Origin of the sequence: Clostridium saccharobutylicum DSM 13864 (genome assembly GCF_000473995.1) — a bacterium.
GTDB lineage: Bacteria > Bacillota > Clostridia > Clostridiales > Clostridiaceae > Clostridium > Clostridium saccharobutylicum.
In genome coordinates this window covers 4168672-4226342 of the sequence record NC_022571.1, presented here as the reverse complement: position 1 = coordinate 4226342, position 57671 = coordinate 4168672, and the positions used below count along the sequence as shown (strand labels likewise).

Sequence of the window (57671 nt, the reverse complement as noted above, 5' to 3'; positions counted from 1 at the left end):
GATTAAAGATATTGTTTCGGAAGCTATTGAATTAAGCAAAGTAGAAATAAATCACATATCCACAGGTGCAGTAATAATAACTGGAGAAACTGCCAGAAAGGAAAATGCTAATGAAGTATCTAGAAATCTTTCAGAGTATTTAGGGGACTTTGTTGTAGCAACAGCTGGACCTAAGCTTGAATCTCTACTTGCTGGATTTGGTTCTGGAGCGGCAGATATGTCAAAGAAGCTCAATAGAAGAATAATAAATCTTGATATTGGAGGAGGAACAACTAATGTATCTATCTTCAACTGTGGTGAATGTGAACAAACTTTTGCGTTGGATATTGGAGGAAGACTTATAAAGTTTAATCAAGAAGGAAAAGTTATTTACATTTCTAAAAGAATTGAATTTCTTATAAAAGATATGAACATAGATATTCAGATTGGTAAAAGGATTGAAATAAAAAATTTAAAGGTATTATGTGAAAAATTAGCAGAGAGTTTATTAGAGGTTTGTTGTTTAAAGAATTTATGTGAAGATACAAAAAAGTTATTTATAAGTGAAGAATTTGAAAAATTTGAAGTAGATTATATAAGTTTTTCAGGGGGAATTGGAGAGTATATAGGTCAATATAATAAAGAAATTGAGTTTAATGATGTATTTAAGCATGGGGATATTGGACCAATCTTAGGTGCATGCATAAGCAATGTATTTAAGAATTATAAAGATAGTTTATTATCGTCAAAGGAAAAAATAAGGGCAACTGTAATAGGTGCGGGTAATCATTCTCTAACAATAAGTGGCAGTACAATAGCTTTTGACAAATCTATATTACCAATTAAAAATATTCCTATAATAAAGCCTTTTAACAAAGAAGAAAATTTAGAAGATATATATTTCCTGGGAAAGAAAAAGTGTGAGATGTATGAAGATACTTGCGTTGCAATTTCTCTTGTCGGTCCTAAAAGTCCTAGCTATGGAGAAATAAAAGTTATTGCAAGTGAAATAATAAGGTTATTTGAAGAAATTAAAGGACCTATAATTGTAATTTTAGAAAATGATTTTGCAAAAGCATTAGGACAAGTAATTTCCTTAAGTTTAAAAGAAAAAAGAGAAGTTATATGTATAGACAAAATATCTACAAAGAATGGAGATTATATTGATATAGGATTGCCAATAGGTAATGCTATACCAGTGGTCATAAAAACTTTGATATATAACAGTTAATAAATTAAAAATAAATAATGAATAATAAAGAATTAAAAATTAGGAATAAGTAATGAAAAATTAATAATTAAGCATAAAATCTCTTTAAGGATTTTTAAAAAATATATTTTAAAGAAATTTTAATATTAATTATAAATTCTTAATTTTCAATTTTAAATTAAATTTATGGGGTGGAATAATGAATAATGAATTAAAAAAGACATTAAAACCAGTACAACTTTGGGCAATAATTGTTGGAATGGTTATATCAGGAATGTACTGTGGATGGAATTATGCTTTAGAGCTTACAAGTCCAGTTGGATTTATTATAGCAATATTAGTGGTTACACTTTTTTATACTACATTTATGTTTAGTTATGCAGAACTTTCAACTGCAATTCCTCATGCAGGAGGACCTTCTGAATATGCTTCAAGAGCACTTGGAAAATTTGGAGGATTTATTGCAGGTTTTTCATGTTTGGTAGAGTTTCTATTTGCAACTCCAGCAATAGCATTGTCAATAGGTGCATACATTAATTTTTTGATACCATCAGTTCCAGCAGTAGTAGCAGCATTGGTCGCATATGCATTATTTGTTTTTGTAAATTGTTTAGGCATAGAAGCAGCTGCTAAAGTTGAACTTATTGTTACAATTGTTGCCATAGGAGGATTACTTTTATTTATCGGAGCAGGTGCACCACATATTCAATTAAACAATATCTTTGGAGGACAAGTTTTTAAAGGTGGACTTGGTGGAATATTTAGTGCTATACCTTTTGCAATTTGGTTTTATTTAGCCGTTGAGGGTGGAGCAATGTCAGCAGAGGAATGTCATGATCCTAAGAAAGATGTACCTAGAGGGTTTATATTAGGAATAGCAACTCTTGTTGTTTTATCTCTTGCAACATTTTTTGTAACAGCTGGAACTTCAGAGTCAAGTGTTTTAAGTGCAACAGATTCACCATTACCTACAGCTTTAGAAGGAATTTATGGAGCTGGTATATTATCAAATGCTATGAGTTTTATAGGGTTATTTGGACTTGTAGCAAGTTTACATGGAATAATAATAGGATACTCAAGACAAGCGTTTGCAATGTCTAGATCAGGTTATTTACCTAAGTTTTTATCTAAAGTTAATTCTAAAGGTGCTCCAGTATATGCCATAGTTATAATGAGTTTAATAGGAATGATATTTGTTTTAACAGGACAAACTGCTGTAATTATTGTTATATCATCATTTGGAGCTGTAGCTTTGTATATTATAAGTATGATTTCCTTATTTATTTTAAGAAGTAAGCAACCAAATCTTAATAGACCATTTAAGGTTGCGTATCCAATAGTTCCAGGCGTAGCACTTTTAGTAGCTTTAGTATTTTTAGTTGCAGTTACAATATCAAATCTTTCAACTGTATTTTGGGTAGTGGGAGCTTATGCAATAGCTGTAATTTATTATTTTGTATATTCTAAAATGCAAATATCAATTGTTAAAGAGTTTAGTAAAGGGATAAATAGTGAAATCAGCTAGAGGGAGTGACGTATATGATTTTAAAAACAACACTTTCTGGAAATGTTTATAATTTTTCAGATGTAAAAGAAGTATTAGCAAAGGCAAATGAAGAGAAATCAGGAGATAGACTTGCAGGAATTATAGCTAATTCAACTGCAGAAAGAGTTGCAGCAAAAGTAGTTCTTTCAGAGCTTACTATAGGAGATTTAAGAAATAATCCAGTTGTGGATTATGATAAGGATGAAGTTACTAGAGTAATTCAAGACGGAGTAAATGAAGAAATATATAATAAAATTAAATCTATGACTATTGGTGAGTTTAGAGAATTTCTTTTATCATCAAGTGGGGAAGAAATTAAGGAAATAAGGGATGGATTAACTTCAGAAGTTATAGCAGGAGTAACTAAACTTATGAGTAATATGGATCTCATATGTGCAGCAAAAAAAATAACTAATATAGCAACTTGCAACACAACTATTGGAATGCCAGGTACACTTTCAGCAAGGCTTCAGCCAAATCATCCTACAGATAGTATTGATGGAATAATGGCATCTGTTATGGAAGGTATAAGTTATGGAGTTGGAGATGCAGTAATTGGTCTTAATCCAGCTGTAGATACAATTGATAGTGTTTCTAACATATTAAAGAGTTTTAAGGATTTTATGAACAAATTTAAAATACCAACTCAAAATTGTGTTTTAGCGCATGTAACAACTCAAATGGAAGCAATAAAAAAAGGTGCACCTATAGATTTGATGTTCCAAAGTATAGCAGGATCAGAAATTTCTAATAGAGGATTTGGCATAGATGTAAAATTACTTGATGAAGCGTATTCCATAATGAAAGAATTGAAATCATCAAAAGGTGATAATTTTATGTACTTTGAAACTGGACAAGGATCAGAATTATCTTCAGAGGGACATAATGGTGCAGATCAACTTACAATGGAAGCTAGATGTTATGGACTTGCTAAGAAGTACAATCCATTTTTGGTTAATACAGTTGTAGGGTTTATAGGACCAGAATATCTTTATGATGGGGCACAAGTTATAAGAGCAGGACTTGAAGATCACTTTATGGGTAAGTTAACAGGATTATCTATGGGTGTTGATGTTTGTTATACAAATCATATGAAAGCAGACCAAAATGATTTAGAAAATTTAGCAGTATTACTTGCTCAATCCAACTGTAATTACTTCATGGGTGTTCCAGGTGGTGATGATGTAATGTTAATGTATCAGTCCACAAGTTATCATGACATTGCAGCTTTAAGAGAAGTAACTAATAAAAGACCAATTAAAGAATTTGAAAATAGGCTTGAGGAACTTGGCATAATGAAAAACGGAATATTGACGGACAGAGCAGGAGACCCATCAATATTTTTGAGCATGGGGGTGTAATTTATGGAACAAGATATTTTAAGAGATATATCAACCATTGATTTAAGCAATAAGGTCTCAGTGGATAATCCAGTAGATTACAAAGGCTGTATGGTTTTGAAAAAATCTACTTCAGCAAGAATTTGTACAGGAAGAGCAGGTACAAGATGTAAAACTATAGATTACTTAAGATTTAGAGCAGATCATGCAGTTGCACAAGATGCAGTTTGGTCATATGTAGATGAAAAAGTAGTTGATGATTTAGGTTTTGTTAAAGTTCAGACTTTAGTAAAGGATAAAGAAGAATATATAACAAGACCAGACTTAGGTAGATGTTTTTCAGATAAAGTTATAAATAATATAAAACAAAATTGTGTAAATGACATAGATGTGCAAATTATAGCAGGGGATGGTTTAAGCTCACCAGCTATAACTTCAAATTTAAAAGAAATATACCCTATGATTGTAGAAGGGACAAAAGCTAAAGGATATAGCATTGGTACTCCTATCTTTATTAAATATGCTAGAGTTGCCACCATGGATAAAATTAGTGAAGCAATAAACGCAAAAGTTACTCTTATATTAATAGGAGAAAGACCAGGCCTTGCAACTGGAGAAAGTATGAGCTGTTATATAGCTTATGAAGCTAGCAGCAAAAAGCCAGAATCACAAAGAACAGTTATATCTAATATACACAAAAATGGAATGCCTCCAGTAGAAGCAGGAGCACAAATTGTGCATTTAATTGAAATATTAATGAAAGAAAAGAAAAGTGGAATAGATCTTAAACTTTAGATTTAAGTGGTAATTTACCGAAAGAAATGGTGCTCTATTGTTTCGGTTACTAGAGAAAATGATTGTGGATTTCTAACATCAAAAGTTCTTCCATTCCTGCATGTTCCTTAAACAAGTTAAGGACATGCAAAAATGAAAGAACGTTTAATGAAGAAATCCTACAATCATTTTCTCAATGTAACACTCAACAAAAAAGCACCATTTCTTTCTAGTTTTAGATACATTTAAAGACATAAGGCACGTGAGAATAAATAACAGGTCCAATTTGTCATGTATATTTTTCATCTAGCAAGGAGGCAAATTGGCCCCATAGTGGGTTGTTAGGTCAATTTGCCGATGCAGCATGATGGAAAATAGGCTAACAAATGGACTTGTTATTTATTTGAATGTGCTTAAATATAATTAGTAATTTATTTATCCATAAACGTGAAGATAAGCCAGTAAGTATGATAATATATGTTAAATATTATAAAATATAAAGCGATTTATTATTGGAATCTATTAATTTTTATCAGTTAATTGAACTATAATGGGTTAGCTTAACCTGAATACTTAGGGAGTTGTATATTAATAAACATATATGGTGAGTTATTACATGATTGGTTGTATTTAATGTGGATATTTTCATAACATATGATAAAATGATAGATATAAACATTCAGAAGTTATTATGAGATAAAGTAATAATTTAATAAACATTAAGGAGTAAAAATATACATGATACATAGTATAATAAATAATTATAGTCAATTTTTTTCGTTGTCAAGTTTTGAAGGGATATTCACGGCATCAGGTATATCAACTATATTACTATTGGTGCTACTGGAAGGATTGCTTTCAGCGGATAATGCTCTAGTATTGGCTATGATGGTTAAACATCTTCCAGAAAAACAACAAAAGAAAGCACTTATGTATGGAATTTGGGGAGCGTATATTTTTAGATTTTTAGTAATAGGTATAGGAACATATTTAATTAAATTCACTTGGATAAAGGCTATTGGTGCACTTTATTTACTTTACATGGCTTATAAAGGCCTATTTGGTGGTAGTGAAGAAGAAGAACCTGATATAAGTAAAGTTGTAAAAAAGGGATTATGGGCGACTGTAGCTAGCGTAGAATTAATGGATATTGTTTTTTCAATAGATAGTGTTACGGCAGCACTTGCAGTAAGTGATAAGATGTGGGTATTATTCCTTGGAGCAATATTTGGAATTCTGATGATGAGAGGTGTTGCTCAAATATTCGTAGTTTTGATAGAAAAGGTTCCAGAATTAGAGAAAACAGCTTATATACTTATTGCTTTAATAGGACTTAAACTAGGAGTAACTTTAGTAGGGATTGAGGTTCCAGATTTATTATTTTTCTCAGTATTAATAATAGTATTTTTAGGAACATTTGTAGTTAGTAAGTTTAATAAAAAAGAGAAAGTACAACCACATAATTAAGTTTAAGTGGAATGTTACATTATCTAATTAAGGCACAATCAAAAAAATAATAGACCAGTATGCTTACCTATTTTGTGTCATACTGCGTCAGTAAGTTTTGCCAATAGGCTTGCTATTACCAAAACTTACTTCCTTGTCTGACACCAAATATGCATCGCATCTTTGGTCTATTATTTTCTTTCATGTGCCTAAAATCTGTAGTAATAGCTTAATTTTTATCTTGTATAAAATATTTTTTAGTATATAATGATATTTTATTATAAATCTCAAACTTATTAGATTTGGGATTTATTTTTTTATATAAAAGTGCCAGATACTAATATAAAGCTTTAAAAAATGTTTAATATAGTTATTTGCGTATAGTAGTTGAGTTATAAACATGATATAATAATAATTATTTATTAATAATGTATATTTTTTGAATATAATTAATATTTAAAATAAATTTAAAACTATAAATTTAATAGTTAATTAGGTAATTTAAAATAACGAGTTAGTTAAATAATATAATAAAGATTTACTTTATTATGTGATAGATTTAAGGAAAGAGGATATTTATATGAAGAGTATAATTAAATTCATACCGAACATACTTACAATGTCTAGAATAGTAATGTCGTTTATATTTATATACACTATTTTGAGGGAATTTACATATGGACAAGACATGACATCTAATTTAATAATATTATTTTTATCTATTTGTGCTTCAGATCTATTGGATGGGAAGATTGCAAGGAAAACAAATTCAGTTTCGAAATTTGGAGCTAAACTTGATGTATTTGCTGATTTGTTGTATATAGTTATTTCATATATAACTTTAGTAAATATGAAAGTGTTACCTTTGTGGTTTTTAATGTTTATATGTTTCAAGTTTACTGAATTTGTAATGACATCGAGGTTCATGAAACGTAACAATGAATTTTCAGAAAATCCATTTGTTTTTGATAAAATAGGAAGAATTGTATCTGCTGTATTTTTTATTATTCCTGGAGTTGTTTGTGCTTACAAATGTTTTGAAATCGAGAATATACAAATTATAATAAATTGCCTTATTTATATGACATTCATTGCAGGATTATATTCATCATATTTAAGAATAAAAAGTTGCTTTATAATTTTAAATTTGAACAATACTAAGTATGTTGAGTAATCAGGCACATGAAAATAATAGATCAGTATTATAACATATTTTGAACTATGGGTTTATTATTTATTTTCGTGTGCATAATAAAAAGTTGAATTTATTGAAGTGGATTACAAAAGTTTATTAATGTCTTTTTTAATACACTTTGTTTGTGGAGGGGTGTTTGTAATGAAAAATAAATCTGGAAATATAATAATTTTATTCAGCATGATAATTACTTGGATATTATGGTTATTTACTAAATCAACAAGAGATATTTCTTCAATGAGTGGATATTCTCAATTGATTGCTTCATTTGCATTAGTAGCATTTGCATTAGTTAATTTTATTTCTACAAGACATAAAATTTTAGACTATTTGTTTGATGGATTAGATAAATCGTATATTTATCATAGATATTTAAGTATTTTAGCACTTATTTTAGTAGTTATTCACAATATAACAATAAGTATTGGAAAGCACATAGAAATTTCACAAGGTATAAGAATACCAAAAGATCCTTATGCAATGTATGGAGCATTCAGTATGTATTTGTTTATAATTCTTGTATCTGTTGCAATTTTAGGAAAGAAACTAAACTATGAAAGATGGAAAACAATTCATAAGTTCATGTTTATTCCATATGCATTTGGTATATATCATTATTATGGCAGTGCAACATATGCTGTTTTCGCTATAGAGCCTTTTAGTATATGGTTAAACATTATAAACCTTTTGGGAATAATATCTGTTGTATATAGTATATTTTTTTATGAGAAAACATCCTTTAAACATGTCTTTAAGGTAAAGAATTTGCAGAGAGTAGCAAATGGAACATTAGAGATTACAGGAAGTTCATTAAAGGAAGATGTTAAATTTAAACCAGGACAATTTGCTTTCTTGAAAATATTAGATAAGGAAAATAAGTTTAAATCACACCCATTTACAATAAGTCAAGCGCCTAAAAAAGGTGAGCTGCAGTTTACAATTAAAGCTTTAGGAGATGATACAAGAGTTTTATTTGATACACTAAAAGTTGGAGATAAGTTTGAAGTGTCAGGGCCACATGGAAAATTTGATTATAAAACAGGTACTAAAAATCAAATATGGATTGCAGGAGGAATAGGTGTAACACCATTTAGAAGTTTTTCAGAAGAGGGAATATCAAAAGATTTTTCAATTGATTTTTTCTATGCATATAATAATGTAGAAGAAGGAGCTTATGTAGATGAGTTGTTATCTTTGGCTAATGATAATTTAAGAGTACATTTATTTAATTCCAAAGAAAAAGGTTTTTTATCAGTACAAGAAATCTGTAAATATGTAAATACTCAAGAAAGTATTGATATTTATTTCTGTGGACCTAAACCAATGAGAGAAAGCCTTAGAAAGCAATTTGAAAATAGTAATCTTAATGTTAATAACTTTAATTATGAACATTTTCAATTTAAATAAGTTAAGCAAAAAAGAGGAAGTTTTATATTCTTCTTTTTTTATTGTAAAATTGTTGATAAGTTGTAATTTTGCTGTAACATAACTGTGACAATTTAAGATTAAGATTTATATATAGATTCAATCGAGGGAATTAATGCACATTTAATTAGAGGTGAGGAAAATGGATAATAGAGTGATTTATTCTGTTGTAGTACCTTTATATAATGAAGAACTTGTTGTGAATGCAAGTTATAGAAGATTAAAAAAAGTTATGGATACTACAAAAGAAAAATATGAAATTATATTTATAAATGATGGAAGCAAAGATAATACAAGAAAAATGGCAGAAGACATATGTAGTGCTGATGAAAATATAAAGCTTGTTAACTTTTCACGGAATTTTGGTCATCAAGCAGCAATAACTGCAGGTATGGATTTAGCATTAGGAGATGCGATAATTGTAATAGATGCGGATCTTCAAGATCCTCCAGAGGTTATGCTTACAATGATTGAAAAATGGAAAGAAGGTTATGAAGTCGTTTATGGGAAAAGAACTAAGAGAGAAGGAGAGACTTTCTTCAAGAAATTTACTGCTAAGATGTATTATAGATTTCTAAAAAGCATGACAAATGTTGATGTTCCAGTAGATACAGGAGATTTCAGACTTATAGATAGAAAAGTATGTGATGCATTAGTAGCACTTCCAGAAAAGAATAGGTATGTGAGAGGTCTTGTAAGTTGGGTTGGATATAAACAAACTTATGTGGAATTTGAAAGGCAAGAGCGATTTGCTGGAGAGACTAAATATCCTCTTAAAAAGATGATTAAATTAGCATGTGATGGTATAACATCTCTATCATATAAGCCACTTGTTGTAGCTGGATATTTAGGAGCTTTAGCTTTTTTAATAGGAATGGTTTCTATATTTATTAGTATTATAAAAGATATAATTTATAATACTGAATTTGTAAGTTTTATGATGGTAATAGAAATTAATTTGATGATGTTTGGTATAACTTTAGGTTGTATTGGTATATTGGGGCAATATATTGGGAGAATTTTTGATGAAAGTAAAGGAAGACCAATTTATATAATTGATAGTACGGTAAATTATGGAGCAAGTGAGAAGAAGTATAAAATTAGCAATTAGGGTTATAGAATTATGGGATGGTTACGTAAATTATTGATATTCAACTACGAGTAAGGAGTTAATTTCAATAGATCATTTAAAACTTAAAAAATGAGAGGATTTTTCTCTAGCAGTGGCACTAACAATTTTAACATTTATATATTTAAAGGATAAAAGATTTTTTATAATGGCAATAGGATTTAGCGTTATTTAAGAGTGTTTAAAAAGACACTCTTATTTTTTTGTATAATAAAATCTTTGTTACAAGGTTGTAACAAAGAAAGGTTATACTAAATATATTATCAGTTTTTCGGAGGGATAGTATGAAGGGAAAAAATATATTAGTAGTTGATGATGAACCTCTAATCAGAAAGCTTGTAACTGATTTTCTTAAAAAAGATGGATATAGTGTTGTTGAAGCAGAAGACGGAAAAAAAGCAATGGATTTGTTTTTTAGTGAAGAAAAGATAGATTTATTAATTCTTGATGTAATGCTGCCAGAATATGATGGTTTTACTGTGTGCAGAGAAATACGGAAAAAATCTAAAGTTCCGATTATAATGTTAACTGCAAGAGGTGATGAGTTTGATGAGATTTTTGGCTTAGACATTGGAGCAGATGAATATATCTCAAAACCATTTAGCTAATATATTGATTGCAAGAGTAAATGCTGTATTAAGAAGAACAATATCTACAAATGACAACATCAATGACTTTAATGGATTAAAAATAGATAATGATGCACATCAAGTAACTGTAGATGGAAAAATTGTTGATTTAAGTCCTAAAGAATATGAGTTGTTAACATATCTTTCTGAGAATTATGGTAAAGCATTAAGTAGAGAACAAATACTTGATAAAGTATGGGGATATGATTACTATGGTGATTTAAGAACAGTTGATACACATATAAATAGACTAAGAATAAAATTGGATTCAAAAAGTGAATATGTAAACACTGTACGTGGTTATGGATATAGATTTGAGGCAAAGAAATGAGTAAATCTATAAGATCAAATCTTTTTATATCCATAATAACTCTTTTAATATCATTTGTTTTAATTCTATGTATATTAAATAATTTATATTTACAGCAATATTATATAAATAAAAAGAAAAATATACTTATTGAAAATGCAAAAAACTTAACAAATATGTATACTGGAGATCCAGAAGACATACAAAATGAATTAGACATAATCGCAAATATAACTGGGAGTAACATTGATATTCGCGATAAGGATGGAAAAATAATATATAGATCATCTAGAAGATTCGCAAATGAAAAAAGTGTGATGGATAATAATAAATTTAAATCGTCACCAGAACAATCACAAATAAATAATAACATTAATGAGTATAAAGAAGGTGAGTACACTTTTGAAACTCGTACAGATGTTCAGTTAAAAATAGATTTTCTTACTCTTGTAACTAAATTAAGTAATGGAGATATATTAGCTATAAGAGTTCCTTTAGTTTCAATAGATGAGAGTGTTGCTATTGCAAACAGATTTATTATTATAACAGGAATTATAATTACAGTTTTAGGAGTTATATGGGCATATTTATTCTCAAGAAAATTTACAAAGCCTATATTAGAAGTAAATGATGTTGCTAGGAATATGGCTAAATTTGATTTTGATAAAAAGTGCAAAATAAAAAGAAAAGATGAAATTGGTCAACTTGGTCAAAGTATTAATTATTTATCTAGTGAACTTGATACTGCAATTACGGAATTAAATATTAAGAATGCGAAACAGGAGGAGGAGATTGAAAAGGAAAGAAAAATAGATGAGATGAGAAAAGAATTTATATCTAGTGTTTCTCATGAACTTAGAACTCCATTATCGGTTATACAAGGATATGCAGAAGGACTTGTTAGTAATGTTACCGAAAGTGATGAGGATAGAAAATTTTATTGCGATGTTATTATGAATGAAACAGATAAAATGAATAAATTAGTAAAAGATTTATTAAATCTATCTCAAATTGAAAGTGGATATTTTCATATAGAAAAAACGGAATTTAGTTTAACGTCATTGATAGAATATGTGCTCAATAAGTATAAATCAATCTTTGAAGAAAAAAATATTGAGATACGATTTGAACAAAAAGAAAGTTTAATTGTATCTGGAGATATGATAAGAATTGAACAGATACTTACCAATTATATTAATAATGCTATTAATCATGTAAATAGCAATAAAGTAATTAAAGTACATGAAGCAGAGAATAATAGAAAAGTAAAAATAAGTGTATTTAATACAGGAAAACACATTCCGAAAGAATCATTAGAAAAGATATGGAATAGTTTTTATAAAGTAGATAAGGCTAGGACAAGAGCTTATGGAGGATATGGTTTGGGTCTTTCTATAGTCAAAGCAATTCAAGAACTTCATAACAATTCTTATGGAGTACAAAATATTGAAGGTGGAGTAGAATTCTGGTTTGAAATTGATAAGGCACAATTAAAAAAATAATAGGAAAGCATATTGGTATATTATTTTTTGATTGCGCTTAAAGTGTAAATGTTCAAAGTTACCATAAATAAAAATTAATATAGTGAAGATAATAAAAAGTGTTAAAGATATTATTTGAATTATATTGGAGGATAAAAAAATTGAGAAATAGATCAAAGCTTTTTTTATTTTTTATAAACATATTTTTATTTATGTTTTTATTTGAACAAAGTGTAAGTAGCCTGTCTATACAAAATAATACAAAAAATATTAAATGTTTAAATGAAAATGAGCAAGTTAATAATAACTCAAAAGTAATTTATTTGACATTTGATGATGGTCCTAGTAATAAGATAACTAATAAAGTATTAGATATTTTGAAAGAAAATGATGTAAAAGCAACTTTCTTTTTAATTGGAAGTCAAATTGATGGTCAAGAGGACGTAGTAAAAAGAATCTACAATGAAGGAAATAGTATAGGACTTCATACTTTTAGTCATAAATTTAAGAAGATTTATTCTAATGAAGACAATTTTATAAATGAAATGATGGAGTGTCGTGACAAAATAAATAATGTAATTGGAATTTCGCCAGAGATAATTAGATTTCCTGGAGGTAGCAGAAAACATCTAAGTAAAGATTATTTGAATAGATTACATGATAATAATTTTAAAGTATACGATTGGAACGTGGAAACTTCTGATGGATTAAATCCTAAAATTCCACCATATAACATGTTTAGAAGAGCAGTAAAGGAGAGTAAGGACTTACCAAGAATCATATTACTTATGCATTGTGATTGTAGGCAGAAAAATACTTGTGAGGCTTTACCAGATATAATTAAATACTATAAATTACAGGGATATGAATTCAAAACTATTACTGAAGATACACCAGAATTATATTTCCCAATAAAAACGAAAAAGTAATGATATTTAAAATGAATATAATTAAATTTAATGCTGAATTAAAAGGATTTTCGTTAATAAAAAAGGGGAATTTGTCAATAACATAAGACTGTGGTAGTATATATGCGAAGTAATAATAAGCAAATGGAGGAAATGAATTAATGTTTAAATTACCAAATTGTCCAAAATGTAATTCAGAATTTACTTATGAGGATGGAAGTCTTTTTGTTTGTCCAGAATGTAATCATGAATGGAATGCAGAAATACAAAGTGAAAGTAACGAAGATACAAATGTTGTTAAAGATTCAAATGGAAATATATTAAATGATGGTGATACTGTAACAGTAATTAAAGATCTTAAGGTAAAAGGAAGTCCATCACCTATAAAAATGGGAACAAAAGTAAAAAATATTCGTTTAGTTGATGCCGATCATAATATTGATTGTAAAATTGATGGATTCGGAGCTATGCAATTAAAATCTGAATTTGTTAAAAAAATATAAATCTGACTTTAATAAAGATTTATAAGTAATAAAATAAAATTATTTATAGTATTGTTTATAAATAGTGTAAATAATAGTTTTAATTTTATTAGATATATATTTGAAATTTTTAAATATATATGATTTTAAAGGAAATAAGCATTGTTTAGATGTTTATTTCCTTTATTTTTTATATAAATCATATTAAAAACTAATTGATTGCTGTGTCGAAAAAGTGTTTAAATTGAAAGAATATTTATCTTTATTTTTGGTAATATAAAGCGTATTATATGGAATATAAAATTTGTGGGGGATGATTGTAATGTCAAAGTTTGAACAATTTGCAATACCTATTATTCTAATTATAGTTGGGTTAATAATCTTATATATATTAATATTTAAGATATTAGGGCTTAGAATAATTGGAACAAATGAAATTGGAGTTGTGGAGAAATGGTGGTCTCCAAAAGGAAATTTAAAAGATGGAAAGTTTATTGCACTTAATGGAGAAGCAGGATTTCAACCTAATGTTTTAAGAACAGGAATTCATTTTAAATCATGTTTAATATACAAAGTTGAAAAGTGTCCTCTAGTAACCATACCACAAGGACAGATAGGATATGTATTTGCTAGGGATGGAGAGCCTTTAAATGGAACTCAAACATTGGGGAAAGTTGTACCATGTGCTAACTTTCAAGATACTAGAGCATTTTTAGCTAATGGTGGTCAAAAGGGTCCTCAAAGATCTATTCTAAGAGAAGGAACTTATGCTTTTAACTTAAGTGCTTTTATTATTTTAACAGAAGCTACCGATTATTATATAAGTATTGGTAACAATTTAGAAGCACAGCAAATAAAAAGAATGTCTGAAGATTTAAGAGCACAAAATGGATTTAGACCAGTAGTTATCAGAGAAGGTACTAAAAATGCAGCAGGGGAGCATATTAAAGATCCGATGGGAATTGTAACTGTACAAGATGGACCTTCTTTATCGAATGGTGAAATAATAGCTCCAGTTGTTGGAGATGATCCATCAAATCCAGAAACATATCACAATAATTTTCAAAATCCTGAAGCATTTCTAAAAGCAGGAGGATATAGAGGAAAGCAATATCAAGTAATCAGCGATGGTACTTTCTTTATAAATCGTTTATTTGCAACTATAGATATTATTCCGAAAACAATAATTCCAGTTGGTTTTGCAGGAGTAGTAACCTCATTTGTAGGTAAAAAAGGTGTTGATATAACAGACATCAATTATACTCATGGAGAACTTGTTGAAGAAGGCTGCAAAGGTATATGGGCAAATCCTTTAAAACCAGGTAAATATGCATATAATCTTTCAGCAGGTATTTTAACACAAGTTCCTACAACTAACTTTATATTAAAATGGGTTCAAAATGAGGTCGGTGGACATAAATTTGATGAAAATTTAAAGGAAGTAACATTAATAACTAGGGATGCATTTGAACCAACATTACCACTTTCAGTTGTTGTTCATATCGATTATAAGAAAGCTCCTCTTGTTATTCAAAGATTTGGTGATATTAAGAGGTTGGTTGATCAAACTCTTGATCCAATGGTTTCATCATACTTTAAAAACATAGGTCAAACAATGACTTTAATAGAGTTAATTCAAAATCGTTCTGAAATCCAAAAACAATCTACTGAAGAAATGAAAGCAAAATTTCAAAATTATAATTTAGAGCTTGAAGAAGTTTTAATTGGAACACCTTCAGCAAATGGAGATAATAAAATTGAAGAAATATTAAAGCAATTAAGTGATAGACAATTAGCTAAGGAAAAGATTGAAACTTACAACAGTCAAATGAAGGCAAGTGAGAAGGAAAAAGAATTAAAAGAATTCCAAGCAAAAGCAGAACAACAATCAGATCTTACTAAATCAGAAACCAATATTAAGATTCAAGATAATATTGGTAGAGCAGAATTGCAAAAAGCTAAACAAGATGCGGAAAGACAAAAAACTCTTGCAGATGCAGAATCTTATAAGGTTAAGAGACTTGCCGAAGCAGAAGCAGAAATGAAAGCAAGACTGGGTATAGCACAAGCTATTGCTACAAAAGAACAAGTTAACGCTTATGGTGGACCACAATATCAAGTAATTCAAGATGTAATGACTAAATTTACTGATGCTATTAAAGAAGGAAAGATAAATATAGTACCTAACAATGTAGTGAGTATGGGGCAAACCGAAAATGGTGGAAATGTAAATGCTGTGGAAAGTTTACTTGCAGTTTTATTATCAGAAAAATTAGGCGTTGATTTTAAAATTAATACTGAAGAAAATGACTTTGTTAAAAAGATGAAAGAAGATATATATAAGAAAATGAATGAAGAAAAAATTGATGATAGTCTAAAATCAAAAGAAGATGAAGTAAAAGAAAAATCTGAACAAAGTATAAAGCCAAAAGAAGGACAAACTATAAAAGATAATTAAATAACTTAAAAAAACATATAAATTATTTTATTAAAGTACAAATTTTAATAAACTGGTGCAGATGAAAATATAATCTTGCACCAGTTTTTTTAGCTAAATTTATATAATTAATATTATTTTATTGAAGCTTTGAAAGCTTATATGAACTTAAAGATACAATATAGTATTTTTATAAATTTGATTTCCTTTTAATACCTATAAAATGCTGTTTTATTACATATATGTTGATTTTTCGTACAAATAATGATAATTAATATATTATAAAAACTTAAATATTACAAGTTTCATATGCTTTATTATATTGTAATTATAGTGTTGCAGCCATATAAAGTTTTTTAAAGAAAATCATTAATATACAATGAAAAAAGTTAAAAAATTAATGTGATTTATTTAAGTGTATGATAATGTAATAAAAGTGTATACGATTTTAAGGGGGATAATTATGAAAAATAAATTTTTAATTAAAAGGATGGTTTCTTGTCTTTTAGTACTTATGACTGTTTTTACTTTTGGTCTTTGTCAGGTAAAACCAGCATATGCAAAAACAGAACATAATCCAGTAGTGTTTGTACATGGACTTGGTGGTGCGAGCTATAATTTTGCTTTTATTGAGAACTATTTAAAAACACAAGGATGGTCACAAGATGAATTGTTTGCTGTTGATTTACCAGATAAAGTTTTAGATGTGGGCAATAATGCTATTAATTCTCGTGTTATTGACAATTATGTTAATGATGTTTTACAAAAGACTGGCAAAAGTAAAGTTGATATAGTAGCACACAGTATGGGTGGAGCTAATAGTTTATATTATATAACTAAACTAGGAGGAAACGCTAAAGTGGACAAGCTAGTTACACTTGGTGGAGCCAATGGATTGGTTACATCTGTAGCACCAGAAGGTGTAGACGTAACTTCAATTTATAGTTTGAATGATATGATTGTAAATAATTATTTATCTCATCTTCAAGGAGCCAATAATATAAGAATATATGGTGTTGGACACATTGGACTTCTAAATAATAGTAATGTAAATTCACTTATAGTTAAAGCACTTCAATAATCATAAATAATTAAGCACTAAATTACATATTTATAATATAAATCACATTTATGAAAATAATTGATTAACTTTAAAATATAATAAAGATTAAAATAGACTATTGAGAAATTCAATAGTCTATTTTGAGTAATTTTATGTAATACTATTATAAGAATTTTTAACTTTTATGTAAAAACAAGCGAAGGTTACGTTAATATAAGGTATAAGTATTAATAATCCTATAAATACTAGAAGTAAATACGTTAATCCTAAAGATATTGGAAATGGGAAGTATGCTAATAAAAATGCTGGAATTATCATTAATGCAAACCATCCAAGAAAGCTCAATGAAAGAATAAAACAGTCCTTTTTATGTCCTTTCATCATATTTACACTTTCTTTTAAACAATCAATAGCTGATTTACTGTTATCATCTACTAAAATATATAAGGCTTGTGAAAAAGCAAGTGAAACTATAATTCCAGGTGCTATTAATAAAAAAAGTCCTAAAATTATGCAAGGGGTCATTATAACATAAATTGTTAATGCTTTTATTGCGACTTTAAATCCTGAAAATATGTCGTCTAGAAATGGAGTTTTTCCATCAGTTACATAGTTTAAGGAAAACTTTAGTGTTCCAACAATTAGGAGAAATTGAATCGCTATCATAATTAAGTATTTAATTATTTTCACTGGTAAAGATCCATCAATAAAAAAATTAATTACATCTATAATAAATGGAAAGAAAAAAATTGCAATAAAAAATCCACCAATAGCTAATCCCCATCTTCCTTTTAATTCATCTCTAGCTTGCTTTTTTAATTCTGAATTACTAATCACTAAAATTTCCTCCTTAAAAGAATTTCATATATAGGGTTCCGCAATGAGAATAGAGTTTATGTGAATCCCAGCCGAAATTAGATACATATTTGTTTCATAGGACTATGAAACAAATATGTATCCAATTTCTCTGTTTGTGATATATTAAATTCTCAATGAGGAAGCCTATATTTAAGAATCTTAAAATTATATCATAAATAAAGTGTATATACAATTTGTGATTTGAAGATTTATAAATGATAGGATAAAAGTGAAAGGAACCATTTTGGACTTGTTATTTATTTTCATGTGCCTTAAGAAAAAAGTTCTATAGAAAATAAAAATAAACAAGAGTATACTAAAATTAATGTTATAAAATAACTGTAATATGAAAGATTATTTTTATATGTAATAACGTAAATGGATAATAAATATAATGATGTTTATAGATATCTAAATAAAGATTTAAACTTATGTAGTAGCGAACCGAAATAAGGGGAATTCTTTAGCTCGGTTGCTAGATAATTTAGCTGTGGATTTCTAACAGCAGAAGTTGTCTCATTCTTGCATGCTCCTTAAACAAGTTAATGACAAGCGAGAATAGAACAACTTCTGCTGAAGAAATCCTACAACTAAATTATCAACGCAACGCTACGCAAAAGAATTCCCCTTATTTCTAGTATGGAAATACATTCTAATTATAAGTTTAATTCTTAAATTGGATATCTATAGCAAGTTTTAAAGATATTAATATTAAAAGAAGGGGATTTAAATGGAAAGTTTATTGGTTAAAGAATATTATAATTGGTTCAATGTTTATGTAAAAAAGTTTTATGGAGAAGATAGTGTTATAAATCAAAATATTGAACTTAAGGAAAAACATACTTTAAAGGTTTCAAAGCATGCTGTAAATATAGCGAAATCTTTAAATTTAACAGAAGAACAAATTAATACTGCAGAAATAATAGGTTTATTTCATGATATAGGAAGATTTGAGCAGTTTAAAAAATACAAGACATTTAGGGATTACATCTCAGAGAATCATGCTACTCTTGGTATTAAAGTATTGGAAGAAAATAAAGTTTTAAAAAATTTAGATGATAGCAGGAAGAAAATTATTATTAAAGCTATAAGTCTTCATAATACAAAAGAGCTTCCAAGTAATTTAAATGAAGAAGAAGCATTGTTTTGTAAGTTGATTAGAGATGCTGATAAACTTGATATTTTTAGAGTAGTTATTGAATATGAAAGAGAACGAAAAAATAATCCAAATCCAGCAATTGATAATTTGTCTTTTACACCAGGATATAATAATGAATTGTTAGAAGATATATTTTTAAGTAGAAGAATTAGTAATAATGTATTAAAAAATTATAATGATAGAAAAATATATGAGTTAAGTTGGATATTAGATTTAAATTTCTCTTTTTCATTTAATTATATAAAAGAAAAAAGAGTATTGAAAACTCTAATTGATTGCTTACCTAAAAATGAAGAAATCAATAAACTTTATAAGTATCTAGAACAATATATAGATAAACAAATTTAAATTTTTTGTTTATAAATGATTTGTAAGAAAATACTGTCTTATAATTTAATTAAGTAGAGTTCTGTGGTATAATATGGAAAAGGATGGTGTTTTAGGAGGGAGAATTAACAATGTGGTTTTTTGGGAGAAAGAAAAAATTATCACAAGAAGATGAGAGAGAAAGTGAATTGAAGTTAACTAATGAACAAAATGGAATAAGGCTTTTAAATGATGATACTAAAGAAAAATTATTACAGCTTAAGAGCGAAGTCCAAAAGATAGAAGATTTTATTAACATTCGAATTTTTGCATTGGATGATTTAGAAAATAAACAGATAGGATATAGCATAGATTCAGATGGTAATTCTTTAGTTTCAGATGAACAGGGTTCATGGAAATCTGAGTGGATAGTAATAGGAAATGAAGTCTTATGTGGAGATCCGATTATCATTGATGCTACGAAATTTGGAGTTCCAGTATCATTGTTAACACATGGAATGGGTGATTGGACTGATGGAATAAATTTATCAGAGTCTTTAGATAAATTTACCAATGAAATTAAAAGTATAAATAATTTTATTTATAAAAAGGCTGAACAAAATATAGTTCCAAGGATCACATGTAGAGAGTTAGATAATTTAATAGAAAATATAATTAAAGATGATAAATATGGTGATGCAGATAATTGGAAATCCATGCTCAATCAAATTTATGAATCTACTAAAGAATATGAAGATAACATAACTAAGAAAGTAAAGAAAAGGTATGATGATGGTGTAAAAATAAAGGAAATTTCAGATGAATTAAATATGAATTCAAAAGATATATATAAATATCTAAGACGAAAAATTGGAGGCTGAAGCAACTTTTTTTCCTTATTATTATATTACTAGAGTTTCTTTTATTAATGTGTATTAATAACTAAGTCTACCAATGTTTTAATAGATTATTATTTATTATTATGGTTAATATAATAGTGTCCAATAAATTAATATATTAAGGGAGGTAGATACACATGACATCAAATAATAGTGGAAGAAACAGAACCTTAGTACCAGAAGCAAAGGAAGGATTAAACAGATTAAAAACTGAAGTTGCTTCAGAAGTTGGATTAACAAACTATGAAAACCTAGATAAGGGTAACCTTTCTTCAAGACAAAATGGTAGCGTTGGTGGAGAAATGGTAAAAAGAATGGTAGAAAGCTACGAAAAAGGAATCTAAAAGAATAAACAAAGTAAATGCACTAAGTTAATTCTTAGTGCATTTACTTTGCTGTTTATTAGACATAAATTATATAAGTTACGATAGATGTATACTATTGCTAATTATATAGGTTTAAATACTAAACACTTACTATAAAGTGTTTAATACAATTTACATAGTTAATAAAGAATTTTTATGTACAGGCTTTCTTGAGTATTACAATATTATTACATAATGTATAATATTTCAAAAATATCAACATTTATCGCTAATATATAGATATAATAAATTCATATAAGATATTAGGCACATTTAAAAAAATAATAAGCCCATTTGACATTATATTTTGGACTTGTTATTTATTTTTTTGTGATTAATTAAGTATATAATGAGAATTGATTTGTTAGGAGAGATGAATTTTGAAGAAATTTTGGGATCTTATATTGGGAGCATTGCTAATCTTATATGTAATAGCATTAAATATTATGAGTGGTTCAAGAATTGCGTTTAGTTTACCAGTTGTAATTTTAGGAATTGTATTGATTATATATCACTTTATTAAATATAAGATAAAAGAAAATAGTTTTTTAAACAAAGGATTGAAAATCATAAAAGTATTTTTATGCATTGGGCTGATATGCTTTTTATGTATAGAGGGGGTAATAATAAGTTATCCTAAGCACAATGAAAAGAAAGATGATTATTTTCTTGTATTAGGTGCAGGTCTTACTAATAGGACAATACCTAACTCAATACTTAAGGGGAGACTTGATGCAGCAATAGAATGTATAAAGAAAAATAATTCTGCATATATTGTTTTATCTGGTGGGCAAGGAGTAGATGAAGATTTACCAGAGTCTCATGCTATGAGTAAGTACTTAGAAGAAAGAGGTGTAGATAAAAATAAAATAATAATAGAGGATATGTATAGAGATACTAATCAGAATTTTAAGTATTCTAAAGAAAAAATAGAGAAGCATAGTCAAAAATCGTTAGATGAAGTCAACGTTAAGATAATAACAACAGATTTTCATGCTTTTAGGAGTAGCATTTTGGCTAAAAGAAATGGATATGTAAATTTTGATAATTATTCTAGCCCTACAATTTGGTACTTGATTCCAATAACATATACTAGAGAAGCTTTTGCAGTAATAAAAAGTGAATTGTTTGATAAGGCATAATCAAAAAATAACACGTCCATCTGTGCAAATAATATTTCTTAATTGTATTCAATATATATGGAAACTAATAAAAAAATAGGATATAATATGTAAAAAATATAAATTGTAGTATAATCTATATTAAGAAAAATGTGTTTTTTGTAATTTAGAGTACAAAACATGGGGGGATAAGGATGGAAATTTATATCTATAAAACTTACGATGAATGGTTTAAAGATAAACCAACAGAGGTTCTTGAAGGAGATATTAATACTGCATATAATGGGACTTTAGTCATTGATACACTTGAAGATTCTAAAAGATATAGACAAAGATTTTCACTAAAGAATAATTTTGCAATTATATATAAACTTTCTTATGGATTTTTATCATATCCTAGAGAGATTAATATATATTCAAGTGTTGATTCTTGGAAAAATTCTAATCCAGAAATTACCTTTAAAGGGGAAGTATGTGAGAATGAAGGGGGCGAGAGTCAATTCGTATTTATAAATGAGGATGGCTTTAAGCATTACATTTCAATGAATGGAATTTATGCTGTAACCTATGAAAGGTAGAATTTTATATGAATTTACATGAAATAGATTTAAGAAAATTATATAGAATATGGAAGGCAGATTTAGGACCATTTCAAGGATTTTTTAGAAGCACATCATTTGTTTCATTGCAAACATATGATGATTTTATCTTAGAGGATGAATGTAAGAATAGGACAAGTGTAGAATACTATAGGGAAGATTGTGGTAAGAAATTTAACAAAGAAGTGTTAAATAATATAATAGAAAATTGTAATGAAAATAACTTTCTTATAATAGATTTACCTATTAATGAAATTTTAGATTTAGCTTTGATATTAAACAATGAATATTTAATAAAGCCTATTTTAAATATTAATCTTTTATTTCATCCATTTGGAATAGTAGGTAATAATGATAATATTAATAAACTAATAAATAATGGATTTAAACTAAAAAAACTAAATGCTAATAAATTTGCCATGTTGATTCCTTATGATAGATATGACGAAAAATTAAATACTACGAAGTTATGCGATAAGTTAAATAATCAATATGGAATTGGGGAAGAAGATCTTCCATATGTATCTTTATTAAAAGAATTAAATTATAGTAAAGTAATAGTTTTGACACAGGAAAAAGTAAAAGAAGATATAAATAATTATATAAATTTTATAAGTAAGGATATAAGGGTAGAAATTATAAGGGTGAAATAATAATGAAAAATTTTAATGAAATAATCAAGAAAAATAAGAAAAGAGCCTTAACGTTAGCGGTTGTAGCTGCATTTGCAATTAGCAGTCCTTTGGGATTGGGAGGTTGTATTCAATCTCAAAAAGATGATGATGAAGATAACGAGCAACAAAGTGGTTCTAGTGGTGGAAGTTCAGGAGGATGGCATAGCTTTAATGGTGGATCTTCAAGTGGAAATTCATCGAGTGGGGATTCATCTATAAGCGATAGTTCTTCTTCAAGTAGTAGCAAGAGTAGTATAACAAGTTCATCAGATGGAGGACATTCTTCAGGCTATTCTGGGTCAAAGGGTGGAAGTTCATCAAGTTAGAATCTTTGAACTTTATATTGTTATTATTGAAAGTGAGTTAAAGCAGAGTTATAGGAGGAATTACTCCATGAAGAAACAATTTAAATATACTGAAGATGTTTTATTTGATAATTATATGGTAAGTTCTTTTGGAGAAGAATATGTACATTCACAAATACCTTTTTATTTTGATATAGATACATATGAAGATATGGTATTTTATAGCGAAGAAATAAATAGAATCTCTCTAAAAATATTGAAAGAAATTTCAGGCAATCATAAAAGAGCATTAAACTATTTTGATGATTTTCCACTTAAAGATAAAATATTTAATTTAAAGTGTCCAATATCTCCAATGTTTTGGACTAGATATGATACTTTTAGAGATGTGGAAAATAATATTTATTTCGCAGAATTTAACTATGATAAGCCATGTGGACAAAAGGAAATAGCTTTAGATGGAAAGATGAGTTTTAAAGGAAATTTAAATTTACAATTTATAGATAATATTATAAAAGAGTTATTAAAAATATGTTGTAGTTATATAAATTCTGATGAAAAAATTAATGTTGGATTTTTAATAGACCCATGTCATTATGAAGAATTGCATCATAGCTATTATTTTAAACATATTTTAAAGAATACTAATGTTAATATAGTTCAGGTTGGTCCAACTAATTTGAGTGTAAAAGATGGGGATGTTTACGGGTATTCAAGCATTAAACTACCAATAATATTAAGATTATTTCCTACGGAATTTTTTTATGAAATTACTAATATTGAAGATATTTTAGAGTGTTTTGATAAAGGAAATGTATTGTTAATTAATGACCCAAGAATTGTGGCTATACAAGCAAAAGGATTCTTTGCTTATTTATGGGATTTAGTAAAGGAAGATTCGCCTTTACTATCTGAGAAAGATAAGTTAATTATAAAAAAATGCATTCCAATAACAGATATATTAGAATTACGTCATTATGATGAGTGTTTAAAAAACAAAGATAAGTATGTTATAAAATCTTCATTAGGCAGATATAGCCAAGAGGTTTATATTGGTAAGCTTTATAAAAATGATGAATGGAATAAAAAGATTGAAGATATAGTTAATAAAAGTAAAATACATATAATTCAAGATCTCATAAATATTAAGCAAGAATATACTTATGTACCTAGTTCTAATGATATGAATGTTCCTATTTTGGCATATGGAAATTTTGGAGTGTATTTAATGAATGATAAGGTACAGGGATTTTTGGTAAGATGGAGCAAAACTTTTTTGACAGATGATAGCTATACATGGATGTCTCCTCTTGGAACTAAAGATTTTCCAATTTTCGTAGAAAGATTTGATCCTAAAAACAGAAAAGAAATTTGGGATGATATTGTAGAAAAAATAGAATTTGAATATGATTTTACAGGATCATATTCAAATATTAATGAATATATTTCATTGAATTCATTAATTATAAAGAAAAATTTTTATAAAGAAATGCTTTCTATAAGTTTTAAGTTTTGCGAAATATTAAATAAAATATCTCCTTATATACAAAAAAATATGGAGCTTTTCGGTCCGTTGTTAGGTATTCCAAAAGAACTATATAAATTAGTATCTACTTTTTGTACTTCTAATTTATGTGCTTTAGGTAGAATAGATATTGCAGTTGATAATGATGGAAACTTAAAAATAATGGAGTTTAATTCGGAGACACCAGCTGGTTTAGTTGAAGCTATAGGAGTGAATTCTATAGTTAAAGATAAACTTAATATAAAATATGATAATCCAAATGAAAAACTTAGAAAAAATATAAAAGAATCATTTGCATGTATATTAGAAGAAATTAAAAAAAAGAAAAAAGTAGAAAATATTGCAGTTGTAACTACTTGGTATTATGAAGATATATATACAAGCAATCTAATAATGGAAATATTAAAAGAGCTTAGAGAATACAATGTTATACTTGGAAATGTATATGATTTAAAAGTAATGAATAATAAATTGTATCTATATGGACAAGAAATTCATGCTTTATATAGACATTATCCATTAGATTGGTTTTATTATGAAGAAGAAATGCAGAAATTAATTGAACTTTTAAGTTGTGAAGATTATTTGATTAATCCTGGATATACATTAATAACTCAATCAAAATCACTTTTTGCAGTAATTCATGAACTCATTAATAAACAATTTTTTTCAAAAGAAGAAGAGGAATTTGTATTAAAATATATACCTTATACGTGTTTAGAACCAGATGATAAACTGTCTCATGATTTTGTAGTCAAACCGTATCTTTCAAGAGAAGGTGGAGGAGTTCAATTAAGTTGTAATGATATATTTGAAAATTTAGATGATGATGTTATCTATCAAAATAGAATAAATATAAAACCTCTATATAATAAAATCTATTCAACAACAAAAGAATTTGAAAGATATCAATTTCCGGTAATAGGAGTATATATAACGGGGAATAAGCCAGCAGGGATATACACAAGAATGGGGGATTTTGTAACTGATAAAAATGCATTATATATGCCTACATATATAGTTTAGTTAATATTTTGAGTAAATCTCTCAATTTGAAAATAGTATTTTAAAGCAACTAAGTAACTGAGAAAATATTTACTGTTAAGCAAGTGTACAGGTTTAGATGATAAATTATGATTATTAAGTTAATAAGTTCCTAAATAAACATTTAAACATAAATAAAGAGGAGACGGTAATTATGAATAAAAATATCAAACGAATAATAGCTTGTACACTTACAATTGGAACACTTTTAGCAGCTGGGCCAACAAAATATGTAAGTTTTTTTACAACAGCAGCTCATGCATCATCATCGGATGCAGATGAATTAACAGATATACAGTTAGAAAATTCAAGTGGCAATAGTATAAAACTTTACACAGATAGTAGCTATGATGATAAATTAGATGATGATCCAGAAGTTGGAGAAACATATTATGCAAAAACTTCAGCAAGTAAGATAAAATTAGATATTGATGGAGCTGATGAAGATAACGTTAGAATATTTAAAAATGATACTGCTTATGAAGTTGGAGATAATATTAGTATTTCATCAGGTTCAACAACTACGCTTAGGGTAAGGGTATATGAAGATGCATATGATGATGATGAAGACTATTCAAGTTCAGATTATAATCAATATACTATAAAAATAAAAAATACAAATTCGGATAGTGAAGATGATGATGTGAATTTATCAAACATTGTTTTAAGTAAGGGAAGCATCAGCTTTGATAAAGATACTACTTCATATAATGTTGATGTTGATTCAGATGTAAGTTCAATAGATGTACAAGCTAATCCAGAAGATGATGACTATACTGTAAAAATAGATGGAACAGAAGTTTCAGAAGATGATGATTACGCAAAAACAGTTTCTTTAAGTACAGGAAGCAATACTGTTTTGGTAAAAGTTTTGGATGATGATGATAATATTAAAACATATACTTTAAATATCAACAGACCAGAGAAGAAAGTAACACAGCAAAATAATAATGGGGTAGACGTAGGAATTCCTAATAAAATGAATAATGGAATTACTCCAATTAATAATGCAAACAATGCATTTAATGGAGTGAATAATTTAGTTAAAGGCTGGAAAAATGATAATGGCATATGGTATTACTTTGAAGACAATGGAAATAAAACGACTGGATGGAAACAAGTAGATGATGCTTGGTATTACTTAGATACAGATGGAAAGATGAAAACTGGATGGGTTAAGGATACTAACGGAAAATGGTATTACTTACAAGCTTCAGGAGCTATGGCTAAAAGTACAATAATAGATGGATATAGGTTAGGAGCAGATGGTGCTTGGATTAATTAACAAGTTTATTTTAATATAGATTATGTAAAAATCTTTCAAAAGAAAGGTACTATGTTATTCGATTAATAGAGAAATTACAAAGTTATTCTCTCAAGGTAAAATTGAATAATAGAGTACCTTTATTTTTTATAACAAGTTATTATATTAGTTCATTTTGAGTCATAACTTGCAGATATATTTAATTAACAAACAATTTTATTATATATATTATTACTTAATATAAAATATACATATTATTTTTGACTTATTACTTTTTTATATGAACTGTGAAATTTTATAATAACATATAAGTAAAACATGGTATAATTAACTCATAATAGTACACTAATCGACAGAACAATAAAGGGGAGAATAAGATGAATATATTTAAAAATAATCAATCAAAAGAGCTAAAGGACGAACAAATTCAACATAATGAAGAAAGCAATAAGAAGGTAATTGAAGTTAATAATGAAGCTAAGAGCTTTATTCAAGAAATGAGTAATTTATTAGCTGAAACTGTAAAACAAAATCATAATGTAAATAATGAACATGATATGTTAGGTAAACTTACTCAAAAAGTAAAAGTACATATGGATGAAATTTCAAACTTAACACAAAGTACTAATGGATTAACAGATAAATTATCTTCACAAGGAAACAAGCTTATAGAAATAACTGAAGATACAGTTGAAAAATCAAATGAAGGTAAAGGCGCCATTGAAGAAATGGTAGAAATAATAAAATCTTTAGAAAATGAGAATAGAAATAATACTGAAAGTATAAATGAATTAGCAAGAAGATTTAGTAAAGTTAATGAAGTTGTTCAATTAATAAATAATATAGCAAGTCAAACAAATCTATTAGCCTTAAATGCAGCAATTGAAGCAGCTAGAGCAGGAGAGCAAGGTAAAGGATTTGCAGTAGTAGCGGGTGAAATAAGAAAATTAGCAGAAATGACTAAACAAAGCACTAAAGATATTTCAGATTTGATAGGAAGTATAGAGAATGAAACAAAGATAGTACTAAATAATTCTGATAAATCTAATGAAGCTATTGCAAGAGGAGTTAAAGCTTCTGGAAATGCAGCAGAGAAAATAGGGGATAGTTTATCATCTATATCTAAAGTGGAATCAGAAGTAAGAGGAGTAATGAGTATTTTAACAAATCAAAAGAATCATATTGAAGGTGTAACTAAAGAAATAGTTAATGTTAATGAAGTATTACAAGATACATCTCAAGCTATACTTAATCATATAGATGAAGCAAGTGTTGTAGACAGAAAGTTAGAACAAACAAAATCGCAATTAGAATCTTATAGTAAAAAACTTATGTAATAGCTAACCGAAATAGAGGTAATGCATTTGTTTCGGTTACTGAAAATTTTGATAGATGCTTCTAAGACTACAAGTTGTACCCGCAATGCTTGTTTCACAGACACGCTGTGAACAAGCATATACGGAACAACTTACAATCTAAGAAGCATAGCTATCAAAATTTTTTAAGGTAACGCTACACAAATGCATCACCTCTATTTCTACTTCTGGATATATATTCGAAGCATAAGTGTTATTTATAAATTGGATATATATATAACTTTAGATCTAGAATTATGTGATCGCAAACCGAAAGAAATGGCGCTCTGTTGTTTCGGTTACTAGAGAAAAGAACTGTGGATTTCTAACAGCAAAAGTTGCATCCATTCCAGCATATTCATTAAACAAGTTAAGGACATGCAACAATGGAGCAACTTCTGTTGAAGAAATCCTACAGTTCTTTTTTCAATGTAACACTCAACAAAAGAGCGCCATTTCTTTCTGGTTAAGAATATATTTAAAACCATAAGGCAGATTTAAATAAATAATAAGTCCATCTACCTATATATATTAATTAAATTGTCATTATTTATAGTTGGAACATAAAGTAGTGACAAGCTATTTAGAGTCTTCCGGTGACATTGTCATAATCCTATCAAGTAAAAATACTTCTAATTTTGGTTATTTACAACATAAGTGTGATTTCTAATTTGGAGATCTATAGTCAAATTTAAAAATTAATCTATTGTTTTATTTAGTTCAAATTATTCATGTAAGTTTAAACATAAATAAGTTTAAGTTATACAATTAATTATCTATAGTCAGAAAAGGTACTATGTTACATCTCACTATACATAAATAAACTATGAACTAGATGTAAAATTTGAAATATATTCTGTATTAGAAAGAAGCTGTATTTTTTTTCGGAGTGTTGCATTTATAATTGGGCTGTAGATATTTCTTCAGCAGAGGTTGTTTCATTCATGCTTGTCATCAACTCGTTTGAGGAGCATGCAGGAATGGGGGCAACCTCTGTTGATAGAAATCCACAGTCCAATTATATAGCAACCGAGAAAAAAGAATATAGCTTCTTTCGGTAACTTACCACATAATTTTAAATTATAAGTTGTTTATCTACACTTTGGATAGATTTTTTTAAAGTATTTTATTAAATTTATTTTTAATTGTGATTTGAATCATATTTTTATACATTAAATTTGATTAGAATTAGGACATAGAAAAGATATTTGATTTTAAATTTAATTTTAGGCACTTGAGAATAAATAACAAGTCCAATTTGAGAGGTGAAAATAAATGAATAATGAAAGAATAAAAAATTTAACTGAAGTTTTACAAAAATTAAATAAAGATGGCTTAACAGAAGAGTTAAGAAAAGAAGCATTAGAAATAGTAGCTGATATAAATCCTATAGAATTGTCAGTTGCAGAACAAAATTTAATAGAAGAAGGAATGAATCCACAAGATTTAAGACATCTTTGCGATGTTCATATGGAAGTTTTAAAAGATGAATTAGATAAAATAAGAACAAAGATTGAAAAAGGTCATGTTGTAGATACATTTATTAATGAGCATGATAAAATTCTTGAATTTTTAACAGAGCTTGAAAGTATTAATTCTAAAATTCAAAAGTTAGAAAAATATGATGATGGTTTAGATGAAATTGAAGCATTGAAAATTGTTGTAGATAACATATTAGATGCGGAAAATCATCATCAAAGAGAAGAAAGAGTTCTATTTGATGAGATGGAAGAGAGAGAAATCACTGGTCCAACTAGGATAATGAGAATGGAGCATGATGATTTAAGAGCTAAGAAAAAACAATTAAGACATATAGCAGAGGAATTTTCAAAGATTCAATTTGATGAGTTTAAAGAGCAAGTTGATGATATATCAAAATATATAGTGTTTAATTTAAGAGATCATATATTCAAAGAAAATTATATTTTATATCCTACAGCAATAGAATCTATAAAGGAAAAAGAAATATGGGATGAAATGAAGTTAAGATGTGATGAAATTGGATATTGTGGATTTACACCTGAATTATAATATTTTAATTTTTGTGTCGAAATATAAAGAAATTAATTATTAAGTTTGAATAGGTAACGTATGTTACAGAATTAATATGAGGAATATAGTAAACTTTCAATTGTTGAAGTTAAGAAATAAAAATAAAAATTTAATTTTAATATATATGAAAATTAGGAGGAAATAATATGTCAATGTTTTGTTATCAATGTCAAGAGACTGCTGGATGTAAAGGCTGTACTAAAGTAGGGGTTTGTGGTAAAGATGAACATGTAGCAAAAGCTCAAGATTTATTAATATATGTAACTAAAGGATTAGCTATAGTAAGCAACGAAGGAAGAAGAGTTGGAGTTATAGACGCTGGTGTTGACAAATTTATAACAGAAAACTTATTTACAACAATTACAAATGCTAATTTTGATAGAGATGGTATTTTAGATAGAGTAAGAGAAACTTTAAAAATTAGAGAAGCTTTAAAAGCTAAAGTTGTTACAGCTGGTGGAAGAGTTGGAGAAGTTAAAGTAAATGGTGGTTTCTTCAAAAAGATATTTGGAATGCAAACTACTGAAGTAATAGCTCCAGATGCAGCTATTTGGACTGCTGATAATACAATAGAATTTGATAAAAAAGCTGAAACAGTTGGTGTACTTGCAACTGAAAATGAAGATATCAGAAGCTTAAGAGAACTTATTACTTATGGATTAAAGGGATTATCTGCTTACATGAAGCATGCTATGAACTTAAAATATAATAATGAAGAAATTCATGGATTTATGGCAAAGGCATTAGCAGCTACATTAGATGATAGTTTAAGTGTTGATCAATTAGTTGCTTTATCATTAGAAGCTGGTAAATACGGTGTTGATGGTATGGCATTACTTGATAAAGCTAATACTGAAAGTTATGGACATCCTGAAATAACAACTGTTGATATTGGAGTTAGAACTAACCCAGGAATATTAATTTCAGGACATGATTTAAGGGATTTAGAAATGTTATTAGAGCAAACAGAAGGAACAGGAGTAGATGTTTATACTCATGGAGAAATGCTTGCTGGACAATATTATCCAAAGTTCAAGAAATATAAGCACTTTGCAGGAAACTATGGTAATGCATGGTGGAAACAAAAAGAAGAATTTGAACAATTTAATGGACCAATTGTTATGACTACTAATTGCATAGTTATACCAAAAGATTCTTATAAGAAAAGATTATTTACAACAGGTGCTACAGGAATGCCAGGATGTGCACATATAGAAGCTAAAGCTAATGGAACAAAAGATTTCTCTAAAGTTATAGCAATGGCTAAAAAATGTAAAGCACCTACTGAAATAGAAAAAGGACAAATTGTTGGTGGATTTGCACATAATCAAGTTCTAGCGTTAGCAGACAAAGTTGTAGATGCTGTTAAATCAGGCGCTATAAAGAGATTCTTTGTAATGGCTGGTTGTGACGGAAGAGCTAAATCAAGAAACTACTATACTGATTTTGCTGAAAAGTTACCAAAAGATACAGTTATATTAACAGCAGGATGTGCTAAATATAAATATAATAAATTAAACTTAGGTGATATTGGAGGAATTCCAAGAGTATTAGATGCAGGACAATGTAATGATTCATATTCATTAGTTGTTATAGCACTTAAACTTCAAGAAGTATTTGGACTTGGAAGTGTAAATGAATTACCTATTTCATACAATATAGCTTGGTATGAACAAAAAGCTGTAATAGTATTATTATCATTATTACACTTAGGTGTTAAGAACATTCACTTAGGACCAACACTTCCAGCATTCCTTTCACCAAATGTTGCTAAAGTATTAGTAGATAACTTTGGAATTGGTGGAATCACTAATGTTGAAGATGATATGAAGATGTTTATGGAAGCATAATAGACATATTATCTTACAAAAGAGTTTACCAAAGATAAATTAAGCCTATCAATATATATTATTTATAATACAGAATCCTAACTACTTAATTGTAGTTAGGATTTATTTTTTTACTGTAATATCAACGTTTAGTAAATTAATAAAGGAGAATTATGCAATGAATAATAAAATCAAGAGTCCATTAGGCATATTAAAGAAAATAACAAGTCAAAGACGAGATAGATTGTGTGTCAAACAAGGAGATGAATTTAGTTAATGATGAGCTATTGACTAAATTTGCAGACGTTGAAGATGTTTATGGAAGCATAATAGTCATTAGTATATTTTTGTAATACAGATAAATAATTAATGAATTATACTTATGTGATAAAATATATTCTTAATTAGGAATAAGTGGAATTCTTTTGCACGGTGTTGAGTTGATAATTTGTTTGTAGGAGTTCTTATGTTAGAAATTCACAATTAGATTATCTAGCACCTGAGCTAAAGAATTTCACTTATTTTAATTAGTTATAACATAATTTTAAATTTTAAGTTATTTATATAAGTGATTTATATTTATGTAAATGTATAAATTTAAATACAAAAAATGTATTTGACAGAATTATATGGATATATTACAATATATTTAATTAAATGTAATTTAAGGGGGAAAAAGGATGAAAAAGATGATAATTAATCATTTATTTGCCTTATTGCTAGTATTTTTAACATTAGTGGCAAATACTTCGATTGCACAGGCTAAGGTAGCAGAAACTCATAGTAAATCACTAACTCAAACTTATTATGGTGGACAAGCATTAAATTCAAGCTGGGGATTGGGACGAAATCAAACAGAATATGTGAGTAATAATAGAACGTATAATTGGTATATTGACCAGGGAAGTACAGGCAAGTATTCAGATAGTAATTGTGGTCCATCTAGTACAACAATGGCATTAAAGTGGACTAATGGTAACTTTAATAGGACAGCGGAAGATGCAAGAAATACTTACAGAACTAATGGTGGCTGGTGGTATACGGATGATGTAATGAATTATCTTAACCGATATAATGGCACTTATAGTGTACAAGACTTAGGAAAAACACTTTCTCAAGGAGAAAATGTTTTAAAAGCACAACTAAAACAAGGAAATATAGCAATACTTTGCATCGATACATCGTACATACCATACAATAAAAATTCAGAACAAAGAGTAGGGAAATTTTATAGTTATTCTGGAGGACATTTTATAGTTGTAAAGGGTTATAGAATAGTTGATGGAAAAACTTATTTTGAAGTTTATGATCCAAACAATTGGAATGAATGTTATCAAAGTGGACAACAAAAGGGAAAAGACAGATATTTTTTATCTAAAGATTTAATGAATGCTGAAATTAATTGGTGGAATTATGCAATTGTAGTTCAACCGGAGTACTCAAGAAAATATTTAAATACAATGAGTATAGAGAATTCTTTAAAAATAGATAGTGTTGATTCTACTAAAATAAAATCTGCTTGTGGAAGATAAATAAACCAAAAAGACAAAGGCTTATTGTTTAGGGAAACCTAACTTTAGGTCTTTTATTTTACTTTTAGTTATTAATTTTTCTGGATAGTAATTAAAAATATATGAACTGTATCATATAATATAGAAGCAGAAAAGAGGTTGCGTTATATGTTACAGAGTGCAGCTTAATCACTTATTTTTCGATAAAATTATAAATTTTAATTAATGTTTGATTTAAATCACATTTTATTTAAAAAAATGAAGTTATAATAAATGTACTTATAAAGTAAAGTGTACAAAAGCAAAAGGGAATAGAAAAATGCAGGTTTCAAAAATTTTTGTGAAAAAACGTGAAATATCCTATAAAAATATTACAACTGAATTTGGGAGTAAATTGAGAATGAATAGATTTATTCAGGTCGAAGGGGCATTTGGAGTTCTAAAAAGTGATTATTAATTCAATAGATTTTTAACACGTGGAAAAAATGGTGCCAAAACTGAATTTATTTTGCTTTGTTTTGGCTACAACATTAACAGATTACATTCTAAAATACAAAATGAAAGAACTCAGAAGCATCTTCATGAATTAAAGTCTGTTGCCTAATTATGGAATAAAGTAACTAGGCTTATTTAAGTGCGCTTAAAAATTAGAAATCTGTAAATAATTGATGTACAATTTTAAATGTTTGGGAATTCACTAATTTAAACCGAAAAGGAGCATCGATCCTCATTAAAATTTAATCATTTTGCCACACTCCCTTTATTTTTAACCATTAACATTTAGTAAATTAACAATGGAGGATGATAGTATGAATAGTAACTGCGGTAATTGTTGTAACAATTGTAGAGGGCAGCTTTGTGCAAGTAAGGTTCCTATATTTGAAAATTTGAATAATGAAGAACTATTGGAGATTGTTAAAAACATTAATCACAAAGAATATAGTAAAAGTGATGTTATTTTTACTGAAGGTAATATATCAAATACACTTTATTTTATAAACGAAGGAAGAATTAAATTATATAAATATACTAAGGATGGTAAAGAACAAATATTACATATACTTTCAGAAGGAGAATTCTTTGGAGAATTGGAATTGATAAAACCTTCTAAATATAGATTTAATGCTAAATCAATAGTAGATGCTAAGATATGTACTCTAAGTAAAGATGAAATGAAAAGTATAATAATGAGGGATCCGGAAATTGGAATAAAAGTATTAGAGGCTATAGGAGAAAGATTATCAAAAATAGAAAGTCTTGTGCAGAATCTTGCAACTAATGATGTAGATTCAAGAATGGCTTATTTACTAATAGATTTAATGGAGAAGTATGGAGAGAATATAGAAAATAGTATATCTGTAAAGTTACAATTATCAAGAGAAGATATGGCTAATTACATTGGAGTAACTCGAGAAACTATAAGTAGAAAATTAAAAAAATTTGAGGATGAAAAATTGATAAAGATAGTAGGGACAAAGAATATTATAATTTTAGATGAAGAAGGATTAAAAGATTATATTTAAAAGAAATAAATAACTTTTACGCATGGAACTCGCATATCTTATTATAAGTTACTCTTGGAAAACTGAAGTAGATGATAAGGTGCATAATATTAATTAAGGTGATGTTATACATTGTCAAGGCACTGAAATCTTTAGTTTAATTAATACTAGAGATAAATATATGTATATACGTAAACAAGAATAAAGATATTAATCTTATATTTAATCAATACTAGAGATAAAGATATGTCATAATTTATAATACTTGTTCCAAATCGATCTCCAATGTATTCAAAGTAAGTATAGTAATTATATTGAAAGATCATGATTGAAATATTAATTGCCAATTAAAAAAGCACCTTATGAGATTAGATTAATCTCATAAGGCACATAAGGGAGAGCTGCTAATTAACTTTTACAAGTATACTTAAATGCCACTAAGTAATAAATCCGAAATATATGTGACTGAACGTTCAATTTTAATTAAGCTATCTTCATTAGGTGAAAATCTTATTCTTAATGGGAATTCTACATCAATCATACCAGTAGACTTAATTACGTCAGAAGTGCTCAATACTTTTAGATCAGTTTCGTTTAAATAGTCTTGTACAACTTCTATAGATTCACCACTCCATCCAAAAGATCCAAATGCTACACCTAATTTAGATTCTAGGTCTAAAGATTTAAGATTTTTTAGAATATCTTCCATATTTCCAATCATATCTCCATATTTAGTGGAGCTGCCAAAGAAAATTGCATCTGCTTCATTAATAGCCGCAATCACTTCTTCTTTGGGTGTCTTATTCACATTTATGACTTTTGAAGCTATATTTTGTTCTTCGAACTTTTCTTTAAGAATATCAGCAATTTTTTTTGTGTTCCCTGTCATAGTAGAGTATAGGATTAATGCTTTTTTGCTTGTCTCAGCATTCTTGCTCATATTATCATAAATATCTATAAAACTCTGAACATTTTCTCTAAGAACGAAGCCATGGGATGGTGCTATCATCTTTATGTCTAAATCTTCGATTTTTTCAATCATGTTTTGAACATATCTTCTGTGAGGGTGCATTATTAGTTTATAGTAGCCAATAAAATCGCCAATTATATCTTCTTTTGCTAAATCATTAAAATATTCATAGTTAGCTACATGTGTACTAAAAATATCGCAAGGAAATAAAATTTTATCTTCTTCACAATAAGTTATCATAGTTTCTTCAGTATGAAGATATGGTGTTTCTATGAATTTAAGAGTTTTGCCTCCAATATCTAGAGTATCGCCATCTCTTACGATTAAAAATTCTCTATCATGAAGTTTATACATTTCTTTAAGCTCATTTACAGCGGGCTTTGTACATACAATTACAGCATTTTTAGCTTTAGAAGCTAAACTTCTAAGTGAACCAGAATGATCAGGTTCAGTATGATTAATTACAATATATTTAATTTTATCAAGTTCAATTATATTTTCTAAATTATCTACAAATTCTTTTCCGAAGCTAATATCAACAGTATCAATTACTGTAGGCTTTTCAGTATTTAATAGATAACTATTATAAGTAGTTCCTTTAGTTAAAGTTAATCTATGAAAAGGTACATCGCGGTCATCAATCTTACCAATCCAAAATATATTTTCATTTAACATAATGTTTTTTTCCATAATCTGTTCCTCCAATATTTCAATTTATTTTTTTATGTTTGTGATTTCCTATGCCTCTATTCTATAGTCATTTAATTTACAAAAATATGATTTAAATCAAATGTTATAAATTTAAAATGTAGATAATAATCTAAAAAAATCATGTACATTTTAGAGAACGTTTTTTATCATTATAATTTTGTGTTTTGCACTTTTTAAAAATTTGATTGAAATCATATTGTTTTAATTTTTGCAAAGATATAATAGGCCCATGAGCTAAAGGAATCAAGTTTAAGAAAAATAAACATTCAAAATAAATAGCTAAAGAAAAATGAGGAGGATTTCAATGATAGATACTAATAAGATAAATTCAAATAACAAATGGAAGGGATTTAAAGATTTTCTTGTATATAAAACAGTTAAGGAAGATGGGGTAGTTACATCATTCTATTTAAAATCATTAGATGGAAATAAACTTCCAGAATTCATAGCAGGGCAATTTATAACTGTCAGAATTAAAAATGAAGATAATACTTTTACTAAACCTAGACAATATACATTATCTATGAATTCTAATGAAGAATTTTATAGAATAAGTGTAAAGAGAGAAGAGAATGGTTACTTAAGCAAAAAACTATGTGATGAAATAAAGGAAGGGGACAACCTTCAAATAACTGCACCACTTGGAAATTTCATATTAAAGGATAGTGAAAAACCATTAGTTTTAATAGGTGGAGGAATTGGAATAACACCAATGCTCACAATGGCTTATGATGCAATAAACAGTAATAGGGAAATATATTTCATTTATAGTATACCTAATGCAACGCATCATAGTTTTAGAGGAGAAATAGAAAAACTAAACAATAATAACAACTTCAAAAGTACTGTATTCTATACACGTCCTCTCGAGACTGAGAAACCAGGAGAAGATTTTGATATAAAAGGCAGGATATCAAAGGAATGGATGATTGAAAATTTACCAAAGGATGGACAATTCTATTTTTGCGGGCCAGTGCTATTTATGAAAACTGTTTATCATAATTTAATAGCAATGGGAATTGAAAAGGAAAATATAAACTTTGAAATGTTTGAAGCAGGAGTAGATATAACAAAAGAGTAAAAAATTATAAACAAATGAGGAGGAAATTAATTATGTTTAATCATATAAAAAATGAAAACAATACTTTTAAAAATTTAATAAATGGGGAATGGGTTAACAGCAGAAGTGAAAACTTTGTAGAGATAAAGTCACCATTAAATAATTCATTGTTAGGTAGAGTTCCAGCAATGACAAAGGAAGAAGTGAATACTGCAGTACAAACTGCTAAGGAAGCTCAAAAGAAATGGAGTAATGTAACAATAAATGAGAGAGCTGAAATATTGTACAAGGCAGCAGATATTTTATTAAACAATATAGATGAATTGTCAGAGCTTATGATGATGGAAATTGCTAAGGATAGAAAAAGCTGCAGATCAGAAGTTTCCAGAACAGCAGATTTTATAAGGTTTACAGCAGATACAGCTAAGAATTTATCTGGTGAAAGTATTCCAGGAGATAGCTTCCCAGGTTTTAAAAATAATAAAATATCAATTGTAAAAAGGGAACCGTTAGGAGTTGTACTTGCAATATCTCCTTTTAATTATCCAATAAATTTATCAGCTTCTAAAATAGCACCTGGTTTAATGGCAGGAAATTCAGTTGTATTAAAGCCAGCAACTCAAGGGAGTTTATGTGGATTATTCTTGGCAAGAGTATTTGAAAAAGCAGGAGTTCCAGCCGGAGTTCTAAATACAGTTACAGGTAAGGGAAGTGAAATTGGAGATTATATTACTACTCATAAAGGAATAAATTTCATCAATTTTACAGGTAGTACAGAAGTAGGAGCTAGAATTTCTAAGATGACTAGTATGGTGCCTCTTTTAATGGAGCTAGGTGGTAAGGATGCAGCCATAGTTTTAGAAGATGCTGATCTTGAATTAACTGCAAGTAACATTGTTGCAGGTGGATATTCATATTCAGGTCAAAGATGCACAGCAGTAAAGAGAATTTTAGTAGTAGATAAAGTGGCAGATAAGTTAGTAGAAAAAATTAAAGAAAAGATGGAAAAGCTTACTGTAGGAAATCCTTTAGAGAAAGATGTAGATGTTGTACCTCTTATTAGTTCTAAAGCAGCAGATTTTGTTATTGAATTAATAGAAGATGCAAAGGGTAAAGGAGCTGACTTAGTTGTAGGTGGAAACAGAGACGGAAATCTAATTTATCCAACACTTTTTGATAATGTTACAACAGACATGAGACTTGCATGGGAGGAGCCATTTGGTCCAGTGCTTCCAATTATAAGAGTAAAGGATAAAAATGAAGCTATAGAAATAGCAAATAAATCAGAATATGGACTTCAAAGTTCTGTATTTACAAAAAATATAAATGATGCTTTTTATGTGGCTGACAAGTTAGAAGTAGGAACAGTTCAAGTAAATAATAAAACAGAAAGAGGTCCAGATAATTTCCCATTCCTTGGGGTAAAGGCTTCTGGTATGGGAACTCAGGGAATAAAATATTCAATTGAATCTATGTCTAGACCTAAGGCTACCATAATAAATCTATCAATACATAATTAAAAGAAATAATAATGTTTAAATAATAAAAATCATTATCTTAATATTGATTATATGCTCAAAAGATAATTAAACGTGTCTTTTGAGCATTTTTATAAAAAATAAATATTTTGTTAGTGTTTGATTCTAATCACATTTTATTAAAACAAATAAAGTTATAATAATGTCAGAAGTTAAGAAAAACAAATTTAAGTAATAAATAGTGGAATTTAGGAGGACTTGATATGAAAGTTGTTTATTTTAGTCAAACAGGAAATACAGAAAAGATGGCAGAATTAATATTAGAAGGAATAGAATTAGAAGGTAAAAAAGCTGAATTAGTAGAAGTCTCATCAGTGTCACTTGATGATGCAAAGAATGAAGAAATACTGATTTTAGGATGTTCGGCTTATGGATCTGAGGAACTAGATGAAAATGAAATGGAACCTTTTGTTAAATCATTAGAAGGAAATATACAAGGAAAGAAGGTTGCACTTTTTGGATCATGGGGATGGGGCAATGGTGAATGGATGACAGAATGGGAAAAGAGAATGAAATCATATAGAGCTATATTAATAAGTGAAGGTTTAACAGTACAGGAATCGCCTGAAGGTGAAGATGAAGACAGATGTAGAGATTTTGGAAAATTAATAGCAAAATTATAATAAAATCTAAGATTACATATATTAAATTTATACTAGATATTTTGGCTACTTTTAGTTAACTAGTTTGTATTTGATTTGAATCATATATTATTAAGATCAATAAAGCTATAATAAAGTCAGAAGCTAAAGAAAAAACAAATTTTAAGAGTAATAAAAGATTTTTTAATATACTATTTAGGAGGAATAAACAAAATGAATAAATTTAATAGTAATCAAAAAATAGGTGATATAGTAACGGAGTTCCCAAAGGCAGCGGATATATTTAAAGAATGTAAAATTGATTTTTGCTGTGGTGGAGATAGGTTATTGATTACAGCTATAAAAGAACAAGGGATTGAAGAAACAGAATTATTAAAAAGAATAAATGATTCATATGAGAAATTAAAAAATAATCTTTATTCAGAAGATAGAAATTGGGTAGAAGCACCCCTTGATGAATTAGTTGATCAGATAGTAAATGTACATCATGCTTATCTTTATGAGAACCTTCCTAAAATAAGTGAACTAACAACTAAAATATTAAGAGTTCATGGAGAAAAGCATCCAGAGCTTTCAAGAGTTCACAAGTTATTTCATACTGTTAAGATGGAATTAGAAGCTCATTTAATAGAAGAAGAGACAATTCAATATCCAGCAATTAATGCATATTTAAGAAGTAATAGTGAAGCTGATTTAGATAAAGCAATAAATATTATTAATCAATTACAAGATGAACACATCGGAGCTGGAAATATACTTAAAGAATTAAGAGAAGTAACTAATGATTATGATCTTCCAAGCAATGCATGTACTACTTATAGATTGACTTATTCTAAACTACAAGAAATGGAAGCAGATATATTTAAGCATATACATTTAGAAAGTAATATATTATTTCCAAGGCTTTATGAATTGAAAAATAACTAATTAAATGAGAGTAGAAAATGTTATCTATAATTTAGAATCCTAACTATTTAATTGTAGTTGGGATTTGTTTTTAGATAAAATTATAAATTTTAATTAATGTTTGATTCAAATCACATTTTATTTAAAAAAATGAAGTTATAATAAATGTACAGTTACAAGTTAACAATAAATAAATTTTAAGATAGAGGTAAAACTAAGGAGGAATTAAGTATGTTAAATTTTGCAGCAACTGTAGATGTTAGAATATATCAACCAGTGGATAAACATCCAGCTATTTTTAAAACTTTTGAGAGTTTAGCACAGGGGGAAACAATGGAGCTTATAAACGATCATGATCCACGCCCATTACACTATCAGTTCATTATGGAACGTCCGGATCAATTTGAGTGGGAATACCTAGAACAAGGTCCAACAGTTTGGCGAGTTGCAATTACAAAAAAATAAAAATATATGAAATTAAGTGAAGAAATTAATTTTCTTCACTTAATTTAAATTGGAAGGAGTGTATAATATGAGAATCATGGGTAATGAGTTATATCAATTTAGCACACATATACCACAGATCAATCTTTCATTTCATCAATATTTGTTATATGCTAAAGAACCTTTGTTAGTTCATACTGGTAATGTCAATCAGGCACAAGGTATGCTTTCGCAGTTAAAAGAATCGTTAAATGGCATTGATTTAAAGTATATATTTGTTTCACATTTTGAAGCAGATGAATGTGGTGGTTTGCCAGTAATATTAGAACAATTTCAAAATGCTAAGGTAATATGCTCAGAAGTTACAGCGCGTCAGTTGAATGGTTTTGGAATTGAATGTGAAGTGATAATTAAAAAAGAAGGACAAAAACTAACTACAGATGATTACGAGTTGGAATTCTTTAATTATCCTTCAGAAATGCATCTTTGGGATGGTTTATTAGTAATGGAAAATAGGCGCCAAATATTCTTTAGTAGCGATTTGATGCTTCGCCATGGAGAAGAAATTGGTACAATAAAGGAAGCTGACTGGAATGAAGAAATAGATAGTATTCAACCAGTACAGGTACCTGATAACGATAAGCGAGAAAAATTAAAGATATCTTTAATAAAATTAAATCCAGTATTTGTAGCCACTGGTCATGGACCTTGTCTTAAGATTAAATAGGAAAGAAGGATGTTTCAAATTATTTTGAGACATCCTTTTTCCTCTATATATTTAAAATTTTATTCTTAATATCATTAATCCCAGTTATATTTATAAATTCACTAAAAGTTTAATTTTCTAGTCTGTTTTTTTAACGAAGAGTATTGTTTTTTCAAAAATTATATGAACACCACTAGATTTTACGCTATAATTGAAGTTTTTGGACAATAATCCATAATTATTTGGATTGCAAAAGCTAATATTTTCCTTGTATTTATTATGTAAAAGTTAGAAATATATTTGAATTTTTAATAATTTTATATTAACATTATATTATATATTAGTAAAATTGAATTAATTTGAATATTACTTCAATTTTGTTGAATTTCATAAATGTGGGGGATTATAATATGGAACTTAGACAATTAATAACATTTTGCAAAGTTATAAAGGCCAAAAGTTATTCAAAGGCAGCACAGGAGTTAGGATATGCTCAATCTACAATTACTACTCAGATGCAGCTTTTAGAAAAAGAACTTGGAGTAAAATTATTTGATCGAATTGGGCGGAATATGGAATTAACATCAAAAGGGCTAACTTTTCTAGAATATGCTGAAAAGATAATCAATCTTTCAGATGAAGCAAAGGAAGCAGTAGCTGATAAAGATAATCCTAAAGGAATACTAAGAATTGGAGTTGTTGAATCACTTTGTACAATAAAGCTTCCAGAACTGCTTAAATATTATCATATGAAATATCCTGAAGTAGAAGTAATAATTAGAATAGCAACTTCATCTGATTTACAAAACATGCTAAGAAATAATGATGTTGATTTAATTTTTACATTAGGTAAATTTATTGAAGATGAAGACTTTTTTTCATCCATGTGTTATGAGGAAGAAATGGGACTTCTGGCATCTTCATTAAATAAACTTAAGGATTACAAGAATCTTAAATTAGAAGATATCGTAGATGAATCATTTGTTCTCACAGAGAAGGGATGTAGTTATAGAAGTGTTTTTGAAGAAATGTTTTATAGAGAAAATTTAAAACCTCGTTTGGCATTGGAAATTGGAAGTATAGAAACTATCAAATCTTTTGTTATGAATAATCTTGGAGTTACGTTATTGCCTGTTATGACTGTTGAAAATGAATTGAAAAATGGAAGTTTAGTAAAATTAGATTTGGATTGTAATTTTAATATGATGACACAAGTGTTATATCATAAGAACAAATGGTTAACACCAGCAATGAAATTATTTATAGATGTATTGAAGTTTACGGATCCTGAAAATGAAAATTATCATAATATTCATGAACTTAATATATGAGAAGTTTGAAAATAAGGCACATTCAAATAAATAACAAGTCCAAAATGCCATGATTATTTTGTATCAGGCAAGGAAGTGGATTTATCTCATAGCGGGCTATTAGATGAATCAGCTAACGTGAGCAGATAAGTGAAAGTCCAAATCTATGATTTGGTTTCTTGAACTTAGTTAACTCATTTATGAGTTAACCTCATATAAAAATGATTTGGTGTGAATCGGTTAAGCAGACATCTCGAATCTATGATTTGATGATGGTCGCTTACTCAGAGAGCACTCAGTGAGCGTATGCGAATCGAGCTTCATCTGATGCAAAATAGGCTTGGCAGATGGACTTGTTATTTTTTGATTGTGCCTAAATATAGTTATTTCTTAGAGAAAAGTTGTTTGATTCATGCTTACCTTTGTTTTATATACTAAGTAAGCATGAATTTGGACAACTTTTATTTTATGAGCTACAAATATTTTTCCATTGATAAACGCTATAGATATTCAATTTATAAATCACATTTATGCTTTAAATATATATTCAAATGCATGACTTCTATTTCGGTTATCTATTACATAAGCCTAAGATGTGAGTTGTACATTTATAATACTATTCAATTTTGTTTACTATTATATAGTCTATATATAATAGTAAATTTTCGGTTGATTATTTAGATTAAATCTATTTATAATATTTTTAAAAAAATTTGATTTGAATAACAGTGAATTTATTTTTACTTAGATTAATAGTCATATTAATCTAAGTAAATAGACTCGATTTGAAATGCTCAATTTGGGGTAAGATATAAAAAGAAGTAGAAAATAGTTTTGGCAACTAAGGAGGAAATATATTATGTTTGAGCATATAAAGGATGAAAACAATAATTTCAAAAATCTAATAAATGGAGAATGGATAAGCAGTGCAAGTGGGAAGTTTATAGACATAAATTCACCATTAGATAATTCTTTATTAGGAAGAGTTCCAGCTATGACACAAGAAGAGGTTAATATTGCTATAGAAACTGCAAAAGAAGCTCAAAAAAAATGGAGAAACATAACTTTAAATGAAAAGGTAGAAATATTATATAAATCAGCAGATATATTATTAGAAAATATTGATGAACTATCAGAACTTATGATGATGGAAATAGCTAAGGACAGAAAAAGTTGTAGATCAGAAGTTTCTAGAACAGCAGATCTTATAAGGTTTACAGCAGATAGCGCTAAGAATTTATCTGGGGAAAGTATACCAGGAGATAGTTTCCCAGGAGCTAAAAATAATAAAGTATCAATAGTAAGAAGAGAGCCTCTAGGAGTTGTACTTGCAATATCTCCTTTTAATTATCCAATAAATTTATCAGCATCTAAAATAGCACCAGCATTAATGGTTGGAAATTCAGTTGTGTTAAAACCTGCAACTCAAGGAAGCTTAAGCGGGTTATGTTTAGCTAGGATATTTGAAGAAGCAGGAGTACCAAAAGGGGTATTAAATACTGTTACAGGAAGAGGTAGTGAAATTGGAGATTATGTTACTACTCATAAGGGAATAAATTTTATAAACTTTACAGGTAGTACAGGAATAGGTGCGAGAATTTCAAAGATTACTAGCATGGTACCTCTTTTAATGGAGTTAGGAGGCAAGGATGCAGCTATAGTTTTGGAAGATGCAGATTTAGAATTGACAGCAAGTAATATTGTTGCAGGTGGATATTCATATTCTGGTCAAAGATGTACAGCAGTAAAGAGAATTTTGGTGGTTGATAAAGTAGCAGATAAATTAATAGAAAAAATAAAAGAAAATATGGCGAAGCTTACTGTGGGAAATCCTTTAGAAAAAGATGCAGATGTTGTTCCGCTTATTAGTACTAAAGCAGCAGATTTTGTTTATGGATTAATTGAGGAAGCAAAAGAAAAAGGAGCAGATTTAGTTGTTGGAGGAAAAAGAGAAGGCAATTTAATTTATCCAACACTTATTGATAATGTTACAACAGATATGAGACTTGCATGGGAGGAACCATTTGGACCAGTAATTCCAATTATAAGAGTAAAGGATAAAGACGAAGCTATAGAAATAGCTAATAAATCAGAATATGGTCTTCAAGGAGCTGTATTTACACAAAATATAAATGATGCTTTTTATATAGCTGATAAGCTAGAAGTAGGAACAGTGCAAATAAATAATAAAACAGAAAGAGGACCTGATAACTTCCCATTCCTTGGAGTAAAGTCTTCTGGTATGGGAACTCAAGGAATAAAATATTCACTTGAATCCATGTCTAGACCTAAGGCAACTATAATAAATTTATCAATTAAATAAAACAATTATAATGTTTAAGAATAATGTGCATAAATCTGTTATTCTTTGAATGTGATTAAAGTTTTATAGTACAAAATGTTTTGGTTTTAAATGCTCAAGGGATAATTGAATTTATGCTTTGAGTATTTTTATTATAATATTACATAAAAAATATTATTAGGGTGTGTCTGAAAACTATTTATTACTATATAAATAGTTTAATTAGTACAATTTGTTAACATAAGATAACAATTAATTATTTATGAATTTTATTAATTAAAATGTATATATGAAATAAAATAACAAGTCAGAATGAAGTATATTTTTTCATAATAATATAGTTAAAAAGGAGAAGTAAGTATGAATACTCATTGTAAAAATTGTTGTAACAATTGTAGAGGCGAACTTTGTGCAAGTAAAGTACCAATATTTGAAAATTTAAATAATCAGGAATTAGTGGAGATTGTGAAAACCATTGATCATAAAGAATATACTAAAGGAGATATTGTTTTTACAGAAGGAAATGTAGCAAATACGCTTTATTTTATAAATGAAGGAAAGATAAAATTATATAAGTACACAAAGGATGGTAAAGAGCAAATACTACATATACTTTCAGAAGGTGATTTTTTTGGAGAGTTAGAGTTAATAAAGCCTTCTAAGTATGGATTTAATTCAAAAGCAATAGTAGATTCAAAGATATGTACTCTTACAAAAGATGAGATGAAAGAGATAATGATGAAAAATCCAGAGATAGGAATAAAAGTATTAGAAACTGTTGGAGAAAGATTATCAAAAGTAGAAAGTCTAGTACAAAATCTAGCGACAAATGATGTTGATTCAAGGATGGCATATTTGTTAATTGATTTAAAGGAAAAGTATGGAGAGTTAATAAATGATCATATATCAATAAAGTTGCCATTATCAAGAGAAGAGATGGCTAATTATATTGGAGTAACACGTGAAACCATAAGCAGAAAATTAAAGAAGTTTGAAGATGAGGAATTAATAAAGATCGCTGGTACAAAAAGCATAGTAATTTTAGATGAAGAAGGTTTAAAAGATTATATATAAAATAAGAGTTCATTATTACATAAATAGGTGATAATGAACTTTATTTTTTGTATAATTTATATTTGAGTTCAATCACATCTTATTAAAGTTAAAGTCGAATATTAATTAGAAGTATACAGCAATACAAATATTTGACAGAAAAGATACTGAATTGTATAATGAGGACTAATTGTAATTACATATAAAGTGGGAGAAGATAATATGGTAACATGTAAAAATTTATTTGAAAATAAAAATATTGAAATTATAGAATCCAAAGGTGACGTTAAAGTTATAGAATACAAAAAAGACTTAAGTGTAACTACTGCAAATGCAATGGCTGCATATTTTGCTTCAGAAATGAATGTTAGAAAGAGACAAGTCTTAATTGAGTTAAAAGGAAATGCATATACGATTAGTGCAGGGGCAATGCAATGGACAGCAGGAAGTGTTAAGATGTCAGCTGATGTTAAAGGAATTGGTGATTTACTTGGAAAAGCCATATCTTCTAAAGTTACAAAAGAATCTACAATTAAACCTAAATATCAAGGAGACGGCTTATTAATGTTAGAGCCTACATATAAGTACATTTTAATTGAAGATGTTTCAAAATGGGATGGAATGGTGCTAGATGATGGGCTTTTTCTTGCTTGTGAATCGAAGGTTCAACAAAAAATTGTAGCTAGAACTAACATTTCTTCAGCAGTGCTTGGAAAAGAAGGATTATTTAATTTGTGCCTTAAAGGAGAAGGAATTGCTGTTTTAGAAAGTCCGGTTCCAAGAGATGAACTTATAGAATTTGTATTAGATAATGATGAGGTTAGAATTGATGGAAACTTTGCAATTGCTTGGTCTAACACATTGGACTTTAGAGTTGAAAAGTCTAGTAAAAGCCTAATTGGATCAGCTGTTTCAGGTGAAGGTTTTGTTAATGTATATCGTGGAACAGGAAAAATACTCATGGCTCCTATAGCATAAACAAGTTTAGATTTGGAGTTATGCAGCGACTCACTTTATAGTGTTGGATAATACATCTTAAAGTTTAGAGTTGCCCATAAAAGTAGTTTTTGTGTTTAGAAATATTTTTAGAGTATATAAAAACAAATAATAGTAATGTCTAAAAAGACTATATTAAAAGATTAAAAAAATTAATCTTTTATAATATAGTCTTTTATATTATAAAAGAATTATATTTTTACTGATTTGTTATTAAATATCTAAAAATGTTAAAAAAAACATAAAAATACATATAATACAGAAAAGTTATGATTTAATTATTGTCAAAAAAAATATGTTATAGTAGAATTATAGGGAAAAATAAAAATGATAGGGGTAAATAATGAGAAGTATTAAATCTAAAATTTTAAAAGTTATGATTTTATGTATAGTTATAGTTGCGCTTTTGATGGGAATAATTTCATCATTAGTAAGCTATATTTCTACAATGAATTCATTAAAACAAGTAATGGGACAAACTGCAAAAATAGCAGCTCAAGATGTCTCAGAAAGATTAAATAATTATAAGACTATTGTAAGTGAATTAGCACAAAATGATGCTTTTCAGGGGGAAACAATTGATAGTACAACTGTTTCTAAAGTACTAAAAGATGTTGCAAGTCGTAATAATCTTATAAGAGCGGGCTATGTAGATGTTTCTGGTATGAGTTTTGATGGATATGATTTATCAGATAGATCATATTTTAAAGACTGTAAAAGCACATTAAAACCAGCTATCTCTGATATTCTTGTAGATAAAAGTACAAATGACTTAATTATTGTATTTGCGGCACCAGTTATAAAGAATGGTAAATTTGCAGGAATTGTAAGTATAACCAATTCAGCTAGTTTGTTAAGTGATATTACTAATACGATAAAAGTTGGTAAGACAGGTCAAAGTTATGCTATAAATAAAAATGGAAATCTTATAGCAGATGAGAATGTAGATTTAGTTTTTAAAGGGTATAATGCCATAAATGAATCTAAAAATGATTCTTCTCTTAAATCAATTGCAGGTATTGAATCAAAAATGATTAAAGGGGAAAGTGGATTTACCACATATGGAATTGCTTTAAATGAAAAAATGGTAGCTTATGAGCCTATTCCAGATACTGATGGTTGGAGTTTAGCAGTTACTAGTAAAACATATGAATTTTTAATGGGCACTATTATTGGAATTGTAATTATGGTGATTGCAGCACTTATAATAATTGCTTTAGCAATTAGAGTAGTTGTTAAAATGGCAGATTCCATTTCAGAACCTATAAAATTGTTTGCAAATAGACTTGAATTATTAGCACAAGGTGATTTAACAACAGAGGTTCCAATTATAAATACAGATGATGAAACAGCTATTCTTGCAGAAGCAACAAGAAATACAGTGAATGATTTGAGGGAAGTTATCGAAGATGTTTCTCATAGCCTTGGAGAGATGTCGAAGAAGAATTTTAATATTACACTAGAGCGTGAGTATAAAGGTGAATTTGTGGGTATAAAAGATTCTATTATCAATATTGTAGATTCCTTAAATGAGGTATTTAGTGAAATTAAAGAAGCAACTAATCAAGTAAATAGTGGTGCACAACAAGTTACAGAAGGATCGCAAAGTTTGTCTCAAGGAGCAACAGATCAAGCAAGTTCAATAGAAGAACTTTCAGTAGCAATGGATGAAATAAATAGACAAGTACAGAATACAGCTCAAAATGCAACTAATACGAATGAAGTTGGAATTAAATTGCTTCAAAGGATAGAAGATAGTAATAAACAAATGAATGAAATGTTAAATGCTATGAATGATATTGAAAAATCAGCTAAAGATATTAATAACATAATACAAACTATTGATGATATAGCAGAACAAACAAATTTACTTGCATTAAATGCAGCAATAGAATCTGCAAGAGCAGGAGATGCAGGAAAAGGATTTGGAGTTGTAGCGGAAGAAGTTAGGATGCTTGCAGAACAATGCTCAGAAGCAGTAAAGCAAACAGGTCAGCTTATTCAATCTTCAATAAATGCTGTAAATAAGGGTAAAGAATTATCAGATATTACAGCTAAATCTTTAATATATGTAGTGGACGATGTAAAACAAACAACTCAATTAGTATCTAATATAAGTGCAGCATCTGAAGAACAAGCTCAATCTATTGAACAAATAAATGGAGGCGTAAATCAGATATCAGATGTTGTTCAAGCAAATTCAGCAACAGCAGAAGAAAGTGCTGCAGTAAGTGAAGAATTAACAGCACAGGTAGAAACATTAAATTCAATGATACAAAAGTTTAACCTTAGATAACATACATAAATAACCTGGATTTAAGTTATAAACAACCGAAATAGAGGTCATGCAAAAGCATGACCTCTATTTCAAGTTTTGTATATATATTTAAAATAAATGATAATAAATGTAATTTAAGGTACATTCAATAAAACATAATGTTATAACATTTTGGTAATGTATATGATTAGTCCTAAATAGGCATTCTAAAAAAATCATGATTGATTATGAAGTTTTCTAGTAGTACTTAAGAAGTATATATATAAGATATCAAAAATGGAACAGAATATTCCGAGAGCAAGAATTAATTTATTTCCAACAATTATACCATATAAAATTGTAGGTGATAGAGTACCAATCCACTTATTAATTGCGATTGTTAGATTTTGACCTTTTGTATCAGTTCTAGTAATGAGCATATGAATAAAAAGAATGGACATTACTAAATTTTGAAGAAAAGCAGAGTATAATTTACCTAGATCTTTGAATTCTACAACAAAATAATACTGAAGCACAAAAGACATAAAAAATATAAGTATAGTCCAAGGAACAAAATATTTTTTGCTTGTATATTTTGGAAAGTACTTCTTGCCATATATTAAGTAGGTTAATACAACAGCAGTATCTAATATGAGCCAAATTAGAGTAATATAATTCTGAATATTTTCAGGGGTATAAGTAAATCCAAGGTAGCAGTATAGTACTTCCCAAGAAAAGTTTAGTGCTAATGCAATAAATGGCATTCCATAAGTCTCATTTTTAAATCCCACATAGATCAATTCAATATAAACGATTGACCAACAAATTCCACTTAATAATAGAAATAATACCATGAAAAATTCCCCCCTTTTTTTATTAAGAATAATATATATATTGAAAATTGAAATCTACATTAAAACTAAGTACTATCTCAATAAATCCATGAATAAATCATTTTGCAATATATATATATGTTTAATTAGAGTATTAATATACAATATTCAGAGATAAACAAGACTAGACTTTTATTTGATTGAATAATTAAAATATTTTTGATAATAATATTTATAATAATAGTTAATATAAATAATTGCCTTTAGGCACATGAAAATAAATAACAAGTCCAATTTGCCATGGATATTTTTCATCAGGCAAGGAGGTGAATTGCCCTCATAGCGGGTCTATTAGGTCAATTTGCTAATGAGCAGATAAGTGAAAGTCCAAATCTACGATTTGGTGTGAATCGCTTACTGAGTGAGCGAATACGAGTCGAGATTCCCTTGATGGGAAATAGGCTGACAAATGGACTTGTTATTTTTGAAATGTGCCTTATTAGAAAGGAGAACGTTTATGTTAAAGGAATTTAAGGAATTTGCCATAAAAGGTAATGTAATAGATTTGGCTGTTGGTGTTGTTATAGGAGGAGCATTTAGCAAAATAGTTAGTTCTTTAGTAAATGATGTGATAATGCCTATAACAGGTGTATTAACAGGTGGTGTTAATTTTACATATTTAAAGGTTGTTATTAAAGAACCTACAGAGACTTTTCCGGAAATTACAATCAATTATGGTAATTTCATTCAAAATATTATTGATTTTTTAATTGTCTCATTTTCTATTTTTTTATTTATTAAATTGATAAATAAGCTTAAAAAAGAAAATCCATCAAAGGAAAAATCAGAGCAGCCTGCTGATATTGTATTGCTTAAGGAAATAAGAGATTTGTTAAAGCAGAAGCGAGGATAAATAAGGCACATGATAATGTACATTTATAATAATGTATTAGTTTGCATTTATTGTTAATGGGTATTGTGCAAAATAGATATATTTATCTATGTATTATTTTTGTTTTCACATAAAGCAGTTTAGTTTTATGTATATTATTAAAATTAATGATAAAACTAATATTACTAAAGTGATACTTAAATAAATTATAATATGGATTTTTGCAAGAATCACTTAAATTAAAAAAACTAAAATATATCAAAATAATTAAAAATTAAAGGAGAGAGTACAATGAATGATGATGAAATAGTATGTAATTGCATGAGTGTTACAGTGAAAGATATAAAGGATGCCATAGCAAATGGTGCTAAATCATTTGAAGATGTTCAATCTGCTACTGGTGCTGGAACTGCTTGTGGTGGTTGTGTTGATGATGTTCAATCATTAGTTAATAAATTATTAGAAAAATAGTAATCTGATTATAAACATGTGAACATTAATTTATATGTAAAAGTACTTTATAAGATAGAATTTCATTAAATTATCTATCTTATAAAGTACTTTTTATTATTAAAGATATTTTAGTGATTTAGTTAATTTTTTATTCCAATATTATATTTAATTTTAATAATTATTATCAACGATTTCATCTATATTTAGACAATCTATTAATTTGGTTATAACTTTTGGTTATTATAACTAAAAGAAAGGATATTACCAAATTGTTATATTATTTGCTATAATTTTTATTAATTTGAAATTAAGGAGAGGAGATTATGAAAGATTATTACCTATGAATAGATTGTTTTAAATAACAGTAATTCATGTTAGATTACTTATTTGTAATTATTTTAAATGATTATAAAATAGAAGAATTAAAAATCATAGAAGGTGTTTTGTATGAAAATAAAAAAAATTATAAATACTCTTGTTTTAATGTTTATTTGTGTTCTTATAATTCAGATTTTTTTGAGTGTATCAATTACAATACTTTGCGGACAAGCCAATTCTAAAATAGGACTTATTACATCAGTTTTATCTGTAATTTCAGGAATTATATTAAGTTTGTTTTTAAGTAAGCTATTTGAATTATTTACAGGAAGAAGTTTTAAAGAAATGTATTATCGATTTTATTCCTTTGATAAATTGAATGATTTGGACAATTATGATAAAAAGCAACATTAAAAATAGGTTATTTAAATTAAAAGATTACGACAAAAACAATTATAGCAGGAGGAATGTATGAACATTTTTAAGAAAAAGTCAGTAGATAAAATTATGGAAGGGGTGCAAAAGACAGATTTAAAAAAAAATCTTAAAGCTAAAGATATAGCTGCATTTGGTATAGGAGCAGTAGTTGGAGTAGGTATTTTTGTGGCTACAGGAACAGGGGCACATTTAGCAGGTCCAGCGGTAATTATTTCATTTATATTGGCAGGTATAGTCGCTTGCTTGTGTGCATTATGCTATTGCGAACTTTCAACTATGTTCCCAGTTGCAGGAAGTACATATTCTTATACATATATAGTATTTGGTGAAATTGTTGCAATGATAATTGGCTGGTGTCTTACAGCAGAATATTTGGTTGCCTGTAGTGCAGTCGCATCAGGATGGTCAGGTACATTGGTTGGAATATTAAAAACATTGGGAATAACATTACCACTTGCATTTACTGCATCACCAAGTAAAGGTGGAGTAGTAGATTTACCAGCTATATTAATAATTGCAGTTATAATTTATATATTGTATTATGGCATGAAAGAAAGTGCTAGAGTTAATAATATTATAGTAATTGTAAAAATAGCTATAATTATCATATTTGTAGCACTTGGAGTTGGGCATATAGATATATCTAACTATCATCCTTTTGCTCCGTGTGGTTTTGGTGGAATTTTTGCAGCAACAGCAACTTTATTTTTTTCATTTATAGGATTTGATGCAATATCTACAGCAGCAGAAGAAGCTGAAAATCCTAAAAGAGATATCCCTCTTGGGTTAATAATTTGTTTGGTAGTAGTTACGTTAATGTATGTTTCTGTTGCAGTTGTACTTACAGGAATGGTTCCTTATAATGAGATAATTTTAGACAATGCAGTGCCAGGAGCATTAGCAAGAGTAGGAATAAATTGGGGTGCAGCATTAGTGGGGACAGGAGCTATACTTGGAATGGTTTCTACTTTGATGGTGATGCTTTATGGCCAAGTTAGAATATTTATGGTTATGTCTAGAGATGGACTTTTACCTAAGGTATTTTCTAAGATACATTCTGTACATAAAACACCACATATTTCAACTATAATAACTGGAACTATAGCAGCGATTATAGCTGGATTTATACCATTAGATATTATTGTAGAATTTTTAAGTACAGGAACATTATTAGGTTTTATTGCTGTGTCAGTTGCAGTTATAGTACTTAGAAGAACTATGCCAAATTATAAAAGAATTTTTAAAATTCCTGGAGCACCATTTACTCCTATAATAGCTATAGTATGTTGCATAGTTTTATTGTCTCAACTGAAACTGATAACATGGATAGGCTTTACAGTTTGGCTTGTAATAGGACTTATATTATATTTTATTTATGGAAGAAAGCATAGTGTTGTTCAGAATGAAAAAGATATAAATAATTAGATTTATGATAAGATTAAACTTACTAGAGCAATTTAAAGATGAATTTAATTTAGGAATTGAGCAGAGCAGATCATAGTTTTAAAATTTTTAGAATTATAAATCAAAAAAAGAATGATTTACTTAGGGGTGTAAGTCATTCTTTTTAATAGCTTATTATTATTTATAAGGGGAAATAATAATAATACCTTATCGTACAATTGCTATTATACATTATAAAATGCAAAAATGTCAATTATATAACAAAAATGAATTTTAATGGAATAAGTGCGATTTGATTTGAAAATATGACGATATAGAAAAAGAATGACCTATTTATATATAAGCCATTCCTAATATTATAGTTATTTATTATTTATAGGGGAAATAATAATGTTTTAACTATCTTATAAGATTAATATACATCTTTATTATGTCAGTATTATGACAAAAATTAGAATTTATATAATACTATAAAATAATATATAATAAATATTGTCATAAATGAATTAGAGAAAAGTTATTTTATAGGTAAAATTATATTGACAATTAAATTTATAGAGTATATACTAAATTTAAAGAAAAAGATTTTATAAAATTTAATTTTGGTAAATTAATTTCGCGGAATTAGCATATAATATTATATGTACTGTTTTACATGATTAATGAAACAAATAATATTAAAAAATATATAAAATGCTAATATAATAAATAGTTGATATGTATAAAGCATATATTAATACACAGTTGAAATCTTCTTAAAAAATTTCAGCTATATATTTTAAAAGAATAAGTTGGATAAAATTTAATTTATTAAAATATTAATTAAAGGGAGTGTAGTTAATATAAATTTTTACTATTTGTTAGCAAAAAAATGAATGGGCAAGAAGTGAAAATGGAAGAATATAAAGAACAAAAGTTTAACATTCTATGATTTACGTTTAATAAATTTGCTAATGAAGATTTAGAATCTAATGAAGAAATTAGTGAATTTTAATTATTATAACAGTACTATTAAAATTAAAAAGTGATATTGAAAAGCTATTTAAATTAATAAAATAATAATATTAAATTAATAAATAAATTGATTATTAGGAGGATTTATAATGGATGAAAGATATGATATTGCAATAATAGGAAGTGGCCCAGCAGGATTATCAGCTGCATTAAATGCAAAGATAAGAAAGAAAAAATTCATTATATTTGGAAGCAAAGAAATTAGTACTAAATTGACAAGAGCTGAAAAAATTAATAATTACTTAGGCTTCTATGGAAAAAGTGGAGCAGAAATTAGAGATGAGTTTATGAATCATCTAAAAGCTATGGATATAAGTATTACTGAAGAAAGAATTAATAATATATATTCAATGGGAGAGCATTTTGCATTAATGGCAAATGAGAAGATGTATGAAGCAACTTCTGTAATATTAGCTACAGGAGTAAACTTTGGAAAGCCTTTTAAAGGTGAAGAAAAACTTTTAGGGAAGGGCGTAGGATATTGTGCAACTTGTGACGCTCCATTATATAAGAATAAAGTTGTTACAATAATAGCTTATCAGAAAAAGGAAGAAGCTGAAGCAAACTTTTTGGCAACAATAGCATCTAAGGTGTATTACATTCCTATGTATAAAGAAGAAGTTGAGGTTGATCCAGCTATAGAAGTTATTAATGATACTTTAGTTGAAATAGTTGGTGATGATAGAGTAAATAAATTAATATTAAAAAATCAAGAAATAGAAACAGATGGTGTTTTCATCTTAAGAGAAAGTGTATCTCCAGGACAGTTGGTTCCAGGATTAAAAATGGATGGAAATCACGTTGAAGTTGATAGAAAAATGGCAACTAATTTAGATGGATGTTTTGCAGCAGGTGATATAGTTGGTGTGCCTTATCAATATATAAAATCAGCAGGGGAAGGAAATATAGCAGCACTATCAGCTGTAGCTTATGTTGATCAACAAAAAATGAAGTAATTATGGTAAAGAGAAAATAGAGAAAGATTATTATTGAATTTATATTAAGAATATATAAATGATTTATGATAAAAATATATTGTGCAGTTATTTGCATATAGAAATAAGAAGGAGAGATTAAAATGATATATGATTACAAAGTAAAAAATATAAAAGGTGACGAAGTTTCAATTGGCGATTACAAGGGTAAGGTACTTTTAATAGTAAATACAGCTACTGGCTGTGGATTTACTCCTCAATATGAAGGACTTCAAAAAATTTATGATGAATATAAAGACAAGGGATTAGAAATATTAGATTTTCCATCTAATCAATTCTTCGAGCAAGCACCAGGTAGTAATGAGGAAATAGCAAATTTCTGTCAACTTAAATATAATACTACATTTGAAACATTTGCTAAGATAGATGTAAATGGTGAAAATGCATCTGAATTATATAAATTTTTAAAGAAAGAAGCACCAAAAGCTGCTGAAGATTCAGAATCGGAAGGATTGTATAAATTATTATCAGAAAAAGGATTTAATACAACTGGAGATGATATTAAATGGAATTTTACAAAGTTCCTTGTAGATAGAAATGGAAAAGTTGTTGCGAGATTTGCACCAACATATAAGCCAGAAAAGTTAAAAGAAAATATTGAAAATTTACTTCATGAAAAATAATAAGTTATAGGTAAATAACTTATAACTTAAACTTATGTGGGAACTAAATGAAAGAAAGGATGCTCTGTTGTTACGGTTACTAGAGAAACGAGCACTCTTTCTTTCTGTTTTAGAATATATTTTA

47 protein-coding genes and 2 pseudogenes (1 of these 49 running past the window's edge) are annotated in these 57671 nt (G+C 27.8%); 46 read left to right on the top strand and 3 right to left on the bottom strand.

The window, feature by feature from the left end; genetic code table 11:
- From CLSA_RS18405 to CLSA_RS18340, 14 genes and pseudogenes are all read left to right on the top strand, one after another.
- Positions 1–1210, top strand: the 3' portion of a protein-coding gene (locus CLSA_RS18405; protein ID WP_041716356.1) for an ethanolamine ammonia-lyase reactivating factor EutA. Its footprint begins 200 nt before the window's first position; only the last 1210 of its 1410 coding nucleotides appear in the window; its start codon lies off the left edge, out of view; the stop codon is at positions 1208–1210.
- A 178-nt stretch (positions 1211–1388) separates the two neighbouring features.
- The gene (gene eat, locus CLSA_RS18400) at positions 1389–2714 is read left to right on the top strand and encodes an ethanolamine permease (RefSeq protein ID WP_022748800.1); all 1326 of its coding nucleotides are present in this window, start codon (positions 1389–1391) and stop codon (positions 2712–2714) included.
- A gap of 14 nt (positions 2715–2728) precedes the next feature.
- Complete coding sequence (locus tag CLSA_RS18395) at positions 2729–4096, top strand: ethanolamine ammonia-lyase subunit EutB (RefSeq protein WP_022748797.1); 1368 nt, start codon at positions 2729–2731, stop codon at positions 4094–4096.
- 3 nt (positions 4097–4099) lie between these two features.
- Positions 4100–4870 carry an ethanolamine ammonia-lyase subunit EutC gene (gene eutC, locus CLSA_RS18390; RefSeq protein WP_022748794.1) on the top strand — a complete coding sequence of 257 codons (771 nt, stop codon included), beginning with the start codon at positions 4100–4102 and terminating at the stop codon, positions 4868–4870.
- Between the two features lie 717 nt (positions 4871–5587).
- A complete protein-coding gene (locus CLSA_RS18385) occupies positions 5588–6316 on the top strand; it encodes a TerC family protein (RefSeq protein ID WP_022748791.1) in 729 nt (242 codons plus the stop codon).
- A 559-nt stretch (positions 6317–6875) separates the two neighbouring features.
- On the top strand, positions 6876–7469 hold the full coding sequence (locus CLSA_RS18380; protein WP_022748788.1) for a CDP-alcohol phosphatidyltransferase family protein: 594 nt from the start codon (positions 6876–6878) through the stop codon (positions 7467–7469).
- A gap of 162 nt (positions 7470–7631) precedes the next feature.
- On the top strand, positions 7632–8897 hold the full coding sequence (locus CLSA_RS18375; protein ID WP_022748785.1) for a ferredoxin reductase family protein: 1266 nt from the start codon (positions 7632–7634) through the stop codon (positions 8895–8897).
- A 160-nt stretch (positions 8898–9057) separates the two neighbouring features.
- Complete coding sequence (locus CLSA_RS18370) at positions 9058–10026, top strand: glycosyltransferase family 2 protein (protein WP_022748782.1); 969 nt, start codon at positions 9058–9060, stop codon at positions 10024–10026.
- A 302-nt stretch (positions 10027–10328) separates the two neighbouring features.
- A pseudogene (locus CLSA_RS18365) lies at positions 10329–11004 on the top strand (response regulator).
- On the top strand, positions 11001–12485 hold the full coding sequence (locus CLSA_RS18360; RefSeq protein WP_022748779.1) for a sensor histidine kinase: 1485 nt from the start codon (positions 11001–11003) through the stop codon (positions 12483–12485). The pseudogene CLSA_RS18365 and the gene CLSA_RS18360 overlap by 4 nt, the downstream one beginning before the upstream one ends.
- 140 nt (positions 12486–12625) lie before the next feature.
- Positions 12626–13393 carry a polysaccharide deacetylase family protein gene (locus tag CLSA_RS18355; RefSeq protein WP_022748776.1) on the top strand — a complete coding sequence of 256 codons (768 nt, stop codon included), beginning with the start codon at positions 12626–12628 and terminating at the stop codon, positions 13391–13393.
- Between the two features lie 140 nt (positions 13394–13533).
- Positions 13534–13875, top strand: coding sequence for a zinc ribbon domain-containing protein YjdM (locus tag CLSA_RS18350; RefSeq protein ID WP_022748772.1), 342 nt, complete (start codon positions 13534–13536; stop codon positions 13873–13875).
- 301 nt (positions 13876–14176) lie between these two features.
- Complete coding sequence (locus tag CLSA_RS18345) at positions 14177–16312, top strand: SPFH domain-containing protein (RefSeq protein WP_022748770.1); 2136 nt, start codon at positions 14177–14179, stop codon at positions 16310–16312.
- Positions 16313–16754: 442 nt separating this feature from the next.
- Positions 16755–17372 (top strand): esterase/lipase family protein, encoded by a 618-nt coding sequence (locus tag CLSA_RS18340; protein ID WP_022748767.1) that lies wholly within the window; start codon positions 16755–16757, stop codon positions 17370–17372.
- Between the two features lie 132 nt (positions 17373–17504).
- Here CLSA_RS18340 and CLSA_RS18335 read toward each other — a convergent pair whose 3' ends face one another.
- Positions 17505–18191, bottom strand: coding sequence for a DUF975 family protein (locus tag CLSA_RS18335; RefSeq protein WP_022748765.1), 687 nt, complete (start codon positions 18189–18191; stop codon positions 17505–17507).
- Positions 18192–18942: 751 nt separating this feature from the next.
- Here CLSA_RS18335 and CLSA_RS18330 point away from each other — a divergent pair.
- The 15 genes and pseudogenes from CLSA_RS18330 to CLSA_RS18260 all read left to right on the top strand — a co-directional run bounded on the left by CLSA_RS18330 (position 18943) and on the right by CLSA_RS18260 (position 35743).
- Positions 18943–19719, top strand: a complete 777-nt coding sequence (locus CLSA_RS18330) for an HD domain-containing protein (RefSeq protein WP_022748764.1) — start codon at positions 18943–18945, stop codon at positions 19717–19719.
- Positions 19720–19829: 110 nt separating this feature from the next.
- Positions 19830–20558, top strand: a complete 729-nt coding sequence (locus CLSA_RS18325) for a hypothetical protein (RefSeq protein ID WP_022748763.1) — start codon at positions 19830–19832, stop codon at positions 20556–20558.
- A gap of 155 nt (positions 20559–20713) precedes the next feature.
- A complete protein-coding gene (locus CLSA_RS18320) occupies positions 20714–20920 on the top strand; it encodes an alpha/beta-type small acid-soluble spore protein (protein ID WP_022748762.1) in 207 nt (68 codons plus the stop codon).
- Positions 20921–21321: 401 nt separating this feature from the next.
- Positions 21322–22083 (top strand): YdcF family protein, encoded by a 762-nt coding sequence (locus CLSA_RS18315; protein ID WP_022748761.1) that lies wholly within the window; start codon positions 21322–21324, stop codon positions 22081–22083.
- Between the two features lie 173 nt (positions 22084–22256).
- Complete coding sequence (locus tag CLSA_RS18310; protein ID WP_022748760.1) at positions 22257–22640, top strand: hypothetical protein; 384 nt, start codon at positions 22257–22259, stop codon at positions 22638–22640.
- Positions 22641–22648: 8 nt separating this feature from the next.
- Complete coding sequence (locus CLSA_RS18305) at positions 22649–23314, top strand: hypothetical protein (RefSeq protein WP_022748759.1); 666 nt, start codon at positions 22649–22651, stop codon at positions 23312–23314.
- Between the two features lie 2 nt (positions 23315–23316).
- The gene (locus tag CLSA_RS18300) at positions 23317–23661 is read left to right on the top strand and encodes a hypothetical protein (protein ID WP_022748758.1); all 345 of its coding nucleotides are present in this window, start codon (positions 23317–23319) and stop codon (positions 23659–23661) included.
- 67 nt (positions 23662–23728) lie between these two features.
- A complete protein-coding gene (locus CLSA_RS18295) occupies positions 23729–26191 on the top strand; it encodes a glutathionylspermidine synthase family protein (RefSeq protein WP_022748757.1) in 2463 nt (820 codons plus the stop codon).
- Between the two features lie 172 nt (positions 26192–26363).
- Positions 26364–27494 carry an N-acetylmuramoyl-L-alanine amidase family protein gene (locus CLSA_RS18290; protein WP_022748756.1) on the top strand — a complete coding sequence of 377 codons (1131 nt, stop codon included), beginning with the start codon at positions 26364–26366 and terminating at the stop codon, positions 27492–27494.
- A gap of 356 nt (positions 27495–27850) precedes the next feature.
- Complete coding sequence (locus CLSA_RS18285; RefSeq protein WP_022748752.1) at positions 27851–28810, top strand: methyl-accepting chemotaxis protein; 960 nt, start codon at positions 27851–27853, stop codon at positions 28808–28810.
- Positions 28811–30103: 1293 nt separating this feature from the next.
- A complete protein-coding gene (locus CLSA_RS18280; RefSeq protein ID WP_022748749.1) occupies positions 30104–30859 on the top strand; it encodes a DUF438 domain-containing protein in 756 nt (251 codons plus the stop codon).
- A gap of 167 nt (positions 30860–31026) precedes the next feature.
- A complete protein-coding gene (gene hcp / locus CLSA_RS18275) occupies positions 31027–32730 on the top strand; it encodes a hydroxylamine reductase (RefSeq protein ID WP_022748746.1) in 1704 nt (567 codons plus the stop codon).
- Between the two features lie 659 nt (positions 32731–33389).
- Positions 33390–34241, top strand: a complete 852-nt coding sequence (locus CLSA_RS18270) for a C39 family peptidase (protein ID WP_022748745.1) — start codon at positions 33390–33392, stop codon at positions 34239–34241.
- A gap of 253 nt (positions 34242–34494) precedes the next feature.
- A pseudogene (locus CLSA_RS24620) lies at positions 34495–34824 on the top strand (transposase); the annotation flags it as partial.
- Between the two features lie 205 nt (positions 34825–35029).
- Positions 35030–35743 (top strand): Crp/Fnr family transcriptional regulator, encoded by a 714-nt coding sequence (locus CLSA_RS18260; RefSeq protein ID WP_022748742.1) that lies wholly within the window; start codon positions 35030–35032, stop codon positions 35741–35743.
- Positions 35744–36149: 406 nt separating this feature from the next.
- On the opposite strand, the gene CLSA_RS18255 is transcribed toward CLSA_RS18260, so the two are convergent.
- Positions 36150–37382 carry an FprA family A-type flavoprotein gene (locus CLSA_RS18255; RefSeq protein WP_022748739.1) on the bottom strand — a complete coding sequence of 411 codons (1233 nt, stop codon included), beginning with the start codon at positions 37380–37382 and terminating at the stop codon, positions 36150–36152.
- 325 nt (positions 37383–37707) lie between these two features.
- Between CLSA_RS18255 and CLSA_RS18250 the strand changes: the two genes are divergently transcribed.
- From CLSA_RS18250 to CLSA_RS18200, 11 genes are all read left to right on the top strand, one after another.
- Positions 37708–38484, top strand: a complete 777-nt coding sequence (locus tag CLSA_RS18250; protein WP_022748734.1) for an FAD-binding oxidoreductase — start codon at positions 37708–37710, stop codon at positions 38482–38484.
- Positions 38485–38516: 32 nt separating this feature from the next.
- Positions 38517–39983 carry an NADP-dependent glyceraldehyde-3-phosphate dehydrogenase gene (locus CLSA_RS18245; RefSeq protein ID WP_022748730.1) on the top strand — a complete coding sequence of 489 codons (1467 nt, stop codon included), beginning with the start codon at positions 38517–38519 and terminating at the stop codon, positions 39981–39983.
- 221 nt (positions 39984–40204) lie between these two features.
- The gene (locus CLSA_RS18240) at positions 40205–40624 is read left to right on the top strand and encodes a flavodoxin (RefSeq protein WP_022748726.1); all 420 of its coding nucleotides are present in this window, start codon (positions 40205–40207) and stop codon (positions 40622–40624) included.
- A gap of 192 nt (positions 40625–40816) precedes the next feature.
- Positions 40817–41530, top strand: coding sequence for an iron-sulfur cluster repair di-iron protein (gene ric / locus CLSA_RS18235; protein WP_022748722.1), 714 nt, complete (start codon positions 40817–40819; stop codon positions 41528–41530).
- A gap of 210 nt (positions 41531–41740) precedes the next feature.
- A complete protein-coding gene (locus CLSA_RS18230) occupies positions 41741–41974 on the top strand; it encodes a DUF2249 domain-containing protein (protein ID WP_022748718.1) in 234 nt (77 codons plus the stop codon).
- 67 nt (positions 41975–42041) lie between these two features.
- The gene (locus tag CLSA_RS18225; protein WP_022748714.1) at positions 42042–42680 is read left to right on the top strand and encodes an oxygen-binding di-iron domain-containing protein; all 639 of its coding nucleotides are present in this window, start codon (positions 42042–42044) and stop codon (positions 42678–42680) included.
- Positions 42681–43069: 389 nt separating this feature from the next.
- Complete coding sequence (locus CLSA_RS18220; protein ID WP_022748710.1) at positions 43070–43990, top strand: LysR family transcriptional regulator; 921 nt, start codon at positions 43070–43072, stop codon at positions 43988–43990.
- 838 nt (positions 43991–44828) lie between these two features.
- On the top strand, positions 44829–46292 hold the full coding sequence (locus CLSA_RS18215; RefSeq protein ID WP_022748706.1) for an NADP-dependent glyceraldehyde-3-phosphate dehydrogenase: 1464 nt from the start codon (positions 44829–44831) through the stop codon (positions 46290–46292).
- Positions 46293–46631: 339 nt separating this feature from the next.
- On the top strand, positions 46632–47345 hold the full coding sequence (locus CLSA_RS18210; protein WP_022748702.1) for a Crp/Fnr family transcriptional regulator: 714 nt from the start codon (positions 46632–46634) through the stop codon (positions 47343–47345).
- 201 nt (positions 47346–47546) lie between these two features.
- Positions 47547–48302 (top strand): AIM24 family protein, encoded by a 756-nt coding sequence (locus CLSA_RS18205; protein WP_022748699.1) that lies wholly within the window; start codon positions 47547–47549, stop codon positions 48300–48302.
- Positions 48303–48663: 361 nt separating this feature from the next.
- Positions 48664–50616 carry a methyl-accepting chemotaxis protein gene (locus CLSA_RS18200; RefSeq protein ID WP_022748695.1) on the top strand — a complete coding sequence of 651 codons (1953 nt, stop codon included), beginning with the start codon at positions 48664–48666 and terminating at the stop codon, positions 50614–50616.
- 197 nt (positions 50617–50813) lie between these two features.
- Here the strand turns inward: CLSA_RS18200 and CLSA_RS18195 are convergent, their stop codons facing one another.
- Positions 50814–51431: a transmembrane-type terpene cyclase gene (locus tag CLSA_RS18195; RefSeq protein ID WP_022748692.1), complete on the bottom strand. Its 618-nt coding sequence runs from the start codon at positions 51429–51431 to the stop codon at positions 50814–50816.
- Between the two features lie 496 nt (positions 51432–51927).
- On the opposite strand from CLSA_RS18195, the gene mscL reads away from it, so the two are divergent.
- The 6 genes from mscL to CLSA_RS18165 all read left to right on the top strand — a co-directional run bounded on the left by mscL (position 51928) and on the right by CLSA_RS18165 (position 57547).
- Complete coding sequence (mscL, locus tag CLSA_RS18190; protein WP_022748688.1) at positions 51928–52323, top strand: large-conductance mechanosensitive channel protein MscL; 396 nt, start codon at positions 51928–51930, stop codon at positions 52321–52323.
- 270 nt (positions 52324–52593) lie between these two features.
- Positions 52594–52773: a (2Fe-2S)-binding protein gene (locus tag CLSA_RS18185; protein ID WP_022748684.1), complete on the top strand. Its 180-nt coding sequence runs from the start codon at positions 52594–52596 to the stop codon at positions 52771–52773.
- 429 nt (positions 52774–53202) lie between these two features.
- Positions 53203–53487, top strand: coding sequence for a hypothetical protein (locus CLSA_RS18180; protein WP_041716353.1), 285 nt, complete (start codon positions 53203–53205; stop codon positions 53485–53487).
- 57 nt (positions 53488–53544) lie between these two features.
- Positions 53545–54936, top strand: coding sequence for an amino acid permease (locus CLSA_RS18175; RefSeq protein WP_022748676.1), 1392 nt, complete (start codon positions 53545–53547; stop codon positions 54934–54936).
- 1082 nt (positions 54937–56018) lie between these two features.
- Positions 56019–56885, top strand: a complete 867-nt coding sequence (locus CLSA_RS18170) for an NAD(P)/FAD-dependent oxidoreductase (protein ID WP_022748672.1) — start codon at positions 56019–56021, stop codon at positions 56883–56885.
- A gap of 122 nt (positions 56886–57007) precedes the next feature.
- Positions 57008–57547, top strand: a complete 540-nt coding sequence (locus CLSA_RS18165; protein ID WP_022748668.1) for a glutathione peroxidase — start codon at positions 57008–57010, stop codon at positions 57545–57547.
- Positions 57548–57671: the final 124 nt, after the last annotated feature.

Bases quoted from the DNA above. Each gene is read 5' to 3' on its own strand.
- eat (WP_022748800.1), top strand. From the start codon at position 1,389: ATGAATAATGAATTAAAAAAGACATTAAAACCAGTACAACTTTGGGCA.
- CLSA_RS18395 (WP_022748797.1), top strand. From the start codon at position 2,729: ATGATTTTAAAAACAACACTTTCTGGAAATGTTTATAATTTTTCAGAT.
- eutC (WP_022748794.1), top strand. From the start codon at position 4,100: ATGGAACAAGATATTTTAAGAGATATATCAACCATTGATTTAAGCAAT.
- CLSA_RS18385 (WP_022748791.1), top strand. From the start codon at position 5,588: ATGATACATAGTATAATAAATAATTATAGTCAATTTTTTTCGTTGTCA.
- CLSA_RS18380 (WP_022748788.1), top strand. From the start codon at position 6,876: ATGAAGAGTATAATTAAATTCATACCGAACATACTTACAATGTCTAGA.
- CLSA_RS18375 (WP_022748785.1), top strand. From the start codon at position 7,632: ATGAAAAATAAATCTGGAAATATAATAATTTTATTCAGCATGATAATT.
- CLSA_RS18370 (WP_022748782.1), top strand. From the start codon at position 9,058: ATGGATAATAGAGTGATTTATTCTGTTGTAGTACCTTTATATAATGAA.
- CLSA_RS18360 (WP_022748779.1), top strand. From the start codon at position 11,001: ATGAGTAAATCTATAAGATCAAATCTTTTTATATCCATAATAACTCTT.
- CLSA_RS18350 (WP_022748772.1), top strand. From the start codon at position 13,534: ATGTTTAAATTACCAAATTGTCCAAAATGTAATTCAGAATTTACTTAT.
- CLSA_RS18345 (WP_022748770.1), top strand. From the start codon at position 14,177: ATGTCAAAGTTTGAACAATTTGCAATACCTATTATTCTAATTATAGTT.
- CLSA_RS18340 (WP_022748767.1), top strand. From the start codon at position 16,755: ATGAAAAATAAATTTTTAATTAAAAGGATGGTTTCTTGTCTTTTAGTA.
- CLSA_RS18330 (WP_022748764.1), top strand. From the start codon at position 18,943: ATGGAAAGTTTATTGGTTAAAGAATATTATAATTGGTTCAATGTTTAT.
- CLSA_RS18325 (WP_022748763.1), top strand. From the start codon at position 19,830: ATGTGGTTTTTTGGGAGAAAGAAAAAATTATCACAAGAAGATGAGAGA.
- CLSA_RS18320 (WP_022748762.1), top strand. From the start codon at position 20,714: ATGACATCAAATAATAGTGGAAGAAACAGAACCTTAGTACCAGAAGCA.
- CLSA_RS18310 (WP_022748760.1), top strand. From the start codon at position 22,257: ATGGAAATTTATATCTATAAAACTTACGATGAATGGTTTAAAGATAAA.
- CLSA_RS18305 (WP_022748759.1), top strand. From the start codon at position 22,649: ATGAATTTACATGAAATAGATTTAAGAAAATTATATAGAATATGGAAG.
- CLSA_RS18300 (WP_022748758.1), top strand. From the start codon at position 23,317: ATGAAAAATTTTAATGAAATAATCAAGAAAAATAAGAAAAGAGCCTTA.
- CLSA_RS18295 (WP_022748757.1), top strand. From the start codon at position 23,729: ATGAAGAAACAATTTAAATATACTGAAGATGTTTTATTTGATAATTAT.
- CLSA_RS18290 (WP_022748756.1), top strand. From the start codon at position 26,364: ATGAATAAAAATATCAAACGAATAATAGCTTGTACACTTACAATTGGA.
- CLSA_RS18285 (WP_022748752.1), top strand. From the start codon at position 27,851: ATGAATATATTTAAAAATAATCAATCAAAAGAGCTAAAGGACGAACAA.
- CLSA_RS18280 (WP_022748749.1), top strand. From the start codon at position 30,104: ATGAATAATGAAAGAATAAAAAATTTAACTGAAGTTTTACAAAAATTA.
- hcp (WP_022748746.1), top strand. From the start codon at position 31,027: ATGTCAATGTTTTGTTATCAATGTCAAGAGACTGCTGGATGTAAAGGC.
- CLSA_RS18270 (WP_022748745.1), top strand. From the start codon at position 33,390: ATGAAAAAGATGATAATTAATCATTTATTTGCCTTATTGCTAGTATTT.
- CLSA_RS18260 (WP_022748742.1), top strand. From the start codon at position 35,030: ATGAATAGTAACTGCGGTAATTGTTGTAACAATTGTAGAGGGCAGCTT.
- CLSA_RS18255 (WP_022748739.1), bottom strand. From the start codon at position 37,382: ATGGAAAAAAACATTATGTTAAATGAAAATATATTTTGGATTGGTAAG.
- CLSA_RS18250 (WP_022748734.1), top strand. From the start codon at position 37,708: ATGATAGATACTAATAAGATAAATTCAAATAACAAATGGAAGGGATTT.
- CLSA_RS18245 (WP_022748730.1), top strand. From the start codon at position 38,517: ATGTTTAATCATATAAAAAATGAAAACAATACTTTTAAAAATTTAATA.
- CLSA_RS18240 (WP_022748726.1), top strand. From the start codon at position 40,205: ATGAAAGTTGTTTATTTTAGTCAAACAGGAAATACAGAAAAGATGGCA.
- ric (WP_022748722.1), top strand. From the start codon at position 40,817: ATGAATAAATTTAATAGTAATCAAAAAATAGGTGATATAGTAACGGAG.
- CLSA_RS18230 (WP_022748718.1), top strand. From the start codon at position 41,741: ATGTTAAATTTTGCAGCAACTGTAGATGTTAGAATATATCAACCAGTG.
- CLSA_RS18225 (WP_022748714.1), top strand. From the start codon at position 42,042: ATGAGAATCATGGGTAATGAGTTATATCAATTTAGCACACATATACCA.
- CLSA_RS18220 (WP_022748710.1), top strand. From the start codon at position 43,070: ATGGAACTTAGACAATTAATAACATTTTGCAAAGTTATAAAGGCCAAA.
- CLSA_RS18215 (WP_022748706.1), top strand. From the start codon at position 44,829: ATGTTTGAGCATATAAAGGATGAAAACAATAATTTCAAAAATCTAATA.
- CLSA_RS18210 (WP_022748702.1), top strand. From the start codon at position 46,632: ATGAATACTCATTGTAAAAATTGTTGTAACAATTGTAGAGGCGAACTT.
- CLSA_RS18205 (WP_022748699.1), top strand. From the start codon at position 47,547: ATGGTAACATGTAAAAATTTATTTGAAAATAAAAATATTGAAATTATA.
- CLSA_RS18200 (WP_022748695.1), top strand. From the start codon at position 48,664: ATGAGAAGTATTAAATCTAAAATTTTAAAAGTTATGATTTTATGTATA.
- CLSA_RS18195 (WP_022748692.1), bottom strand. From the start codon at position 51,431: ATGGTATTATTTCTATTATTAAGTGGAATTTGTTGGTCAATCGTTTAT.
- mscL (WP_022748688.1), top strand. From the start codon at position 51,928: ATGTTAAAGGAATTTAAGGAATTTGCCATAAAAGGTAATGTAATAGAT.
- CLSA_RS18185 (WP_022748684.1), top strand. From the start codon at position 52,594: ATGAATGATGATGAAATAGTATGTAATTGCATGAGTGTTACAGTGAAA.
- CLSA_RS18180 (WP_041716353.1), top strand. From the start codon at position 53,203: ATGAAAATAAAAAAAATTATAAATACTCTTGTTTTAATGTTTATTTGT.
- CLSA_RS18175 (WP_022748676.1), top strand. From the start codon at position 53,545: ATGAACATTTTTAAGAAAAAGTCAGTAGATAAAATTATGGAAGGGGTG.
- CLSA_RS18170 (WP_022748672.1), top strand. From the start codon at position 56,019: ATGGATGAAAGATATGATATTGCAATAATAGGAAGTGGCCCAGCAGGA.
- CLSA_RS18165 (WP_022748668.1), top strand. From the start codon at position 57,008: ATGATATATGATTACAAAGTAAAAAATATAAAAGGTGACGAAGTTTCA.